Consider the following 53,028-nt stretch of genomic DNA (forward strand, 5'->3'; position numbering starts at 1 on the left):
GCGGCGCAGGGGCGTCACGTAGACGGCGTCCAAGCGCTCCCCGCCGTCGAAGTGGGCCCCGGCGAGCCGTTCGCCCACCCGTTCGGCCTGCACCCGCCCCTCCGGCGCGAGCTCGGGGTCGCCGTGGCCGTCCACAAGCGGGAACGGCCGGTCGGGGCGCGCCGGCGCGGAGGCGCCGTGCCTGATCAGAAGGACTTCGGTGGCGCCGTCCGGCGCCCTGTACGGCGTCTGCCGGTACTCGCCCGGCTCATCCCGCTCCTCCACGCTGGGCACCCTAGACGACCGATTCAGGCCGTTATTCGGCGGGTTCGGTCATCGCGGCCCGGGCGGGGCGGCGGTCAGCCCAGAAGCGGAGCCAGGCGGTCGAGCTCCTCCTTGAGCGGCGCAGCGGGGATGTCCTCGAACGGGGTCACGGTCACCTCGCCGTCTGCGGCGTCCCAGACTCCGGCGACCAGGCCCTCGTACAGGACGACCGGGGAGATCCATCCCGCCGCGCGGCTCACCTTGCTCTTGTGGTCGGCCGGTACCAGGTAGGTGGCGCCCGTCCCCGCCCCCAGGACGTACTGGTCGAACCCGCCGAGCAGCCGGACGGACGTGGTGGGCGCGGTGTCGAGGAGTTCGTCCAGGTGCTGCGCCAGCACATACATGGGTACGCCTTCGACCTCAACGGTGGCCAGCCCCTCCTCTGCGGCGGCGAACCACGCCCTGACGTCCTTCTTCCGGCTCTGCTTGCGCATCAGCCAGTTGTCGAACATGTCAGGGGTCGCGGGGCCGTGGGCGCCCAGATAGGCGTGGATCACGGTACGGGCGGCGTCCTCCATGGAGGGCAGGCCCGTCCAGCCGGGGAGCCATCGCGCCGGAGACGTGAACGTGACCTTGTTGCCCTGGGGCGGTCCGTAGCAGAGGACGCCCCACCACGCGAGCGGCTTGAGCAGCGTGCCCCAGCCGGAGCCGAGCACCTCCGCGAGGTGCGACGAACCCGTCTCGTCCACGATGGCCCGGGTCAGCTCCTCGCGGGTGAGCGCCGCCCCGCCCGCCAGCGCGCCGGCGGCGGCCGCGGCGATCGCCTCCAGGTCGGCCGGGGTGGCGCCGAAGGTCCGCTGCCAGGTCGCCTTCTCCCAGTTGCGGATGGACGAGCACAGCACGAGGTGGGCGCCGGCCTCGTCCGCGGGCAGCAGGTGCAGGGTGCCGCGCGCCGCCCACGTCTTGACGAGCGTCCGGTCGTCCAGCAGGGCCCGCGGCACCTGGCCGGCGGCCGGCGTCCGCCGGCGCACCGCGACGGCGAACTCGGCGGCGGACGCCACCTGCGCCTGCACGCCCGCCAGCCTTCGGGCGATCTCCAGCGCGGACACGTCCTCCGGCCGTTCGACGAACTGCCGCCGCATCCGCCAGGCGAGGACCTGCTTCCACGTCACCGAGGCCATGCCCGATTAAACCGCGGCCCACCGACACCGCACGCCACGCCCGCGGACGGGGGCTTCCAGATCAGATGAGGCGGTGGGTCAGCTCGCTGAAGGCGTCCCGGACGTCGTCGGTGGTGAGGAGCGTCAGGTCGGCGGCGGTCGCCGCGGAGCCGAGCCTTGCCGCCCGGAGCGCCCGGCGCGCGCACGCCTTCTCGTACATGGAGCGGGCGAAGCGGCCGTTGCCGAGTTCGTCGATCCGGCCCGTCCCGCATGCGCGCTGGAACACGAGGGCCAGGTCGTCCAGGGCGCTCTCCTCCCACTGGTCGCCGCCCTGCTCGGCCATGAGCTGGGCGATGCGGAGCAGTTCGTCAGGCCCGTAGGACGGGAAGTCCACGCGCACGTCGAAGCGGGAGGCGAGCCCGGGGTTGGAGGCCAGGAACCGGGTCATGTCGGCGTCGTAGCCGGCCAGGATGACGACCAGCCGGTCACGGTCGTCCTCGGCCCGCTTGAGCAGGGTCTGCACCGCCTCGGCGCCGAACGCGTCGCCGCCCGAGTAGCCCGGGTTGCTCAGCGCGTACGCCTCGTCGACGAACAGCACACCCCCGAGGGCGGAGTCGATGACCTTGTTCGTCTTGAGCGCCGTCGCGCCGAGGTGCTCACCGACGAGGTCGGCGCGCTGGGCCTCGACCACCTCCGGGCGGGCGAGCAGCCCGAACGCCGCGAAGACGCCGCCGAGGACCCGCGCGACCGTGGTCTTGCCCGTGCCCGGCGGGCCCGCGAACACGAAGTGGCGGGTCGGCGGGCGGGTGACCAGGCCCTGCTCCTGCCGCATCCGGGCCACCTGCAACTGGGCGGCGATCTCGCGGACCTGCCGCTTCACCGGCTCCAGCCCGATCATCGCGTCGAGGGAGGCGAGCGCCTCGTCCAGCGTCGGGGTCTCGGTGTAGCCGCGGAACCGCTCGGTGACCTCCGCGAAGGCGGTCTCCACGTCCTCGGCGCGCACGGTGACCAGGTCTTCGGCGGTGGGCCTGGCCGGCGCACCGGACGACGAGACGGCCTCGACCACGCGCACGTCCCGCGCGCGCGCCGCCGCCTCGGCCAGCGACCGGACGAACCTGCCGTTGCCCAGGTCGTCGATGATGCCGCGCCGCTCGACCTCCTCGAAGCGGGCGGCGAGCCGCCGCCGGGCCTCCGCGTCGAGCCGGTCTTCGCGCAGCGCGGTGTGGTAGTCGGCGATCTGCAGCAGCTCCGAGGGGCGGTAGGACGGGAAGTGCACGCGTGTGCCGAACCTGGAGGCCAGCCCAGGGTTGGAGTCGAGGAACTCCTCCATCTGGGTCTCGTATCCGGCCAGGATGATGACGAGGTTGTCGCGGTCGTCCTCGGCGCGCTTGAGCAGTGCCTGGACGGCCTCGTCGCCGAACCGGTCGGGCTGGCCCTCGGCGGAGTTGACCAGGCTGTACGCCTCGTCGATGAACAGGACACCGCCCAAGGCCGAGTCGACGAGCCGGTTGGTCTTGAGGGCGGTCGCGCCGAGGAACTCACCGACGAGATCCGCGCGGTGGGCCTCGACCAGGGCGGGTTCGGGCAGCAGCCCGAACGCGTAGAAGATCTTGGCGAGCACCCGGGCGACGGTGGTCTTGCCCGTGCCGGACGGCCCGACGAAGACGAAGTGCCGCATCGGCTTCTCGGTGGGCACCCCGGCCGCGGCGCGCATGTGCGCGGCCTCGATGGACGCGGCGATGGAGCGGACCTGCCGCTTGACCGGCTCCAGCCCGATCATGTTCTCCAGTTCGGCGAGCGCCTCCGCCACGGAGATGTCGGGCGGCTCCGTGCGCCGCTCGGGCGGCGCCTGGCGCTCGGGGGCGCTGCCGGGGTCGGCGGCCTGCGCCGCGGCGCGCTGGTCGTGCGCCGCCTGCGCGGTGGCGGCGGCTCCGGCCTCACCGGAGCCGCGCCGGTCCGGCCTGCTCGGCTTGTCCGGCCGCTCGCGCTTGTCCGGGCCCGAGGGGTTCTTGCGCGGGGCCGCCGTGGCGTCCCCTTTCGGGCTCGCCTGTTCCTGCACCCAGCCCGTCTCGTAGGCCTCCGCCGGGACGGTGCGCCTTGCCCGGTCCCACCGGTAGGCGAGCACGGCCAGGGCCGCGAGCCATCCAGGCGTGACACTGGCCTCAGGCAGCGGGTGTGCGCACGCCGCTGTGGCCACGCCTGCGGAGGCCAGCCCCAATAGCGTCGTGCGCCACGGCGCGTACCCGCGCAGGCGGAAGGCGACGAAGGCGACGGGCACGGCGAGCAGGCCGAGCAGCAGCTCCGGACTCAGGTACGGCGGGTTTCCTTCGTCCGGGTAGAGGCCGCCCAGAGGCACCGACAGGGCGAGCCAGGCCAGGATGACCGTGATGACGGCCATGCCCGTGGGCGAGCGGAGCGTCAGGTGGACGACGACCAGCAGGATCACCGTGAACGCCGCCGCGCCGAGGATCGGGCCGTCCAGGAGGACCGCGGCCACCAGCACGAGCGCGACGAGCAGCACCGCCCCCAGGAACCTCAGCCCGGGAGTGATCTGGAAGTAGCGCCACCTCAGGCGCTCGAAAAGATCCCGCGCCGCGGCGTTCTTCGCCGGGCGGGAGCGAGACCTGCCGAACAAAGCCATCAAAGCGAGTAAAGCGCAGGACCGCCCGGAACGGGACTCCCCGCGCCCTGTTCGTTGACTTACACCGGCCCTGCCTGGTGCGGAACGGAGCCCATGCCGCACTCGGGACCGGGACAATTGTCCTGTCCAGAAGTGGAAGTTCCACGCTGCGCCCGGAAGGGGCCGCCGCCTCCGGCCACGGGGAGTGGTGCGGCCCTACGATCGGTGACGCAGGTCGTCCACCGTCCAAGGAGCCCCCTTGACCGACTCCACCGGTGCCTTCCCCGGGCTGGTCCCCTCCCCCGCCGCCGCCACGGGCGTCGCGCGTGCCGCGGGCTACGAGATCGAGGAGGAGCTGGGGACCGCGCCGTCCGGAAGCGGCCGCCCCCTTGTCATCGCGGGGGTGGACGAGGTGGGACGCGGCGCGTGGGCGGGGCCCGTCGTGGTGTGCGCGGCGGTCACCGACCTGAGCCCGCCCCCGGTCGTGCCGGGACGCGGGAAGAAGACGATCGCGCTGACCGACTCCAAACTCCTCACCGAGGCCCATCGCGAGTCGTTCGCCGGGATCCTTCCCGGCTGGCTTGCGGGGCACGCCATAGGCGCGGCCGGCCCTGAGGAGATCGACGAGGTGGGGATGACCGCCGCGCTGCGGCGCGCCGCCGTCCGCGCGTTGGAGTCGCTGCCCGTCCGGCCCGATGTGGTCATCCTCGACGGCAAGCACGACTTCCTCAGCCGCCCCTGGCGCGTCCGGTGCGAGGTCAAGGCGGACCAGAGGTCGGTCACGGTCGCGGCCGCGTCCGTGTTGGCGAAGGTCCACCGCGACCGGCTCATGGCGGAGCTGGACGGCGAGTTCCCGGGTTACGGCTTCGCCGACAGTGCCGGGTACCCCTCGCCCGTCCATCAGAAGGCCCTGGAGGAGCACGGGCCCACGCCGCACCACCGGCTCTCGTGGTCCTACCTGGACGACCTCCCCCGCTGGCGCCACATGAAGAAGCACCGCGACCCGCTCGCCGGGGAAGGGCAGCTCAGCCTGCTGTGAGCCGGCGCCCCGCATGCGGGCGCATGAGTCATCTCCAGCGGCCGGGGTAGAGCGGCCGACACGGGAGGTGCATGCCATGGATGCCGTCGTCAGGAAGCTGCTCCGGGAGTCCGGCGAGACGTTCGCCGAAGAGGCCGGCATAACCCTGAAGGACCAGCCCGCTCCGCTGTTCAAGCTGCTCGTCCTCGCCAACCTGCTGAGCGCCAGGATCTCCTCCGACATCGCCCTCGCCGCCGCCCGCGAGCTGTTCGCGGCCGGGGGCGGCACGGCACGCGGCATGGGCAGGCTGACCTGGCAGGAGCGCGTCGACGCGCTCGGCCGGGGGCACTACGTCCGCTACGACGAGAGCACCGCGACCCGCCTCGGCGACATGGCGGAGATCGTCGAGGACAGGTACAAGGGCGACATGCGGCGCCTCGCCATCGAGGCCGGACGCGACACCGGGAAGGCGGCGGAGCTGCTGCGGGAGTTCCCCGGCATCGGCCCCACCGGGGTGGACATCTTCTGCCGCGAGGCGCAGGCCATCTGGCCGTGGCTCCGCCCCTACGTCGACGGCCAGGTGAAGAAGGGCGCCGAGCGGCTCGGCCTGCCCGCCGACGGCGAGGAGCTCGCCTCCAAGGTGCCGGAGAAGGACATGGCGCGGCTCAGCGCGGCGCTGGTGAAGGTGGCCCGGGACAAGAAGCTCGCCGAGCACCTGAAGGCCGCGTAGGCGCCGGGCGCACGCGTCACGTCCAGACGGCGACCTCGTCCATCTGCTTGCGGGCGATGTCGGGCACCATCGCGTCGTCGGCGGGATAGCCGACGGGGATCACCACGTATGCGCGTTCCTCCAGCGGACGGTCGCAGACCTCGTTCAAGAAGCGCATGGGGCTCGGAGTGTGCGTGAGGGTCGCCAGGCCCGCCTGGTGGAGGCCTGCCAACAGGAAACCCACGGCGATGCCCACGGACTCCTTCACGTAGTACGGACGCGGAGTCTCCGGCCCCTTGTGCACCTCGAAGACGACGATGACGGCGGGGGCGTCCTCCAGGAACGGCTTGCGCCAGTCGGTGCCCAGCGGAGCGAGCGCGTCCAGCCACTCCTGCGAGGCGCGCCGTTCGTAGAACTCCCGCTCCTCCCGCTCGGCGGCGTCCCTGAGCAGCCGCTTGCGCTCCGGATCGGTGACCACCACGAACCGCCACGGCTGGAGGTTCGCCCCGCTGGGCGCCGTCGCCGCCGCCCGGATCGCGTGCTCGATGACGCCGCGGTGCACGGGGCGATCGGAAAAATCACGGACGGTGCGGCGCAACGCCATCGTGTCGGCGAACGCCCGGACCCGCTCGACCGACTCCTCGGGCGGAACGTCGAAACGGGGCGCGGGTACGACCGGGTACTGCCGCTGGGTGCTCATGCGACCGTTCCTACCGCCGCGGCAGGGCCCGGGACAATCGGCAGGATCAGCCAACGTTCCGGGCCCGTTCCGGCACTCCCCGCGCCGCGGGGCGCTCAGTCCTTGCCGCGCGAGGCGACCCACTCCAGGTTCCAGCCGTACGCCTGGTCGACCGTCATCTTGCCCCAGCGCGGACGGCCGGGCGGCGGCAGGACGAACCGGCCCTCGCGGCGGACGACCAGTTCCCCGTTCACGTTCTCGATGAGCGCCAGGACCGCGTCGCGGGAGGCGTCCATGCAGTCGTCCATCCGCATGTCGATCGGCGGCGCGCCCACCGGGAACAGCGTGGCGACCGCGTTCAGGCCGCGGAAGTCGTCGGCGCCGTCGTAGATCTCGGCGAACACCAGGATCCGCTTGAACTCGGCCGTGTGGTCGAGGTTGATGTGGAGGTTCTCCCCCGACTCGATCGCGCCGGTGCGGTCGTCCTTGTCGAGCTGGATGTAGGGCGGGCGGTCGAGGGCGCCCATGTCGCCGAGGGCGTGGATGATGCCCTTCCGGCCGTCCTTCAGCTCCCACAGGCAGCACAGGTCGAGGTCGAGGTCGACGCCGCGGCGGCGCTTGCCGAGGCGCCCCTTGGCGGCGCCCTCACGCGCGGTCCAGTTGAGGTTGACCCGCATGTGGCCGCCCCGCGCGCCGTGCTTGGTGAGCGACACCGACGGCGCGTTCTTCGTCAGGGAGACCGTGCCGCCCGCCTGGGGCTGCGGGGCCGCCCCCTGCGGAGGCGGGGGCGCGTACTGCCCGGGCGGGGGCGCGTACTGGCCGGGAGGCGGGGCGTACTGGTTCCCCGGCTGCGGCGAGTACTGCCCAGGAATCGGCGGCGGAGGCGCGTGCTGCCCGGGCGGAGGCGGGTACTGACCGGGCTGCGGGGGGTACTGCTGGCCGGGCGGAGGGGGCGGCGGCGCGTACTGGCCGGGGGGCGGCGGAACGTACTGCCCGCCGGGGGGCGCGTACTGCTCCTGCGGCGCGGGCTGCGCCGGCGGGGGCGGGGCCTGCGGCTGCGGGGGCGCGGGCGGCGCCGCCTGGCCCGGGTCGTCGACGCTGATGCCGAAGTCGGTGGCCAGCCCGGCGAGACCGGAGTCGTAGCCCTGGCCGATCGCACGGAACTTCCACGCGCCCTGCCTGCGGTAGAGCTCGCCGAGGACGAACGCCGTCTCGGTGGTGGCGCCCTGGCTCTCGAACCGGGCGACCTCCGTCCCGGCGGCGGCGTCCACCACCCGCACGTACAGACCCTGGAACTGGGAGAACGTCCCGCCGTCCGAGGACGCGGCAATGACGATCTTGTCGATGGCGGGCTCGACCCGGTTCAGGTCGACCGCCAGGACGTCGAGGACGGTCGGCCCCTGCCGCTTGCCCTCGTGCCGGACCGCGCCCGACCCGTGCACCGGCTGGTTGTAGAAGACGAAGTCGTCGTCCGACCGCACCCGGCCCGTCTCCGCGAGCAGGAGCGCCGAGGCGTCCGCGTCGGGAACGCCGGGCCCGCCCTGCCACCCGAGCTCGACCCGCACCGAGGGAACCGGAACCGCCGTGTTGGCGCCCTTCTGCATCGACATAACGCTCCTCGTCATCGACCGTTGCCACCAACCTAGAGGCAGTCGCCCGGCCCCGCGACTGCCATGAGAGGAGGACGCACGGCGGCACCCGGGAGTTCCGCTCCCCGGCGGCGCGGCCTCACCCGGACGAGTCGGTGGGCGGAGCGCCGGGAAGCGGAGCGGGCTCGGGCGTGCGCAGGCCGTCCAGGACGATCCGCAGATTGCGGTCCCACTGCTGGTCGCCTGCCCGCAGGCCCACCGTCTGGTCGCCGGTGGAGACCGAGACCAGCAGGAACGCGACGTCCTGCCATGTGACGTCCGCGCGCATGGCGCCGGCGCTCTGGGCCCGCTCCACGAGAAGCCGGATGCGCTCGCGCAGTTCCGCGCGCGCGTGGTCGATGCCGCCGCCCAGCGTGTGGTTGATGTCGCAGAGTTCGTTGCGCAGCCGGGTGTAGGAGGCCGCGAAGTCGCAGAAGCCCTGCCAGGGGTCGGGATCGGCGAGCCCCTCGTCGCCCTTGGCGACGATCTCGCCGAGCACCTCCGCGAGGACCGCCTCGAGCAGCGCCTCCAGCGTGCTGACGCGCCGGTAGAACGTCCCCACGCCCACTCCCGCGCGGCGCGCGATCTCGTGGGCCGTGACCTCGCCGCCGCTCTCGACGGCCGCCTCGCGAGCCGCCGCGACGAGGCGTTCGACGTTGCGCCGGGCGTCGGCCCGCGGGCGGCGGCCCGTGCCGTCGTCCAGCAGGCGGTCCACGGCGCTCCTGGTACCGCTCATGAACCGGATTCTAACCACAAGCGGACGCCTTCCGTCCGATTTAAGTGGACAGCTCGCGTCCGGTTGCGCTAGCTTCGCCGAAGCGGACGCGAGTGGTCCGCTTTCGACGAAGGGACTGATCATGGCATCCGGACCCGGAGGCTCCCCCGCCATGAAGATCACCGCGCTCGCCGCGGGCTTCGTGCTGGCGAGTGTGGACGCCACGGTCATGCAGATCGCCGGGGCGACCGTCCAGGACCGCCTGCACGCCCCGCTGAGCCGCCTCACCTGGGCCGTCGACGGCTACGTGCTCACGTTCGCGGCCCTGCTGATGCTGGCGGGCGGGCTCGCCGGCCGGCTCGGCGCCCGGCGGGTCTACCTGTGGGGCATGGCGGTGTTCCTGGCCGCCTCGCTGGGCGCCGCGCTCGCCCCGACGATCGAGGTCCTCATCGCGGCCCGGCTCGTCCAGGGCGCCGGCGCCGCGCTGTTCATGCCGAGCTCGCTGGCACTGCTGGTCGAGGCCTTCCCCGATCCGCGGCGCCGGGCCCGCGTGCTCGGCCTGTGGTCGGCGATCGTCTCGTCCTCCGTCGCCCTGGGGCCCACCGCCGGCGGCGTCGTGGTAGGCACGCTCGGCTGGCGCGCCATCTTCCTGATCAACGTGCCGCTCGCCCTCGCGGGCATGGCCCTGGCCCGCCGCTTCATCGCCCCCGCCCCCGGCCGCCCCGTCCCGCTCGCCGTCCCCGGGCACGCCGCACTGGTCGCGGGCCTCGGCGCCCTCAGCTTCGCGCTGATCGAGGGTCCGCACCGCGGCTGGGGCTCCCTTCCGGTCCTCGCCGCGATCGCCGTGGCGCTGGGCACCGCCGCCCTCCTGCCTCTGCGGGAGCGCCGCGCCCGGAGCACCGTGATGCCGTGGCGGCTGTTCCGCGGCCCGCGCTTCGCCGGCGCGAACACCGTGGGCTTCCTGTTCAACGCCGCCTTCTTCGGGACGCTGTTCCTGGTCGGCCTGTACTTCCAGCACGGCGGCGGCGCCGGTCCGGTCAAGGCGGGCCTGATGGTCCTCCCGCTGACCGTCTTCATCCCGCTCAGCAACCTGGCCTTCGCGCACCTGTCCGCGCGCGTCCCGACCGGCCTGCTGCTGATCGGTTCCCTCCTGCTCGCCGCCGCGTCCTCTCTCGCCCTGGCCGCGATCGGCCCGTCCACCCCCTACTGGACGACCGCGGCCGCCCTGGCCGCGGCCGGCATCGCGGGCGGCATCACCTCCCCCGCCATGACGGCCGTCATGGTCGACGCCGCGGGCCCCGGCAACGGCGGCGTGGCCGGCTCCGTCCTCAACACGGGCCGCCAGATAGGCACGCTCATCGGCATCGCGGCCATCGGCGCCGTCCTCGGCGCGTCCACCGACTGGACGACCGGCGCCACCGTCTCGTTCGCGCTGATCGGCGCCGCCTACCTCGCCGCCGCACTGGCCGCCTGGCGCCTCATCGCCCGTCCCGAACGGACCGAACGGCGTGAAGACCGCGCCGTCCCGGAACCGGCCGCCGCCTGCTCCCACACCCGGACCGCCTGAGGATCCGGCTCCCCAGGCCGAACCACCACAAAGGCAGACCCACCGGAACAACCCACCGCACTCAGCCCAAGGAGACCCGGCATGTGGAATGAGATCGAGAGGGTCACAAGCGAATCAGGGGACTCGGGCGGTCCAGGCGGGGGTGGAGAACTTGTCGGTCACGTACTTGTGGGCGAGGCGCAGCTCGTCGTCGGTCACCCGGTCGTCGGAGAGGCCGTAGCGGCCGCGGAAGTGGGCGATCATGCGGTCGATGATCTCTTCGCGGGGCAGGCCCGTCTGGCGGCGGAGCGGGTCCACGCGCTTGTTCGCACTCGCGATGCCCTTGTCGGAGATCTTCTCCCGGCCGATGCGGAGCACCCTCAGCATCTTGTCCGCGTCGATGTCGTACGCCATGGTCACGTGGTGCAGCACGGCACCCGCGGCGAGCCGCTTCTGGGCGGCGCCGGCGATCTTGCCGTGGTCGGAGGTGATGTCGTTCAGCGGCTGGTACCAGGCCCTGATCCCGAGCTCGCCGAGCGCGCCCAGCACCCAGTCGTCGAGGAACGCGTAGCTCTCGGCGAAGGACATCCCCGCCACCAGGCTCTCCGGCGCGTAAAGCGAGTAGGTGATGGTGTTGCCGGGCTCGATGAACATCGCGCCGCCGCCGCTGATCCGGCGGACCACCTCCACGCCGTGGCGCGCGGCCTCCTCGGCGTCGACCTCGTTGCGCAGCGACTGGAAGCTGCCGATGACCACCGCCGGCGACGCCCACTCCCACACCCGCAGCGTGGGCGGCCGCCGTCCCGCGCCGACCTCCTCGGCGATGACCTGGTCGAGGGCCATGTGCAGGGCCGGCTCCTGCGGAGGCTCGTGGATCAGCCGCCAGTCGTGCTCGCGCCAGTCGGAGGCGCGCGTGACGGCCCGCCGCACCGCGATCCCCACGGCCTCGGTGGTGATGCCGAGCATCACCGTGTCCCGCGGGAGGGCCGCCTGGACGCGGGCGCCGAGCGCCCGGGCGTCGAGCCCGGCCGGCAGCCCGTCCAGGGCGGCATTGATCGTTTCGAGGGCGCCGTCCGGCTCCAGGAAGAAGTCACCGCTGATCCGCGGGCCGCGCAGCAGCCCGTCCACGACCTCGACGTCGGCGACGACCAGCTTCCCGCCGGGGACCTTGTACTCACCGTGCATCACGTAGGACTGAACCCCGCGGCCGCGCAGGCGATTCCAGCGCGTGCGGGCTGGGGCGCGGCGGCTCCGGTCGGGGTTCCGGGAACCGACCACTGGAGGGGGCATGCCGAGACCGTGAAGGCCGGTGCGCGGCTCGACCGGCGGCCGCCCGCTCACGGCGGCCCTCGACCTGTTCGGCCGCCGCTGGACGCTGCGCATCATCAGGGAGCTCCAGGACGAGCCCCTCGGCTTCCGCCCCCTCTGGCAGCGCTGCGACGCCATGTCGTCCAGCGTCCTGCGGCAGCGGCTCCTCGAACTGATCGACGCGGGCCCCGTCCACCAGACGCCCGAGAACCTGTACGCCCTGACCGGCCTGGGCCGCGACGCCCGCGAGGCGCTCGGCCCCCGGTCGCGATGGTCCGACCGGTGGGCCGCCGCCCTGGAGGAGCCCCCCGCCTGACGGGTGCCATCCCTTGTGCTTCTGTTTCAGAAGCGCCACAATGCTTCTGAATTCGAAGCACATCGGAGGCAGCCATGCCGCGCATCGCACCGCTCGACCCCCCGTACACCCCCGACATCGCCGCCGCCCTCGCCAAGTGGATGCCGCCGGACGTCGCGCACGAGCCGCTGGTCCTGTTCCGCACCCTGCACCGGAACCCCGAACTGGCGTCGCGCATGCGCGTGCTCGGCGCCGGCCTGCTCGGCCACGGCCGCCTGCCCCTCCGGGACCGCGAGATCGTCATCGACCGCACCTGCGCACGCGCCGGCTGCGAATACGAGTGGGGCGTCCACACCGCGGCGTTCGGCGAGGCCGCCGGGCTCGACCCGGAGCAGATCCGGGCGACCGTGTCCGGCGACCCCGCCCCCTGGTCGCCGAAGGAGCGCCTCCTGATCAGCGCGATCGACGAACTCCACGACTCGACCCGCATATCCCGCCCGACCTGGGACGCCCTCGCCGACCACTACGACGAGCCGCAACTACTCGAACTCCTGGTCCTCGCAGGCTGGTACCGCACCATCAGCCAACTCATCAACACCCTGGAACTCGACAACGAGCCCTGGGCCCCCGACTTCCCCACCTGAGGACCATGACAAGCGGCCCACCCCGCCCGGCGAACTGATCAACACGCCGAAGATCCACAACGAGCGGTGGGCACCCCACTCCCCCGCCTGAGGACCATGACAAGCGGCCCACCCCGCCCGGCGGACTGATCAACACGCTCGACAACAAGCCGTGGGCCCCGCTTGCCGCCTGAAGGCCTTGACGAGCGGGCCGGCACGCCCGGCGGAGTGATCGACACGCTCGACAACGAGCCGGGGACGCGGGCCCAGGCTGGGAGCACGGCCTCGGGCGAGGGCACCCGCCTCGAGCCGACGGCACGGCCTCGGGCCGAGGACACCCGCCTCGAGCCGACGGCACGGGCCGGGGACGCGGGGCACGGGCCGGGGACGCGGGGCACGGGCCGGGGACGCGAAGCACGGGCCGGGGACGCGAAGCACGGGCCGGGGACGCGAAGCACGGGCCGGGGACGCGAAGCACGGGCCGAAAGCACGGAGCGCGGGCCGGGGACGCGAAGCGCGGGCCGAAAGCACGGAGCGCGGGCCGGGGGCACGAAGCGCGGGCCGAAAGCACGGAGCGCGGGGTGGGGGTGTGGGCCTGGGGCGCGGAGCTCGGGTTGGGGGTGTGGATGGCATCGTGGGGGGACAGCGTCTGAGGGAGGGGGTCCGGGTGAGCAATCTCGACGTCAAGCCGAAGCCGGTCGAGTGCGGGGGCCGGGAGGAGGTTCCGGGAGGCCCGGTCCACGAGTTGCTGCCGCCGCGGCGGGTGCCGCTCGGCGAGAGCACGGTCGTCCGGCGGCTGCTGCCCAGCCTGGGGCGGCGGATGGTCGGCGCCTGGTGCTTCGTCGACCACTACGGGCCGGACGACATCACCGACGAACCCGGCATGCAGGTGCCGCCCCACCCCCACATCGGGCTGCAGACGGTGAGCTGGCTGCACGGCGGCGAGGTGCTGCACCGCGACAGCCTCGGCAGCCTGCAGACCGTCCGGCCGAAGGAGCTCGGGCTGATGACGTCCGGACGGGCCATCGCGCATTCGGAGGAGTCGCCGCGCGGGCACGGCCCCCTCCTGCACGGCGCCCAGCTCTGGGTGGCGCTGCCCGATTCGGACCGGTACACGGACCCGGCGTTCGAGCACCACGCCGACCTGCCCGTCGTGGACGGTCCGGGGTTCAGCGCCACTGTGATCCTCGGGGAGCTGGACGGCGCCGCGTCGCCCGGCACGGTCTTCACGCCCATCGTCGGAGCGGACATCGCCCTGGCCGACGGCGTCGACGTGCGCCTGCCGGTCGAACCGGACTTCGAGTACGCCGCGCTCACGATGTCCGGCGTCACGGAGGTCGACGGGATGCGCGTGGAGCCCGGATCGATGCTTTACCTGGGATCCGGCCGCCGCGAACTGCCGCTGAGGGCCGACGGCGCGAGCGGTCTCGTGCTCCTCGGCGGCGAGCCGTTCGAGGAGAAGCTCGTCATGTGGTGGAACTTCGTCGCCCGGACGGGAGAGGAGATCGCCCGCGCCCGCGAGGACTGGATGGGCGGCGACCGCTTCGGCACGGTGCGCGGCTACGACGGCGCGCCCATCCCGGCGCCCGCCATGCCCGCGACACCCCTCAAACCCCGAGGCCGGACGCGCTGAGCGGGCTCATCCCCGCTCGGCGGCCCGGGTGCCGGCGACGCGCAGGGAGTCCAGGAGCGTGCTCAGCATCAGGACGCCGCCCGCGACGGCGAGGGCGTTGAGGACGATCGCGACCGCCGGGTACTCGGCGGTCGCGTAGCCGCCCGGACGGAGGAGCGCCACCGCGAGCTTCCAGCCGCCCCACGCGAAGAGGGAGCCCGACGCGGTGAACCCCAGGGCCGTCGGAAGCCAGGCGGGCAGGTCCGAGCGCGCGGAGGCGACGGCCAGGACGCTCCAGGCGCCGAGCACAGTCCAGAGCGCCGAATCGCCCAGCAGGAGCCGGGTGTTCAGGTCGAGGAGGTCGTGGTGCGCGGGGTCGAGGCCGAATCCTCCACCCGCGGCCCACACGGCCCACACCGCGGTCGGCGCAGCGCTGAGGAGGGCGGCGGCGCGTGCACGGCGAACGGCGGTCCTCCTGCGGTCGGCGAGGCGTCCCAGGAAGGCCGTCGGCCACCTCTCCCTCATGTAGATGGGAAGGGCGATGGCGAGGCCGATGGCCATGCCGGTGAATCCGATGCCGATGAGAGCCATTTCCCAGGACGGTGCCACGTCGCCGCCGTCCCCGCCGGTGTCCTCCTTACCGGCGCCGAGGACGGAACTGACCAGCGTGTAGGGCAGGAGCGGGATCAGGAAACCGCTGCTCACCCACGTGAAGAAGACCAGCGGCGCGGCCGGGATCCGCCACTTCCCGCCCCGGGCCAAGACGAGGCCCAGCACGATCCCGGTCGCGGACATGCCGACCGTCACCGCGTTGAGCACGATCCAGTCCGCGCCGCCGAAATCCGCCGGCACGTCGCCCAGCGCCGCCGCCGCTATCCACACGACCTTGACCACCAGGTACAGCGAGAGCGACGCGGCGGCGCCGTACCCGCCGATCCGTCGCGCCGCGTCCCACCTCGCCCCGACCGCTCCGGACGCATCAGGCATTCCCGTCATGATCGGAGCCTGGCGTCCGCAGCCCCGGCACCGGCTCCCCCGCGCGGGCCGTCCGCCTCCCCCGCTCGGCGGAGAAGGCCCTAGCGGTCGGCCGGGAGGAACTCGTCGAGCGCCGCGGCGACCAGGTCGGGACGTTCGAGGGTCTGCATGTGCGGGGTGCCGGGAAGCTCCTGGTAGGTCGAGCCCGGGATGCGCTCGGCGATGCCGGACATGATCTCCGGGGTCGTCGAGGCGTCCAGTTCGCCCGCGAGAACCAGGGTCGGGAAGTCCCTCCCGGTGATGCGGCCCTGCACGTCCACGCCCTTGAAGGCCCGCCAGGACGCGGCCCAGTCGGCGGAGTCGAAGCGCCGGATGTGCTCGCGCGCGTACCGGACGCCCCAGATGTCGGTGGCGAGCGCGGCGGGCGTGAACCAGCGGGTCAGGGTGGGGACGATCTGCGCCTCCATGCCGTCGGTCTCACCGGAGCGGGCGCGGTCCTCGAAGGCGTCGAAGGCGTGGTCGGTTGTGGCGAGCAGGGCAAGGGAGGCGACACGGTCGGGTGCGCGGACGGCGGCGGTCTGCGCGATCCCACCGCCCATCGACAGGCCGACGACGTGCGCCCGCTCCGCGTCGAACGCGTCGAGGACGCCGAGCAGGTCGTCGGCGAGGTCGTCCATGCCGAACGGTCGGGGCGCCCCGCCGGCCCGGCCGTGTCCGCGGAAGTCGTAGGCGAGCACCCGCCGGCCGTGCGCGAGCCGCTCCATGACGGGCTCCCACATGCGCCAGTCCACGCCCAGCGAGTGCGAAAGGATCACAGTCGGCCCGTGGTCGCCCTTCTGCGCGACGACGGTCTCGTGGCCCGCCAGCGCGACGCGGTGCATCCGCGGCGGCTTCGGAACACCCTGCTCCTCCAGGACCTCGTTGACGACGGCGAGCGCGTCCAGTGCACGCGGAAAACCGGCGTAGACCGAGATGTGCTCGCAGAGCGCGAGCAGCTCGGACGGCTCGACGCCCTGCCGCAGCGCTCCCCGCACGTGGCTCGCGAGTCGGCGCTCCGCCCCTCCCGCGGACGCGATGATGGCCGCGGAGGCCAGTTCCCGCATCCGGCGGCCCAGTTCGGGGCGGGCCAGCGCACCGCCGAACGCGCCGTCCACGACCGCTTCGAACATCTGCGGGGAGGTCCGGAGCACCTCACCGAGCGCCTCCTCGGGCCGGCGCCCCATCAAGCCCTCGTACTCGCGCCGTCCCCGCTCACCACGGTCCATGTCGTCCTCCAAAGTCGTTCTGTGGAACGCCCCCATCCTCGCCGCGCCATCCGTAAGACGTCCAAGACTTGATAGAGCTGATTGTCATATCCCTGTCTTATCGCCGGGGTCACGGTCCGACCGAGGCGAGGTCCGGACGGCGCGCGACGAAATCGATGAACGCGGCCAGTGCGGGGCTCGGGCGGCGCCCGGCGGGCCAGGCGAGGGACGGGGCCCAGGTCGGTTCGGGGTCCAGGCGGACGACGCCCACCGGCCGGCCCGGCTCCTCGGCCACGGACCGGGGGACGACGGCCGCGGCCAGGCCCACGCTCGCCATGGCGCGGGCCGTGCTGTACTCCCGCGTCTCGTACCGGATGCGCGCCGTCGCGCCGGCGGCCGCCAGGGCCGACAGGATGATCTCGCGGATCGCCGAGCCCGGCGCGTAGCAGACCAGGTCGGCACCGTCGAGAGCGGCGACGGGCACCCGGTACCGGCTCGCGAGCGGCGCGGAGACCGAGGTGATGAGGACGAGCGGCTCCTCGCCGAGCGGCAGGGAGTCGAGCCGCCGCCCTTCCTCCTGCGGCAGCCGGACGAGGGTCGCCGCGTCGAGATGCCCGCCGGCGAGGCCCGCGACCATCTCCTCGGTGTTCATCTCCCGCAGTTCCACGTCGACAGCCGGGAACTCCTCGGCGAACTCCACCAGCAGGCGCGCCAGCCGGGCCGTCAGGCCGCGCGCTCCGCCGAGGCGGATCCGGCCCCGCGTCCCCTCCGCCCAGCCGCGCATCTCGTCCTCGACCGCCGCGATGTCGGCCAGGATCCGCTCGGCGTGCTCCAGCAGCGCCGCCCCGGCCGGAGTCAGCTCCACCCGGTGGTTGTCGCGCTCGAACAGGGTGACGCCGAGCTGCCGCTCCAGCTTGCGGATCTGCTGGGACAGCGCGGGCTGCGCGATCCGCAGCGCCTCCGCCGCACGCGTGAAGTGCAGCTCGCGCGCCACCGCCCTGAAGTACTCCAGCTGCCGAGAAGCCATCATGCGAACATCTTCTCACTCTGCTCACTGTCATTAGCTGCACGTCTTACCCGCCTGCACAGCCGAGACCCGCACCGCCACAGCACGAACGGGGTTAACAGAGGGGTAACGGCGGGCTCATGACACTCCCGATCATGGATTCCGACGCAGGACGGCGTCGATGAGACGGGCGGTGCTCCTCGTCGGCGCGATGCTCGCCGCGGCCGCGATACTCATGGCCGGCTCCACGGCGTACGTCTACGAACCCCCTACCGTCCCTACGGTGACCGCGACGCCCCCGACTCCGAGGCGGCCCCCGGCGACGCCCGCCTTCACCCGGTCCGAGCGCGAGGAACTCACCCGCGCGCTCCGCCGCCACCTGGGCGACAGGGCCGACGACCTGGCGATATCGGTGCGCGACCCGTCCACCGGCCTCGCGTACTCCTACGGCGGGAGCCTGCGGACGGCGACGGCCAGCATCGCCAAGGTCGACATCGTCATGGCACTGCTCCTCCAAGCGCAGCGCGAGGAACGCTCCCTCACGTCCGCCGAGAAGGCCCTGGCCGAACGTGCGATCACGGTCAGCGACAACGACGCCGCCAGCGCGCTGTGGCAGGCCATCGGCGGCGCCCACGGCCTGGCTTCCGCCAACAGGAAGCTGGGGCTGCGCGACACCGAGCCGGGCGCCGGCGGCTCCTGGGGTTCGACGACGACGAGCGCCGCCGACCAGATCCGCCTGCTGAGCGCCCTGACGTCCGCGGACAGCCCGCTCGGTTCCGCAGGCCGCCGCTACGTCCGCCGGCTCATGGGGGACGTGACGCCGGAACAGGCGTGGGGCGTCAGCGCGGCCGGAACCGGCGCCGAGCTGAAGAACGGGTGGCTGCCCCGCGAGAGGCACGGCGGCGCCTGGACGGTCAACAGCATCGGCATCGTCCGGGTCGGAGGCCACACCTTCCTCCTCGCCGCCCTCTCCGAGCGCGGCGCGACCCTGCGCGGCGGCATCGAGGACGTCGAGCACGCCTGCAAAACCGTCGCAACGGCCCTCGCCCGCGCCTCCATCGAAACCTGAGCGGCCCGTTCACCTGCGATGTTCGCGGGATCCGCGCCGGGGCCGTCATACTCTCCGTCGAACAGGGCCCGTCCCCCGCGCTGAAGGAGTCGCCGGCATGCGCACTCGGCCGCTGTACGACGTCGTCGCCCTCCTGGCGCGGCTCGGCGTGGGCATCGTCTTCATGGCGCACGGCTGGCAGAAGATCGAGGCGGGGGTCACCGCGACGAGCCGCTCGTTCGACTCCCTCGGCGTGCCGCTCCCGACGGCCGCCGCCGTCTACTCCGCCTTCGTCGAACTCCTGGGCGGGGCGGCGCTGATCGCCGGGCTCGGCCTCCCGGTCACCGGCGTGCTCCTCTTCCTCGACATGGCGGGCGCGTTCATCTTCGTCCACGCCGACAAGGGCCTGTTCATGGTGGACGGCAAGAGCGTCCAGAACGGCTACGAGCTGGTCGTCGCCCTCGGCTTGGCCGGCCTGCTGTTCGCCGCGGGGGGCGGCGGGCGCCTGACCGTCGACCAGTGGGTCATCGCGAAACGCCTCCGCCGTCCCGCCGAGAAGGAGGACGAGGACGACGCGGCGAGCTTCGTGGAGTCGCTCCGCCAGGCCGAACTGAAGCCCGCGAAGAAGCCCCGCCGCTCCTCCAAGCCGCCCGCGGTCCCCGCCCCCGAGTCGTCCGGCGGCCCGGACAAGCCCGCCGACACGAGCGACGACGTGCTGGTGGCCGGCCGCCGCAAGTCCTCCCAGCGCCGCCGCACCTCGACCACCCAGCCGACCAAGCCCCCCACCGGCGACACCGACCCGCCGGCCTGACGACGGGCCGGTACATCGGCGAGACGCGATCGAACTCGTCCTGAACGAGCTCGTCGCGGAACTTGCGGATGACGCCGGGGGGAATCGGGTCCGGGGGCACTGACGTGGTCATGACGTCCAGCCTCGGACGGCGCTCAGCAGGTCACGCCATAGCCCGGAAGCCTTGGCGCCAGGTGGGGTGTGCCGGGTGCCAGCCCAGTTCGCGCTTCGCCTTGGCGTTGGACGCGCCGCGCAGTTCGGTCATGAGCACCACGCCGGCCTGTCCGGCGGCCAGCCGTCCGACGAACCGCGGGACGCGCATCGGCTTCTTGGCGCCCAGGATCGCCGCCAGTTCCGGCAGCCATTCGGCGACCGGAGCGGGATCGTCGTCGACGATGTTGTAGACGCCGCGGCCGCCCTTCTCCACCGCTGCGACCGTGGCCTCGGCGGCATCGGCGATGTGGATGAACGACCACACCCCGCCGCCGTCGCCGACCACCGGGAACTTGCGCTTGCGGATCATCTCGAGCTGCTCGGAGCCCGGCGCCATGGAGGTGCCGGGTCCGTAGAACCCGCCATAGCGCAGCACGATCCCCTCGGTCCAGGCGGCGCCGAGCACGGCCTTCTCCAAGTGCTCGATCGCGGCGATCATCGAGGCCATCTGGGGGATCGGCGAGCGGTCCAGGGGGTCTTCCTCGACCTTGACCGGCCCGCCGGTCCGGTCGTAGGTGAACGCGCCGTTGCTCTGGGCGACGAACCGTCGCACTCCGGCGGCGCGGGCGGCCGCGAGCAGGTTGTCGGTGCCCTCGGTCCGCAGCCGGCCGGTCGCGGCGAAGCTGCGTTCGAAATGGCGGGTGTCGATGTCCCCGATGGCGGTCAGCTGGTGGACGACCACCTCCGGGGCCGCCTCGCGCACGGCCGCCTCGACCTGGGCGCGATCGAGCGCGTCGGCGATGACCGGCACCGCGCCCAGTTCCGCCGCCTTGGACTTGCCGGATTCGCTGCGGACCATGGCGAACACCTCGTGTCCCGCCTCGACCAGGCGAGGCACGAGTTCCATGCCGATCGCTCCGGTCGCTCCTGCCACGAGCACTCTCATCGTCGGCTCCCTTGCTGTCCGGTTCGGGTTCGCCACTTGAACCGGATGGCCCGCCGATTGCTGACAAGAGTCGAATGTGACTTGGGTCACACCACGAGCAGGGGCTCACCATGGTCGGCCGCCGCCCACTGCTCGGTCGCGCGTGCGAGCTTGTCGGGGTTCGCCTGGGTACGGCAGGCGGCGATGCCCCCGGCCGTGACCTCCAGGCACATGACGGCGACGACCCGGCCTTCCACGACGGCCACGACGGCGGGTTCGCCGTTGGCGACCCAGGCGTATATCTCGGACGAGCCACCGACGATGGCGCGCGTCGCCTCGCTGGGCTTGAGGAGCGCCCCCACGAACTTCGCGACCGCGACGGCTCCCTCGAACGCCTTGGTGCGCGCCGGGACCTTCCCTCCGCCGTCACCCATGGAGACGGCGTCCTTGGTGAGCAGGCGTACGAGCTCATCGGTGTGGCCACTGGTCGCGGCCGCGAGGAACTCTTCGACGATCCGACGCGCGGCGGCCTCGTCTATCTCGCGACGGGCCTTGCCATGCGCGACGTGCTTCTTGGCACGGTGAAAGATCTGCTGGCTGGCGGCCTCGGTGATGTCGAGGATCTCGGCGATCTCCCGGTGCGGGTAGTCGAAGGCTTCCCGCAGGACGTAGACGGCCCGTTCGTTGGGAGACAGCCGCTCCATGAGAGTGAGGACCGCGTACGACACCGATTCGCGCTGCTCGGCGGTGTCGGCCGGGCCGAGCATCGGGTCCCCCGCGAACAGCGGCTCGGGGAGCCACCGGCCCACGTAGGTCTCGCGGCGTGCCCGCGCGGAGGCGAGCTGGTTGAGGCACAGGTTGGTGAGCACCTTCGTCAGCCAGGCCTCAGGGACCTCGACGCGGCCGACGTCCGCGGCCTGCCAGCGCAGGAACGTTTCCTGGACGACGTCCTGTGCCTCGTCCGCGGAGCCGAGGAGACGGTAGGCGATGGCCTGCAGACGGGGCCTCGCCAGCTCGAACCGGTCGACGTCATCCGCCGTCAAAGGCATGGCCTGATCATAGTCTTCCGCAGTGGCTTCAGCAGGTCGCGGCCCTTCTCATGGATGGAGGCCGTCTGATACGCCGAAGGGGAACCGACCATGGCCGGTTCCCCTTCGCCGTCCGGTGGTTCAACCGGAGTCGATCAGTTCGACGAGCGGATGGAGGTTCGCTCGTCCTCAGCTGCAGCCGCTGGTGGAGCCGCAGCCCTCGCAGACGTAGCAGCTGCCCGCCGGGCGCATCTTCGTGCCGCAGGTGAGGCAGAGCGGCGCGTCGGCCGTGCGGCCCTGGCGGCTCTCGATCACCTCCATGGACGAGCGCGCCTCACCGGCCGGGGCCGGGGCGGGCGCCGCGGGCCGGGCGATCTCGGCGGACTGCGCCAGCGACTCGTGGTCGACCTCGTCCTCGGCGTGCAGGGCGGCGGGGTCCTCGCCGTTGGCCTGCATCGCGCGCTCCTCGGCGGTGAAGATGCCGAGGCCGGCGCGCTCCTCGTAGGGGAGGTGGTCGAGCGCCAGGCGGCGGAAGATGTAGTCCATCACCGAGGTCGCCATGCGGATGTCGGGGTCGTCGGTCATGCCCGCGGGCTCGAACCGCATGTTGGTGAACTTCTCCACCCACGTCTCCAGCGGGACGCCGTACTGCAGGCTGATGGAGATCGCCATGGAGAAGGCGTCCATCACGCCGGCGAGCGTGGAGCCCTGCTTGCCGAGCTTGAGGAAGACCTCGCCGACGCCGTCGTCCGGGTAGGACGAGGCGGTCATGTAGCCCTCGGCGCCCGCCACGGAGAAGCGGGTCACGGTCGCGGGCCGCTGCTTCGGCAGCCGCCGGCGGACCGGGCGCGGCGCCGTGTCCGCGGGCGCCGCCGCCTTCGGCTCCTCCTTCTTGCCCGCGGCGGACAGCGGCTGGCCGACCTTGCAGTTGTCGCGGTAGATCGCCAGGGCCTTCAGGCCGAGCCGCCAGCCCTCGAAGTACACCTTCTCGATGTCCTCGATGGTGGCCTGCTCCGGCATGTTGACGGTCTTGGAGATCGCGCCGGACAGGAACGGCTGGACGGCCGCCATCATCCGGACGTGCCCCATCGGGCTGATCGCCCGCTCGCCCATCGCGCAGTCGAACACCTCGTAGTGCTCGGGGCGCAGCCCCGGCGCGTCCACGACGTGGCCGTGCTCGGAGATGTACTCGACGATCGCCTCGATCTGCTCCTGCTGGTAGCCGAGCTTCTTCAGGGCGCGCGGCACCGTGTGGTTGACGATCTGCATGGACCCGCCGCCGACGAGCTTCTTGAACTTCATCAGCGCGAGGTCCGGCTCGATGCCGGTGGTGTCGCAGTCCATCATCAGGCCGATCGTCCCGGTCGGGGCGAGCAGGCTGGCCTGCGCGTTGCGGTACCCGTTCTTCTCGCCGGCCTTCAGGCAGTCGGCCCACTGCTTGGCGGCGGCGGCGTGGATCGCCTTGTCCATCGCGTCCAGCGTGCGGATGTCGTCGTTGGCGGCGGCGTGCTTGCGCATGACGCGCTTGTGCCCCTCGGCGTTGCGCGCGTAGCCGGCGTACGGGCCGACGACGCCCGCGAGCTCGGCCGAGCGCCGGTAGGCGACGCCCGTCATCAGCGAGGTGATCGCCGCGGCGAGGGACCGCCCGCCCTCGGAGTCGTAGGCGTGCCCGGTCGCCATCAGCAGGGCGCCGAGGTTGGCGTAGCCGATGCCGAGCTGCCGGTAGTCGCGGGTCGTCTCGGCGATCTTCTCCGTCGGGAAGTCGGCGAAGGTGATGGAGATGTCCATCGCCGTGATGATCAGCTCGGTGAGCTTGACGAACTTCGCGACGTCGAACGCGTTCTCGTCGGTGAGGAACTTCAGCAGGTTGATGCTGGCGAGGTTGCAGGACGAGTTGTCCAGGCTCATGTACTCCGAGCAGGGGTTGGACGCGGTGATCCGCCCGGTCTCGGGGTTGGTGTGCCAGTCGTTGATCGTGTCGTCGTACTGGATGCCGGGGTCGGCGCACTCCCACGCCGCCTTGGCCATCAGCCGGAACAGCTCCTTGGCCTTGACCGTCTCGATGACCTCGCCGGTCATCCGGGCGCGCAGCCCGAACTCGCCGTCCGACTCGACCGCGTGCATGAACTCGTCCGACACCCGGACGGAGTTGTTGGCGTTCTGGTACTGGACGCTGCCGATGTCCTTGCCGCCGAGGTCCATGTCGAACCCGGCGTCCCGCAGCGCGCGGATCTTGTCCTCCTCGCGCGCCTTGGTCTCGATGAACTCCGCGATGTCGGGGTGGTCGACGTCCAGCACGACCATCTTGGCGGCGCGGCGGGTCGCGCCGCCCGACTTGATCGTCCCGGCGGACGCGTCGGCGCCGCGCATGAACGACACCGGGCCGCTGGCCGTCCCGCCCGAGGACAGCAGCTCACGGCTGGAGCGGATGCGGGAGAGGTTCAGGCCGGCGCCGGAGCCGCCCTTGAAGATGACGCCCTCTTCCTTGTACCAGTCCAGGATCGACTCCATCGTGTCGTCCACGGACAGGATGAAGCACGCCGAGACCTGCTGCGGGGACCTGGTGCCGACGTTGAACCAGACGGGGGAGTTGAAGCTGAACATCTGGTGGACCAGGGCGTACTTCAGCTCGTGGTCGAAGATCTCGGCGTCCTGCTCGGAGGCGAAGTAGCCCTCCTTGAGCCCCGTGTCCACGTACATGCGGACGACGCGGTCGACGAGCTGCTTCAGGCTCCATTCCCGCTGCGGCGTGCCGACCGCCCCGCGGAAGTACTTGGACGTGACGATGTTGACGGCGTTCAGCGACCAGAAGTCGGGGAACTCGACGCCGCGCTGCTCGAAGTTCACCGAGCCGTCGCGCCAGTTGGTCATGACGACGTCGCGGCGCTCCCAGCGCAGCTCGTCGTACGGGTGCACGCCGGGCGTGGTGAAGATGCGCTCGATCTTCAGCCCCTTGCGGCCCCCCTTGCCGCGCCGTGCCGCCGAGCCGCTCACCGTCTCCGTCATGGCCTTCCCCCTCTCGGGCCCTCCCGCCGGGCCCTGTTCAGGAACAACTCCGCCGCCGCACGGGCCATGCCCGCGCGGAGACGCCTTTACATGTGCTGATGTGTTTCCGGAACCGTCCCTACCGGGACGGGCCGGGCTCCCCCGAGGAACCGGCCTTCCGCAGTGCTTCGATCTCCTTGGCGAAGTCGTCCAGCGACTCGAAGCTCCGGTAGACCGAGGCGAATCGCAGATAGGCGACCTCGTCGAGTTCGCCGAGCGGCCCCAGGATCGCGAGGCCGATCTCGTGCGAGGGGATTTCCGCGGATCCGGACGACCTGATCGCCTCTTCGACCCGCTGTCCCAGCTTCGCGAGCGCATCCTCGTCGACCGGACGGCCCTGGCAGGCCCTGCGCACCCCGGCGATGATCTTTTCCCGCGAGAACGGCTCGGTGACCCCGCTGCGCTTGGCCACCATCACGAGCACATTCTCCTGCGTGGTGAATCGCTTGCCGCATTCCGAGCACGACCGGCGACGCCGAATGGCGCCACCGTCATCGGTCGAACGGCTGTCGATCACTTTGGTGTCAGGGTTGCGGCAGAACGGGCAGTGCACGTTTGTTCCCCTTCCCTGACGTAAACGAGTTACACCGATGTTGATGCCATATATAGGGAACTACATCGATGTGACTACTAGATGTTGTGGTCAACCGTACGGCTCGCCGGAGCCGTTCGCAACCTGATCGGCGGCCCCGCGCGTCACATCCGCCACGTCCGCGCAGGTCACCTCCGACACCCCGATTTTCCCTCCGGGCGTGTCGTCACCCACCGCCTCCACCGGACCCCTCCGGGTGACCCTTCACTCCGCAAAGCCCCAGGCAGACGCCCCGGCGCCCATGCGCCACCGCCCGTGACCGCTCAGGCCGTCGCGCTCGGTGAACGCCTCACCCGGCGACCTCTCCGGCGTCCGGCAAGGCCGCCGCCGATACGGCACGGGAGCGCCTGGAGTCGCCGCACGCCGGCGGCGGGCCATGGCGGCACGCAACGCGGGGGGAAGGATGGTTACTTTGCGTGGCGGCCGGGGTCAGCTCGCGGGGAGGCGGAGCTCCTGGCCGGGATGGACGGTGGGGTCGCCCGCGAGTCCGTTGAGGTCGATGATCCGCTGGACGACCACGCGGGGGTCGCTGCCGGGATCGGCGGCGGAGGCGATCTCCCAGAGGGTCTCACCGGGCTCGACGACGACCGTTCGGGCGGGACGGACCGAGGCGCCGTGGCCTTCACCGGAACCGGCGAAGGCGCCCGGGCCCACGGTGAGCCAGAGCAATATCAGCGTCAGGGTGGCGGCGAAGGCGACCAGGACGGCGCGGCCGCGGCGGGTCAGGCGGATCGGGGGACGGTCACTGTGGGGTGAACCCGGCATCTCTCCCCTCCTCGACTTCGAATGCATTTTCGATCGAACGCCTGTACGATGTTCTACCAGGGGGCGTCCGCAAAAAGCGAGCACATCTTCGAACAATTGTTTGATCATCGGGCCTGGACGCGATAGGTTCCATGACAAGGAGTGACGGATCGAGGCGCCCGGGAGGCGACGAGCGATGAGCAAGGTCCGGGAGCTGCCCGACGGGCCGATGGACGAGACGGGCCTGACCCAGCGACAGCGCATGGTCCTGGAGGTGATCCGCGACTCCGTCCAGCGCCGCGGGTACCCGCCCTCGATGCGCGAGATCGGCGAGGCCGTCGGCCTGACCAGCACCTCCAGCGTGTCGCACCAGCTCCGGGCGCTGCAGCGCAAGGGCTTCCTGCGGCGCGACCCCAACCGGCCGCGCGCGGTCGAGGTGAGGGTGCCGGGGGCGACGCCCGTGCGCACCCACGAGGAGGGCTACGAGCCGGGCTCGGCGCAGCCCGCGCCCGCGTACGTGCCGCTCGTCGGGCGCATCGCCGCCGGTGGCCCGATCCTCGCCGAGGAGGCCGTCGAGGACGTGTTCACGCTGCCGAAGCAGCTCGTCGGCGAGGGCACCCACTTCCTGCTGAAGGTCACCGGCGACTCGATGATCGACGCCGCGATCGCGGACGGTGACTGGGTGGTCGTGCGGCAGCAGCCGGTGGCCGAGCAGGGCGACATCGTGGCCGCCATGATCGACGGCGAGGCCACGGTCAAGACGTTCAAGCGCCGCGACGACGGCCACATCTGGCTGATGCCCCAGAACCCCGCCTACGAGCCGATCCCCGGCGACGAGGCGTCGGTGCTCGGACGCGTCGTGGCGGTCCTCCGCAAGATGTGACGCCGCCCCTCAGCGGCCGCCGGAGCCCCTCCGGCGGCCGTTGAACCCTGCCCTGAACCAATTCTCACCGACGCGCCCGCGGACCGACCGCGGCACGCCACCTCGCGCCCTGCCGCGCCGGGTGGGCGGGGTGGCCGCCCCGTCGCTCGCGGGGAGCGGCGCGGCGGGCCCTGGTCAGCGCTTGGGGACGATGTTGACGATCTTGGGGGCGCGGACGATGATCTTGGCGATGTCGGCGCCGCCCAGGGCGTCCTGGATCTTGGCGGACGCCAGCGCGCGGCGCTCCAGTTCCTCCGCGGTGATCCCGGGCGGGACGTCCAGGCGGTCGCGCACCTTGCCGCCGACCTGGACGACGCAGGTGACCGACTCCTCCACCAGCAGCGCGGGATCGGCGGACGGCCAGCCCGCGCGGATCACCGGCGCCGTGCGGCCCAGCAGCTCCCACACCTCGTCGGCGGTGTAGGGGGCGAACAGCGACAGCAGCACCGCGATCGCCTCGGCGGCCTCGCGGACGGCCGGGTCGGCGGCGCCGGGGCCCGAGTCGATGGCCTTGCGGGTCGCCGTGACCAGCTCCATGATCCGCGCGATGGCGACGTTGAACCGCTGCGTCTCGACCAGCGTGGTGGCCTCGGCGACCGTGCGGGCCGTGGCGCGGCGCAGGGCCGGGTCACCGGTGGTGACGTCCACGCCGGGCGGGGACGAGACCTCGGTGGCGATGCGGTGCACGCGGGACAGGAACTTCGACATGCCGTGCTGGGACACGTCGGCCCAGTCGATGTCGTCCTCGGGCGGGCCGGAGAACAGGATCGCCAGCCGGACGACGTCCACCCCGAACTCGGCGATCTGCTCGCCCAGGTCGACGCCGTTGCCCAGCGTCTTGGACATCGCCTTGCCCTGGTTGATCACCTGGCCCTGGTTCAGCAGCCGGGTGAACGGCTCGGTGAAGTCGACCATGCCCATGTCGTGCAGGACCTTGGTGAAGAACCGGCTGTACAGCAGGTGCAGGATGGCGTGCTCGACGCCGCCCGTGTACTGGTCGACCGGCATCCACTTGCGGACCTGCTCGACGTCGAACGGGCCGCCCTCGTAGCCGGGCGAGCAGTAGCGGAAGTAGTACCAGGACGAGTCGACGAACGTGTCCATGGTGTCGGTGTCGCGGGTGGCCGCGCCGCCGCACTTGGGGCACTCGGTGTTCACCCAGTCGGACGCGGCGGCCAGGGGCGAGGTGCCCTTCGGCGCCAGGTCGGCGCCGCGCAGGCCCTCGGGCAGCTTCACGGGCAGCTGGTCGTCGGGGACGGGGACCTCGCCGCACGCCTCGCAGTGCACGATCGGGATCGGGCAGCCCCAGAACCGCTGCCGGGACACCAGCCAGTCGCGCAGCCGGAAGTTCACCGACGCGCGGCCGGTGCCGCGCTCCTCCAGGATCTCGGTGATGCGGGCGATGCCGTCGGCCTTGGTCAGCCCGTCGATCGGGCCGGAGTTGACGATGGCGCCGTCACCTGAGGTGGCGACGCCCGTCTCGGCGGGGTCGGCCAGGCCGGTCTCGACGACGACGCGGACGGGCAGCCCGAACTTCAGCGCGAAGTCCAGGTCGCGCTGGTCGTGCGCCGGCACGGCCATGATCGCGCCGTGCCCGTACTCGGCCAGGACGTAGTCGGACGCCCAGACGGGCAGCCGCTCGCCGTTGACCGGGTTGACGGCGTAGCGGCCCAGGAACACGCCGGTCTTCTCGCGCTCGGTGGACAGCCGCTCGATCTCGCTCTCGCGGGAGACCTCGTCGCGGTAGGCCTCGAACGCGGCGCGGTGGTCGGGGTGGCAGATCTCCTCGGCCAGCGCGGCGTCGGCGGCGACGACCATGAAGGTCGCGCCGTACAGGGTGTCGGGGCGCGTGGTGTAGACGGTGACGGGCTCGTCACGGCCCTCGATCACGAAGTCGACGTCGGCGCCGGTGGAGCGGCCGATCCAGTTGCGCTGCATCAGCAGGACGCGCTCGGGCCACTTGCCCTCCAGCTGCGCCATGTCGTCCAGCAGCCGGTCCGCGTACTCAGTGATCTTGAAGTACCACTGGGTCAGCACGCGCTTCTCGACCAGCGCGCCGCAGCGCTCGCAGTGCCCGCCGACGACCTGCTCGTTGGCCAGGACGGTCTGGTCCTTCGGGCACCAGTTGACGTGGCCGCCCTTGCGGTAGGCCAGGCCCCGCTCGTAGAAGCGCAGGAACAGCCACTGCGTCCACTTGTAGTACTCGGGGTCGGAGGTGTGCAGGCGCCGCGTCCAGTCGAAGGACGGGGCGTAGCGGTGGAAGGAGGCCGCCTGCGTCTCGATGTTGGCGTACGTCCACTCGGCGGGGTGCGAGTCGCGCTTGATGGCGGCGTTCTCGGCGGGCAGGCCGAAGGAGTCCCAGCCGATCGGGTGCAGGACGTTGTGACCGCGCTGGAACCAGTAGCGCGCGACGACGTCGCCGATGCCGAACGCCTCCGCGTGGCCCATGTGCAGGTCGCCGCTGGGGTAGGGGAACATGTCGAGGGCGTAGCGGCGCTCTTCGGCGGTGCCCGTCTCGTCCGCCTTGAACGGGTCGAGCTCCTCCCAGCGGGCCTGCCACTTGTCCTGAACCGCCCGGGGGTCGTACCCCTCGTTCAGGGGGGACGCCCCCCCTGTACCCCCCGGCGTCGCACGGTAGGGAACGTCGCTGCTCACGCTTCTGACTCCGGTTCCTGCTGCTGGGTCGTGGCCGTCCGCCGACATGAAACGGCCCCTCGCACAGGAGGGGCCACCACGCTGACGTCAGTGCGTCAACGTGGTCGTTCGAGGAGCAGCCTGGCTGACATACCTCAAGAGTAGCGCAGTCGCAACCCCCGCCGCCGCGACTTAATGCCCCGACTCCTGGCGCGCCATGGACACGACGCCGGTCACCTGGACGCGGGTCAGCTCGAGATCGGCGCCGACGGCCGACAGCGTCTCCTCCTCGGAGACGGTCAGCGGGCCGTCGACCAGCGCGATCTCGGCGGCGGCGCGCAGGATGCTCTCCCGCGCCTCGGGGGCGAGGGCCGAGGCGGCGCGTCCCATCTCGACGCGGACCTCGTCGAAGGGGCGGCCCAGGTCGGCGTTCAGGGCGGTGTCGTCGTACCCGGGCTCGCCGGCCTGCCGGACGACGGCGACGGCGCGGGAGCGGGCGGCCTCGTCGGTGTAGTCGCCGGAGCGCAGGACCTGCGCGATGGCCATGCGCAGCAGCATCGCGGGCATCTGCGCGAGCTGCGCGGTCGTCGGCACGTCGAGCACGCCGGGGTTCCAGCGGCCGTGGCAGGTGTCGCACTCGACGAACTCGCCGCCCGCCTTCATCAGCGGGATGACCGGGATGAAGAACAGCGTGAAGAAGTTGCGCCCCTGCCGGCGGCGGTACTCGCGGTCGCCGCCGCAGTCGGGGCAGTGGAAGGTCCCCCTGGTCAGGGTGAAGAACACCACGCGCCAGCCGAAGATGATCAAGATCGCGCACCCTTTCTCGCCGAAGCGGCACATGGTAACGCCGCCGGACCGCCCGGATGGTAACGACGGCGGGCGGAGCCGCGTTCCCGCCCGGCCCCTTCCGGCCCCTTCCGGCCGCGCCGGCCACCGTCACAACGACGAAAACGGCACGTCAAGGCCTGCGAATGATGGCGCCGGACACGTCCCGTGCAGCAGGATGTGCCAAACGGTTCATACACTCGTCGGTAACTAACCGGCAGGTCACCTTTCCGCGCGAGGAGTGCCATGCTCAACCTGTCCGTGCTGCTGGAGGACGCCGCCCGGGAGACGCCCGACCGCGACGCGGTCGTGTTCGGCGATCTCCGGCTGTCCTACTCCTTCCTCGACCAGGTCGCGAACCAGGTCGCGAACCTGCTGCGCGAGCGCGGCATCGGGCCGGGCGACAAGGTGGCGCTCTCCAGCCCGAACCTCCCGTACTTCCCGATGGTGTACTTCGGGGTGCTCAAGGCGGGCGCGGTCGTCGTCCCGCTGAACGTGCTGCTCAAGCCGCGGGAGATCGCCTACCACCTCGGCGACTCCGGCGCCAAGGCGTTCTTCTGCTTCGAGGGGACGCCGGAGCTGCCGCTCGGTGAGATGGGGCGCGCCGGGTTCGAGCAGGCGGAGGGCTGCGAGCACCTCTTCCTGCTGCCCGCCGACCCGTCCGCGACGGAGTCCCCGGTCGAGGGGGCCGAGCTGTTCTGGGCGGCGCTCGCCGGCGAGCCGGGCACCTTCGAGACGGCGCAGACCGGGCCGGGCGACACCGCCGTGATCATCTACACCAGCGGGACGACCGGGCAGCCGAAGGGCGCCGAGCTCACGCACAGCAACCTGCTGACGAACGCCATGGTGGACGACACGCTCTTCTACCGGACGCTGCACGACACGTCGCTGGTGACGCTGCCGCTGTTCCACATCTTCGGCCAGACGTGCGTGATGAACGTCGGCCTCTACCGGCGCGCGACGCTCGTGATGCAGGCGCGGTTCGACGCCCGGCAGGCCGTCGAGCTGATGGTCAAGGAGAAGGTGAACATCTTCGCGGGCGTCCCGACGATGTACTGGGGGCTGCTGACCGACGAGACCTCCGACGAGGACATCGCGGCGATCCGGGAGAACCTGCGGGTCGCGGTGTCGGGCGGGTCGGCGCTGCCCATGGAGGTCCTCAAGGGCTTCAAGACGAAGTTCGGCGTGGACGTCCTGGAGGGCTACGGCCTCTCGGAGACGTCGCCGGTGGCCTCGTTCAACCGCCCGGACCGTCCGACCAAGCCCGGCTCGATCGGCCTGCCCGTGTGGGGCGTCGAGATGAAGCTGATCGACGACGACTGGAAGGAGATCGAGGGCGAGGGGCCCGGCGAGATCGCCATCCGGGGCCACAACATCATGAAGGGCTACTACGGCCGGCCCGAGGCGACCGAGGCCGCCATCAGGGACGGCTGGTTCCGCACCGGCGACGTGGCCCGCCGCGACGAGGACGGCTACTACTACATCATCGACCGCTCCAAGGACATGATCATCCGGGGCGGGTACAACGTGTACCCGCGGGAGCTGGAAGAGGTCCTGATGACCCACCCGGAGGTCTCGCTGGCCGCGGTGGTGGGCGTCCCGCACCCCTCGCACGGCGAGGAGGTCAAGGCGTACGTGATCCGCACCCCCGGCGCGACCGTCACCGAGGACGAGCTGGTCGCGTGGGGCAAGGAGCAGTTCGCGAACTACAAGTACCCGCGGATCGTCGAGTTCCGCGACGAGCTGCCGATGACCGCCACCGGCAAGATCCTCAAGCGCGAGCTGCGCTGACCGCGCGCGGGGCCCGGGGCCTCAGCGGACGCTGAGGTCCTGGGTCCCGACGACGCGCAGCAGCTTCATCGCCTCGTGCGAGGGCGTGCCCGGCGTGGTCGTGTAGAGGACGACCCGCTGGTCGCGTTCCGGCACGTAGAGGACGTCGCAGTGCATGTCCAGCTCGCCGACGACGGGATGCGTCATGCGCTTGCGGCTGCCCCGCCTGATCCCGACCTCGCCCTCGTCCCAGAGCCGGGCGAACAGCGCGCTGCGGCCGGCGACCTCGGCGACCAGCCCGGCGATGCCGGGGTCGCCCGGATACCGGCCGAACGCCGCCCGCAGGTCGGCCACCAGTCCGCGGGCGAACTGCGTCAGATGCTCGTCGGCGCCGTACCGCTCGATGTCGGAGCCGCCGAACAGCCAGCGGACGACGTTGCGGTCATGGGGCGCCATCTCGGCGAAGTCGGTCATGAGCGCCGCCGCGAGCGGGTTCCAGGCGATGATGTCCTGCCGGGCGTTCAGCACGTAGGCGGGCGTGTCGTCCAGCCGTTCGAGCAGGTGCACGATCCCTGGCGGGACGTCCTGCGAAGGGCCGCTCGGCGGTTCCGGCGCCTCACCGGCGAGGCCGTAGAGGTAGGCGCGCTCATCGTCGGTCAGCCTCAGCGCGCGCGCCAGCGCCCCGAGGATCTGCCTGGACGGACGGGGCCCGCGCCCCTGCTCAAGGCGGATGTAGTAGTCCACCGACATCCCGGCCAGCTGCGCGACCTCTTCCCGGCGCAGACCGGGGGTCCGGCGGCGCGTCCCTCCCGGGAGCCCGACGTCCGAGGGCTGGATGCGGGCCCGCCGGGAACGCAGGAACACCGCCATCTCCTGTCTGTCCATGTCCTCCAGCATGTCCGATACAGCGGACCGGCGGCCGGGCCGAGGGTGGTACGGCCGATCCCAGCTTCGGGCGGTCTCTCCTCAGCCCGGACGCCGCCGGGAAACCTGGACGGCATGACGACACAGATCGCACTCATCACCGGAGCCAACAAGGGCATCGGCTTCGAGACCGCCCGCATCCTCGGCCGCGGCGGCGCCACGGTCCTGCTCGGGGCGCGTTCGGCCGAGCGCGGCGAGCCGGCCGCCGCCGCGCTCGCCGCCGAGGGGATCGACGCCCGGTTCGTCCGGCTGGACGTCACCGGCGCCGACACCGTCGAGGCCGCCGCCAAGTGGATCGACGCCGAGTTCGGCCGGCTCGACATCCTGGTCAACAACGCCGGGATCACCACGACGGGCGCCACCGGCTTCCCGCCGAGCCGCACGGCCGCGGACCTGGTCCGGACCGCGTTCGAGACCAACGTGTTCGGCGTCGTCGCGGTCACCAACGCGATGCTCCCGCTGCTGCGCCGCTCCCCCGCCGGGCGGATCGTCAACGTCTCCAGCGAACTCGGCTCGCTGACGTTGCACAGCGACCCGTCCAGCCTGGTGCACGGCGTCAACCTGCTGCCGTACAACGCGTCCAAGTCGGCGCTGAACGCCGTCACCGTCGCCTACGCCAAGGAGCTGGCCGGCACCTCGATCACGGTGAACGCCGCCACGCCCGGGTACTGCGCGACGGACCTCAACGGCCACGCCGGGCACCGGACCCCGGAGCAGGGGGCGTCCGTGATCGCCGGGGTGGCCCTCCTCGGCGACGACGGCCCGACGGGCGCGTTCCTCGCCGAGGACGGCCCCCTGCCCTGGTAGTCCGGGCTCAGATCGAGTAGGGCAGGCGCTTGATCCCGTTGATGAAGTTGGACTCCAGCCGCTCGGGCTCGGCGGCCGCGCGGATCTCCGGCGTCCGGCGCAGCAGCTCGCGGAACATCACGGTGATCTCGCGCCTGGCCAGGTGCGCGCCGAGGCAGAAGTGCGGCCCGGGCCCGCCGAACCCGACGTGCTGCTTGTTGTCGCGCAGGATGTCGAACCGCTCCGGGTCGGTGAAGACCGACTCGTCCCGGTTGGCCGACCAGTAGTAGAGGACGAGCTTGTCGCCCTCCTTGATCTCGTGCTCGTTCAGCATGGTGTCGCGGGTGGCGGTCCGGCGCATCCAGATGACCGGCGAGACGTACCGGACGATCTCCTCGACCGCGCCGGGCATGCGGGCCTCGAAGTCCTCGACGAGCAGGGCCCGCTGCTCGGGGTGGCGGGTGAACAGGTCGAGGCCGTGCGCGATCGCGTTGCGGGTGGTCTCGTTGCCGGCGACGACCAGCAGGATGAAGAACGAGCCGAGCTCCTGGTCGGTCAGCGACTCGCCGTCGAGGTTGGCGTTCACCAGGGCGGAGGTGAGGTCGTCGGTGGGGTTCGCGCGGCGCTGCCGCCCGAGGTCCTCGACCAGGCCGCGGAGCGTCTCGCCGGCGCCGATCAGCGCCATCGCCATCTGCTCGGGGTCGTCGGACGGGATGAACTCGGCGTCGTTGCCCGCCAGGATGACGTTGGTGGCGTCGAGGACGGTCTGGTAGTGCTCCTCCTCGATGCCCATCATGTCGCAGATGATCTTCAGGGGGAGCCGGGCGGCGACGTCCGCCACGAAGTCGCCCGAGCCGCCGCCCGCCGCCACGTTCTCGACGATCTGGCCGGCGACCGCCTCGACCCGGTCCTCGAACCGCTGGATCATGCGGGGCGAGAACGCCCGGGACACGATCCGCCTGATCTTGGCGTGCCGGGGGTCGTCCATGCTGATCAGCGAGCCGAAGTACTCGTGCATGTCGCCCGGCATGTCCGGGATGCTGATGGCGCCCTTGCCGGAGCAGAAGTCCTGCGGGCGGCGGGACGCCTCCACGACGTCGGCGTGCCGGGTCAGCGGGTAGTACCCGGGGCCCTTGGGCACGATGACGACCTCGGGCTCCTCGAAGCGGATGAGCTCGGGGTGCCACCGCAGCGCCTTGAACGCCTCATGGCGGTAGTCGTGCGGCTTCCGCCAGAACTCCCAGTCCGTCAGGTTGATGTCCTCGACTTTGAGCACGCGCCCACCACCTCGTCAACGTCCGAACCCGATTCGGTTTACACGTACCCTCTCAAAGTAAAGAGGAAAGCGCACACTGATCGGCCGGGTGACGCGCCTCACATTAACCTGCCGGGCCCGGCCCCCGCCCGGGCCCGGCGCTCGGTCACAGCCGCGTCCACGCCTCCTGGAGGACCGAGCGCAGGATCTGCTCGATCTCGTCGAAGTGCCCCTGGTCGCAGATCAGCGGCGGCGCGAGCTGGACGACCGGGTCGCCGCGGTCGTCGGCGCGGCAGTACAGGCCCGCCTCGTAGAGGGCCTTGTCGAGGAACCCGCGCAGCAGCCGCTCGGACTCCTCCTCGTCGAAGGTCTCGCGGGTGTCGCGGTCCTTCACGAGCTCGATGCCGTAGAAGTAGCCGTCGCCGCGGACGTCCCCGACGATCGGCAGGTCGCGCAGCCGCTCCAGCGTGCCCCGGAACGCGTCCCGGTTGCGCAGGACGTGCCCGTTCAGGTCCTCGCGCTCGAACAGGTCGAGGTTGGCCAGCGCCACCGCCGCCGCCACCGGGTGCCCGCCGAAGGTGTAGCCGTGCGCGAACATCTCCGTCCCGCCCTTGAACGGCTCGAACAGGCGGTCGGCGACGAGCATCCCGCCGAGCGGCGCGTACCCGGAGGTCACGCCCTTGGCGAAGGTGATGATGTCGGGCGTGTAGCCGAACCGCTGCGCGCCGAACATCGTGCCGAGGCGTCCGAACGCGCAGATCACCTCGTCCGACACCAGCAGGACGTCGTGCCGGTCGCAGATCTCGCGGACGCGCTCGAAGTAGCCGGGCGGCGGCGGGAAGCAGCCGCCGGCGTTCTGCACCGGCTCCAGGAACACGGCGGCGACGGTGTCGGCGCCCTCGAACTCGATGGCCTCCTCGATCCGGTCGGCGGCCCACCGGCCGAAGGCCTCCGGGTCGTCGCGGTGCTCGGCGGCCCGGTAGATGTTGGTGTTGGGCACCCGGAAGCCGCTCGGCACCAGCGGCTCGTACGGCGCCTTCAGGCCGGGCAGGCCGGTGATCGACAGCGCGCCGTGCGGGGTGCCGTGGTAGGCGACCGCGCGGCTGATCACCTTGTGCTTGGCCGGCTTGCCGGTGAGCTTGAAGTAGTGCTTGGCGAGCTTCCAGGCGCTCTCGACGGCGTCGCCGCCCCCGGTGGTGAAGAACACGCGGTCCAGCCCGGCGGGCGCGAGGCCGGCGAGCCGCTCCGCCAGCTCGACGGCCTTCGGGTGCGCGTAGGACCAGATCGGGAAGTAGGCCAGCTCGGCGGCCTGCTTGGCGGCGGCCTGCGCCAGCTCCTCGCGGCCGTGCCCGGCCTGCACGGTGAACAGCCCGGAGAGCCCGTCCAGGTAGCGGCGGCCCGCCGAGTCGTAGACGTAGGCGCCCTCGCCCCGGACGATCACCGGGATCTCGCCGCCGCCCTGGGACGCCGAGTGCCGCGAGAAGTGCATCCACAGATGGTCGCGCGCCGCCCTCTGCATCGCGTCGTGCTGCTGGCTGGTCACGTCCGGCTCCGTCATCACGTTTCCCTCGATGCGATCGATCCAGTTGCGCAGATGCTACGGGACTACGGATTCCGCTGTAAATACATGGTGATACCTCGATATCCGAAGAGAGAGACCCCCGGCGACCGTCGGTCACGAAGCCGCGGGTACCGTTCGCCGCGAACCGAGGAGGCGGACATGGGCGACATCACGACCGGATCTGTCAGCGCGAACGGGCTCGACTTCGGCTATCTCACCGCCGGCCCCGAGGACGGGCCCCTGGCGCTGCTGCTGCACGGCTTCCCCGACTCCCCGCACACCTGGCGGCACCTCATGCCGGAACTGGCCTCCGCCGGATACCGGACCGTGGCCCCCTTCATGCGCGGCTACGCCCCCACGTCCGTCCCCGCGGACGGCGCGTACCAGAGCGGCGCACTCGCCGCCGACGCCGTCGCCCTGCACGAGGCGCTCGGCGGCGGATCCGACGCGGTGCTCGTCGGCCACGACTGGGGCGCCTTCGCCGCCTACGGCGCGGCCGCCGCCGCCCCGGAGCGGTGGCGCAAGGCGGTGGCCATGTCCGTCCCGCCCCTCTCGGTGATGACGACCGCGTTCTTCGACTACGAGCAGCTCAAGCGCTCCTTCTACATCTTCGTGTTCCAGACGCCGCTGGCCGAGCTCGCCTTCGGCCGCGCGTTCGTCGAGGGGCTGTGGCGCGACTGGTCGCCGGACGACGGCCGCGACCGGTCCGGGGACGTCGACCGCGTCATGGAGTGCCTGGGCGCGCCCGCCAACGCCGCCGCGGCGATCGGGTACTACCGCGCGATGCTCGACCCGTCCCGGCACGTCGAGCGGTACGCGGCCGAGCAGGAGGCGACGACGCTCACCGGCGAGCACCCCGTCCTCTACCTGCACGGCGCCGAGGACGGCTGCCTCGGCGCGGACGCGGTCGACCTCGACGCCGTCCTGGCGGCCCTCCCGCCGGGCTCGCGGGCGGAGCGGATCCCCGCGGCCGGCCACTTCCTCCAGCTCGACCGCCCCGCCGAGGTGAACGGGCACGTCCTCAGCTGGCTGGCGTCCTGATCAGGTCGGCCGCCTTCTCGCCGATCATGATCGCGGGGGCGTTGGTGTGGCCCCTGGTGATCTGCGGCAGGACCGACACGTCCGCGACGCGGAGGCCCTCGACGCCGCGGACGCGCAGGTCCGGGTCGACGACGGAGTCCTCGCCGGTGCCCATCCGGCACGTGCCGGTGGGGTGGTAGAGCGTCTCGGAGTGGCCCCGGACGTAGGCGGCCAGCGCCTCGTCGTCGTCCGCCCCCACGTAGGGGTCCATGACGTCGCCGACGTACGGCTTCAGCGCGTCTCCGGCCATCAGCTCCTCCGCGTGGCGGATGCCGTGCATCAGCCGGCGCAGGTCGCTCTCCCCGGTCAGGTAGCCGGGGTCGATCACCGGCGGCGCGGCCGGGTCGGCGGAGGCGAGCGTGATGCGTCCGGACGACTCCGGCTGGAGCAGCACGACCCCGACCGTCACGCCGTGCTCGGTCGGCGGGGTGAGCCCGTGCGCGACGTACGGGGCCGGCGCGAAGATCAGTTCGAGGTCGGGGGCGTGCAGGGACGGGGCGCTCTTGGTGAAGACGACCGCCTCGCCCACGTTGGAGGTGAAGGGTCCGCGCCGCGCGAGCAGGTAGCGGGCGATGTTCGGCACCGACTCCGCCCCGGCGAGCGTGACCTTCTTGGGGCAGTGCCGGACGACGCCGGCCGACAGGTGGTCCTGGAGGTGGCGGCCGACCTCGGGAGACTCCACGACCGGCTCAACTCCGGCGCTCCGCAGGTGGTCGGGGTCGCCGACGCCGGACAGCATCAGCAGATGCGGCGACCCGACCGCGCCCGCGGCCAGGACGACCTCGCGGCGCGCCGTGACGCGTCCGCCGCCGTACTCCACGCCGGTCGCGCGGCCGTCCTCGATCAGGATCTTCGACACCTGCGCGCCGGTCATGACGGTCAGGTTGGGGCGCTTGCGGGCCGGGCGCAGGTACGCGTCGGCCGCGCTGCACCGCCTGCCGCGCCGCTGGCTGACCGGCGTGAGCGCGAACCCCTCGTTGGAGGGGCCGTTCAGCTCGGGCAGCCTGGTCAGGCCGGCGGCGGCGCACGCCTCCAGGAACGCCCGCGTCGCCTCGTTCGGGCTGCGCTGCTCGGAGATCGTGACGGGACCGGACGTCCCGTACACGTCGCCCTTGTTGCTGCCGACGCGTCCCTCGACCCGCTTGAAGTACGGGACGACGTCCTCGTACGACCAGCCGGGGACGTCCCAGTCGTCGTAGTCGTCGTAGTGGCCGCGCACCCACATCATCGCGTTCAGCGAGGACGACCCGCCGAGCATCCTCCCCCGCGGCCAGTACAGCTCGCGCCCGTCCAGCCCGGGCTGCCGAGCGGTGCTGAAGTCCCAGTCGTACTCGGTCTTGAAGAGCTTCGGGAACGCCGCCGGGATGTGGATCTCGCCCTTGTCGTCCGGGCCGCCCGCCTCCAGCAGCGCGACCGTGACGGAGGCGTCCTCGGACAGCCGCGCGGCCAGAGCGCAGCCCGCGGACCCGGCGCCGACGATGACGTAGTCGTGTTCCATGAGGGCTCCCGCTCTCCACGGGCCGCGGCACCGGCCCGGTTGTTTCCCCAGGGCTTACCACCGCGCGGCCCGCCCGTCCATGCGTCGCGGAGCGGTTTCGGAAGTCGGCGCGCCGAGGGAACCCGGATCGGGCGGACGGCGTCGATCCCGTGGACCCTTGATCACTCGGAGGAGGCGTGCGATGACCGGGTACCCGGCCGGATCAGTCGAACCGTACGAGCGCGGCGTGGCGGCCAGGCGCGACGGGAACCTCGCGGAGGCCGAGAAGCTGCTGAAGCAGGCGTTCGAAGCGGGGCATCCCGGCGGCGCCCACGAACTCGGCGGCATCGCGGCGCAACTCGGCGCCGACCGGGAGGCGCTGGCGTGGTGGCGGCGGGCCGCCGAGGCGGGGCTCCCCGAGAGCGCCTTCGAGGTCGGCTACGGCGCGGAGCGGGACGGCGATCTGGAGGACGCCGAGCGCTGGTACCGGCAGGCGGCCGAAGGCGGCCATCTGGGCGGCACCCTGAACCTCGGCATCCTCCTGGAGAACCGGGGCGACGTCGACGAGGCCATGGGCCTCTACCGCCGGGCCTGGGAGCTGGGGTCCGACAAGGCCGCGTTCAACCTCGGCCGGCTGTACGACGCCGACGGGAAGGGCGACCTCGAGGCGGCGGAGACCTGGTACGCCCGCGCCGCCGAGCGCGGGAACGGCGGCGCCGCGTTCAATCTCGGGTTCGTGCGGCAGGACCGGGGCGATTCCGCCGGGCGGATCGAGGCATGGCGGCGCGCGGCCGACCTCGGGCATCCCAAGGCCGCCTTCGGCCTCGGCGTGGAGTCCGAGAAGGCCGGGGACGAGGACGCCGCCATCGGCTGGTTCCGCAGGTCGGTGCAGGAGGCCGGAGCCGAGCAGGCCGCCCGCAGGCTGGGCGAGCTCTACCGGCGCCGGGGTGACGGGCGCAGTGCGCGGTTCTGGACGGAGTTCCTGAGCGGGCTCAGCGGCTACAGCCCGGAGTTCGAGGCGTTCGCCAGTGCGGGCTCGGCCGCGGCGATCCAGCGGCAGAACGTCCTCAACGCCGCCGTCGGGGACGGCCACATCGCCTTCGACGTCGACGAGCGAACCCTCACCTCGGGCGGCCGCACCTTCCACGGCATGACGTTCCTCGGCAGCTTCTCGCACGTGAGCGACACGTGGCTGTGGGCCTGGGCCAACCCGCACTACGAGAACGACGTGCCCGCCATCGTCCCGCTGGCCGCCGTCCGCGAGTACGGCGAGCGCCACACCGTCCCCGAGCTGGCGGCGGGAAGCCTGGACCTGTCCGGCTTCCCCGACCCGCACCAGGCCGCGACCACCATGGCCATCGCCGCCGCCATGCTGCTCGGCGGCAACGGCGTCCAGAGCTGCCGGGTCAACGACGGGAAGGGCTCGTTCTACTTCCACCTCGACGACCCCGACCTGCCTGAGGCCGAGTTCGACCCGCTCTCGGCGACGCGCCTCCTGATGACCGCCGCCGAGATCTTTCCCACCGAGCAGCGCCGCGTCGTCCGCGGCTTCCTCGCCCACCACGGGTGCCGGATCAGGGAGTCCGAGGAGGTCGTCGAGGGCATCGCCCCGCAGGGCGGCCAGGTGACGGTGGCCTTCACGCCCGACGGCCTCATCAAGGCCGCCAGCGCGGGCCGCGCCGCCGACTGACCCGTCCGGCCTCCGGCAGCGGCGGGCGAGGTCAGGCGGAGAATCGGCGGAGCAGGACGGCCATGCGCTCGCCGTGGTGCTCGCGGTGCATGCGCCCGTCGCGCATCAGGGTGAGGAGGCCGTGCAGGCCGCTCCAGAACGTCTCGGTGAGGACGTCCACGTCGTCCTCGCCCGCGAACGGCCGGACGGTCTCGCGCAGCTCGCCGAAGGCCTCCTGGAGCGGGGCCGGGGCCTCGGGGGTCGCGAACGGCAGGTCGACGGACCTGACGAACATCACGTCGTAGAGGGCGGGCCTGCGCTCCGCGAAGTCCGTGTAGGCCGCCGCGACGTCGGCCAGCGCCTCGGCGGGCTCGCGGGCCGCGGTGCGCGCCTGCCGCAGCTCGACCGCGAGCTCGGCGCAGCCCTCGACCGCGACCGCCGCCATGATGGCGCCCTTGCCCTTGAAGTGGCTGTAGAGGACGGGCTGGCTGTACTCGATCTCCGCGGCGAGCCGCCGCGTCGTCACCGCGTCCCACCCCTCGCTCTCGGCGAGCTCCCGCGCCGCCGTGATGATCAGCTTCTCGCGTTCCGCGCGCTCGCGCTCCTTGCGGCCCTGGATCGACATGACCGCGACTCTAGCACTGCTAGATATTCTGCTCATGCTCTGCTAGCGTCGATCTCGTTCCTAGCAGCGCTAGCAATGAGGAGACCTCCATGCTCACCCCCATCGCCTATGGCCTGGCCGTCGTGCTCGCCCTGTTCTGCGTCCTGATCGGCCTGCGGTTCCTCACGGCCCCCGTGGCGTCGGCCGCCGGCTACGGGGTCCCCGCCAAGCCGGACGGCGACCGCGCCTACCTGGAGATCAAGGGACTGCGCGACCTGACCTTCGGCGTCCTCGGCCTCGCCTTGATCGCTTTCGCGGGCGCGCACGCCGCGGGCTGGTACATGCTGACCGTGGCACTCGCGCCGCTCGGCGACACCCTCATCGTGCTGCGCTACGGCGGCCCGAAGGCCACCGCCTTCGGCGTCCACTTCGCCACCGCCGCGGCCGTGCTGGTGAGCGCGGCCCTCCTCTTCGCCGTCTGACCGTTCCGTCCCGGACAAGGAGCCCACCGCATGTCACTGATCTCACCGGACTTCGACGAATCCGTGATCGTCCGTGCCGCCGACGCCGAGGTCGTCGACCTCTCCCCCAGCGTCACCCGCCTGCTGGCCGACAGCGGCTCGACCGGCGGCGCCCTGTCCACCCACCGGGTGACCCTGGCCGGCGGCGCCAACGGGGCGCGACCGCACCGCCACGACGGATCCGCCGAGATGTTCTACATGCTGGACGGCGCCGCCCAGCTGCTCTCGGGCGAGCAGGTGGTCACCGCCGAACGCGGCGACCTCGTCATCGTGCCGCCCGGCCTGCCGCACGCCTTCGCCGCCGCCCCCGGCCACGACGCCGACATCCTCATCGTCATCACCCCGGGCGTCGAGCGGTTCGAGTACTTCCGCCACCTGGAGCGCATCGTCCACGGGAAGGTCCCGCCCGAGAGCCTGCTGGACGTCCAGGAGCTCTACGACACCTACTTCCTCAGCAGCGAGGCCTGGGAGAAGGCGCGCGGCTGACCGCCCGGCCCCGAAACGCCGACGAGCCGACCGGAAGCGTCCGGTCGGCTCGTCGGCGGCGTCGGCTCGCGCGCCGTCACGATCCCCAGTCGGGCCGCAGCGGCATGTGGCTGGTGCCGTCGTCCTCCAGCTTCACACCGAGCGTCTGGTGCAGCTGGATCCAGTTCTGGTTGAAGCCGAGCACGCAGCCGGCCATGTAGACGCGCCACACGCGGGCCGTGCCCTCGCCGACCTCGGCGACGGCCTCGTCCCAGTGGGCGTCGAGGTTCTCGCACCAGGCGGTGAGCGTGCGCGCGTAGTGCTCGCGCAGGTTCTCCTGGTGGCGGATCTCGAACCCGGCGTCGTTCATCTGGCACTGGACGTAGCCCGGGCCCTCCAGCTCGCCGTCCGGGAACACGTACCGGTTGATGAACCCGTTCTCCTTGCGGGACGGCAGCGTGTTGTCGGGGCGCGTGATGGTGTGGTTCAGCATCCGCCCGCCCTTCTTCAGCTTCCCGTGGAGGAAGGAGAAGTAGGCCGGCAGGTTCTTCTTCCCGATGTGCTCGGTGAGCCCGATGGAGCTGATCGCGTCGAAGCCGGTCTCGGTCACGTCGCGGTAGTCCATGTGCCGGACCTCCGCGAGGTCGGACAGGCCCCGGTCGGCGATGGCCTTCTGCGCCCACTCGGCCTGCTGCTTGGACAGCGTGACGCCGAGCGCCTTGACCCCGTACTCCTTCGCGGCGTGCATCACCATGCCGCCCCAGCCGCAGCCCACGTCCAGCAGCCGCATCCCCGGCTTCAGCCCGATCTTCTTGGCCACCAGGTCGTGCTTGTTGAACTGGGCCTCCTCCAGCGTCGCGCCCTCATGCGGGTAGCACGCGCAGGTGTAGGCCATGGAGGGGCCGAGCACCCATTCGTAGAAGGTGTTGGACACGTCGTAGTGGTGGGAGATGGCCCGCGCGTCCCGCCTCTTGGAGTGCCGCAGCCACGAGGGGATGCGGCTGAACGGCGCCTCCTGCGGCGGCGGGTCCAGCCGCCGCGACGCCGCGGCCCGCAGCAGCGGATCGCGCATCACCGAACCGGCGATCTTCGCCTTGTCGCGCGGCGACACGTCGGCGAGCACCTGCTGCATCGTGGTCAGCGCCGTGATCATGTCGCCGTTCACGTCGATCATGCCGGTGACGTAGGCGCGGGCGAGGCCCAGCGCGCCCGGCGAGTGCAGCAGGTACGAGACCGCGTACGGCGAGCGGACGTCGAACCGGATGTCGGCGCCGGGCACCCCGGCACGGGATCCGTCGTAGGCCGTGAACTCCACTGGCGCCTCAGCCCCGGCGAGCTGCTCGAAGACCCTGGCCAGCGTCATCTTGCTCCTCCTGTCTCTCCGCCCCGGCCCGGACGGCGGCGGTCGGCCGCCTCCGCGCGGGGCTCCCCCGAAGCGGGCGCCTGGTCAGCGTCCGCGCACGCACTTGTCATAGAGGTCCAGCAACCTCCCGTCGGGGTCGTAGGACCCCTTGAGCCGCCGGTAGGTCTCCCCGTCGTAGTACCGCCAGAACTCGTCCCGGCCGTAGAAGGCGGTCGAGTAGAGGGACTTGTGGCCGTCGAGGGCGGCCACCTTCCGTTCGATGAGGCGGTTGTGGTACTCGGGGATCTGGCCCGGCGGGATACGCACCGTCCCCCAGAAACCGGCGTTCACGTAGGGGCGGCCCACGTCCAGCGGGTACAGCGGCCAACGCTCCTTGGCGCGCAGCGGGCAGAGCCAGATCGGGCTCATGCCCACCTTGTCGTGGAAGAACTCCAGGAACTCCGGCAGCTTCTCGACCGGCACCTCGATGTCCTGGATGACGTCCTCGCGCGGCCGCAGCCCGCGCCACCGCTCCGCGCGCGCGACGATGTGGTAACGGCGGTCGTAGGCGACGAGCTTGCGGTACACGTCGGAGCGCTTGTACTTGTCGGGCCACAGCCTCCGGACGGCCGGGTTCTGCACGCCGAACGCGCCCGAGCACCAGAACCAGTCGGTGTCCCAGCGCCAGATGTAGTCGCGGATGGTCAGGAAGTCGACCGACCGCTGCTGGACCGACCTGTAGTAGATCTGCTGGCCGGTGTAGTCGGAGGTGTAGGGCGCCGAGTCGGCGAAGAAGCCGAGCGTGATGTACTGCTCGTCGGCGCTGAAGACCGTCCCGTCCATGAAGTCGACGGTCTCGTCCTCGAACGTCCCGGACTCGGTGATCTCCCCCATGACGCGGGCGAGCTCCGCCGCGTCGGTGAACCGCAGGTGCCGCAGCCGGACGTACGGCCGGACGGGCCGCAGCTCGATCTTCAACCGGAGGCTGTAGCCGAGCGTCCCGTAGGAGTTCGGGAAGCCGTAGAACAGGTCCTTGTGCTCGTTGTCGCGCGTGGCCGTGACGATCTGCCCGTCGCCGGTGAGGACCTCCAGCTCCAGGACGCCCTCGTGCGGCAGCCCGTCGCGGAACGAGGTCGACTCGATGCCGAGCCCGGTCACCGCGCCGCCCAGCGTGATCGTCTTCAGCTGCGGGACGACCGTCGGCATCAGGCCGTGCGGCAGCGTCGCGTCGACCAGGTCCTCGTAGGTCGTCATGCCCTGGACCTGCGCGGTCCGCTCGTCCGGGTCGACGCTCAGCACCTTGTCGAACCCGGAGACGTCCAGGCCGGGCGCCGACGAGGGGTCGCGCCACCGGAACAGGTTCGAGGTCCGCTTCGCCAGCCGCACCGGCGTGCCCGCCGGTATGGCCTGGTAGGACCTCCTGAGCGCCTCCACTGCCCGCTGGTGATCGCCCTTGATCGCAAGCTCCGTCATCTACCCCTCCCTCGCATAGTTAATCGATCATCCCATGCATGGTCCACACAACCCGGACGTCGCGGGAGTCACAGGTAGAGAGGGGAATAAAACCACGGGCGTACACATAGGCGTCGTTTCATCTCCTGGAGGCTGCCGGCCGCCGTCACGGCGGCCACGTCAACTCTCCCCGGAGGCGTACTCCGACAAACCCGAGGCGCGTTCAGCGGCGGTTCCGCGCGCCCCCGTTCACTTCACCAGGCGCAGGATCCACGGGTAGCGGAACGTCTGGCCGGTCAGCGCGAAGACGGCCGCGATCGCCGACAGCACCCACGCCACCGCGTACGCGACCCCGCCGACGCCGAACGTGACGATCGTGAAGAGCAGCAGCGTGACCTGGAAGTTCACGGCCTCCGCCGCCTGCAGCCGGACGTAGGGCGACCGCTTGCCGCTCAGCAGCATCAGCAGGAGCGGGCCGACGAACAGCGTCGGGACGGCGACGGCGTGCGCGGCTGCGGCCAGCATCCGGTCCTCGCCCGTCACCGGCGCGCCCTCCGGCACGACGGGCCGCGCGGGGGCGGGCACCAGGTCGTGGAGGACCGCGCCGAGGTCCTTGCGCGTCTTGCCCGTCATCGCCAGTTGCACGCGCAGGTCGAACTCGTCCTCGTCGAGGCGCCCTTCGGCGTAGGCGTCCTGAAGCCGCTGGATGACCGGTTCCCGCTCGGCGTCCGAGACCCGCAGATCCCCCACCGCGTAGCTGCTGTCCATAGGACCAATGCTCCGCGCGGCCCCGCCTCCGGGCCATCAGGGAAGACCCTGAGGATCCCCTGAATTGCGCCGGACGTACTCCTCCCCTGGGATCAGGCGCCCGCCGAACAGCTCCGACACCGTGACGAACACGTACCCCTCGGCGGCCAGCCGGTCGATGATCTTCGGAACGGCCCGCACGCTCGTCGGGTGGATGTCGTGCATGAGGACGATGTAGCCGGGCCTCGCCGCCTTCAGCACCCGTCTCTCGACGTACGCGGTGTCGCGGTGCTCCCAGTCGAGGGGGTCGACCGTCCACAGCACCTGCGCCAGCCCCAGCCGCCGCGTGATCTCCTTCAGCCGCTTGGACGTCGACCCGTACGGCGGCCTGAGCAGCACGGGCACGACCCCCGACGCCCGCCGGATCGCGTCCTGCGTCTTCGTCAGCTCCGCCATGACCTTCTTCTGGGAGGCCCTCCCGAGGTCGGCGTGCGTGTAGCTGTGGTCGGCGATCTCATGCCCGGCCTCATGCTCGCGCCGCACCAGTTCCGGATGCCTCGCGGCGTTCTCCCCCACGATGAAGAATGTGGCCCTGACCTTGCGGGCGGCGAGGATGTCCAGCAGTTCCGCGGTGCTCGCCGCGGGCCCGTCGTCGAACGTCAGCGCCAGGCACTTGAGCCGGGCGCAGTCGGGCGGCGGCGGCTTGGGCGGCGCCGCCGGCCTCGGCCGGGGCCTCGCCGCGGGGGGCTCGGTCCGCGCGACGGGCCTCACCTGGCCCCGGGCGGGGGTGAGCGTGCTCAGGACGCCGCACACCGAGACCGCGAGCACGGCCGCGGCCACCCGCCGAACAAGGTTCGGCCTGCTCATCGACACCCCCGCGTGATGATCCCCCCGAAGGCGCCAGTCTAAGGCTCGGGTCCCCGCCCGGCCGGGCTCGCCGCCGCTGTGTCGGGAACCCGCGCACCGCCGATCTCGTTATCGTCGTACACCGCAACCCCGCCCCGGAGCCGTTCCGGGCGGGACCAGACGACGGGGTGAGGGATGAGGTTCCGGGACCGGTTCGGGATCCGCAGGCACCGCGGGTCCACGGTGACGAAGCTCGACAGGGAGGCGAACGACTCCGACATCGAGGCGCTGATCGCCTTCGCCCGCGACCGCCGCGGCGTCGAGTTCTTCGTCGAGCCGGAGACCTACGCCACCGACACCACGGCCGTCGCCGTCGCCCACGACGGCGAGTGGACCCGCCGCCGCGTCGGCTCCCCCAAGGTCATCGGCAAGGTCGCCCGCGACCTCGGCCTGCCCGTCTACGACGTCCAGATCGTCGGCTACCCGCCCCGCATGCGCGCCTGGAACGACCGCAACCGCGACCGCCGCATCGACCCCGGCACCCCCGGCCAGGCCGTCTCCTCCTGACCCCGCCCCGTGTTCCGAGAGGCTCTAGGCCGTGAGTTCAGCGGCGAGTGCCTCCACGCGGGCGCGGATCTCGTCGCGGATGGGACGCACGGCGTCGACGCCCTGCCCGGCGGGGTCGTCGAGCCGCCAGTCGAGGTAGCGCTTGCCGGGAAAGACCGGGCAGGTGTCCCCGCAGCCCATGGTGATGACGACGTCGGAGGCCTGGACGGCGCCGACGGTCAGGACCTTGGGGATCTCGGCCGCGATGTCGATGCCCTCCTCGGCCATGGCCTGGACGACGGCGGGGTTGACCCGGTCGGCGGGCTCGGAGCCGGCGGACCGGACCTCGACCCGGTCGCCGGCGATATGGGTGAGGTAGGCGGCGGCCATCTGGGACCGTCCGGCGTTGTGGACGCAGACGAACAGCACACTGGGCTTCTCGGACATCAGGCACCTCGCGGATCGGAAGTCGTGGGCAGGAGGGTCTCGGCGGTCCCGGCCCCGCGCGGCCGAGCGGGGAACCGGCGGCGGAGCCCGAGCGAGACGTGGACGAGGGCGACCAGTACGGGCACCTCGATCAGCGGGCCGACGACACCGGACAGGGCCTGGCCGGAGGTGACCCCGAACGTGCCGACGGCCACGGCGATGGCCAGTTCGAAGTTGTTCCCGGCCGCGGTGAAGGCCAGCGTCGCGGTGCGGAAGTAGGGCAACCGGACGGCGCGGCCCAACGCGAAGGCCCCGCCCCACATGAGCGCGAAATAGACGAGCAGCGGCACGGCGATGCGGGCGACGTCGGCGGGCCTTGAAGTGATCGCCTTCCCTTGCAGGGCGAACAGGATCACGATCGTGAACAGCAGCCCGTAGAGCGCGACCGGTCCGATGCGGGGCAGGAACCGCTCCTCGTACCAGTCGCGCCCGCGGGTCTTCTCCCCGAGGCGACGGGTGAGGTATCCGGCCAGGAGCGGGACGCCGAGGAACACCAGGACGTTCACCACGATCGCGCCGGTGGAGAAGTGCGCGTCGTCGGTCTCCAGGCCGAGCCAGCCCGGCAGGACCCGCAGGTAGAACCAGCCGAGCGCGCCGAAGGCCACCACCTGGAAGAGCGAGTTCAGCGCGACCAGGACGGCGGCGGCCTCGCGGTCGCCGCACGCCAGGTCGTTCCAGATGACGACCATGGCGATGCACCGGGCCAGCCCGACGATGATCAGGCCCGTCCGGTACTCGGGCAGGTCGGGCAGGAGGCTCCATGCCAGGGCGAACATCACCGCGGGCCCGACCAGCCAGTTGAGGACGAGCGAGGAGGCCATCAGCCGGCGGTCGCGGGTGACGGCGTCGAGCCGGTCGTAGCGGACCTTGGCCAGCACCGGATACATCATGACCAGCAGGCCGAGCGCGATCGGCAGCGAGATCCCGCCCGCCTCCACCTTGCTCAGCGCGTCGTCCAGGCCGGGGAGGGCGCGTCCGAGACCGAGCCCGAGCCCCATCGCGATGATGATCCACAGGGGCAGGAGGCGGTCCAGGGTCGACAGCCCCGCGACGCCTTCGGACCCGCCGGGTCCTGCCGGTTCGGTCGCGGTCACGTGCAGGGCCGCTTCCGCCCGTGGAGGTCGACCTCGCGTGCGGCCTCGGCGAGGCCCGTCAGCTTGGCGGCCAGGTCGTCCAGCACCTCGGGGCGCAGCCGGTAGTAGGTGAAGCGCCCGCACGGCTCGGTGTCGACCAGCCCCGCCTCGCGCAGCGCGCGCAGATGGTTGGAGATGTTGGTCTGCCTGGCCCCCGTCTCCTCGACGAGATGGCACGTGCACAGCGACTCGCTCGCGAGCAGCGAGACGATCCGGGCCCGCAGGGGGTCGGCGAGCAGGCGCAGTACATCAGTTTCAACTGACATCATCACAGGCTGATACGTTAGCAGGCGATCTCCGGGCGGCGGTGTGCCGGGGGACGCTGCCCGAGGCGACCGCGGCGGCCAGCGCGGCGATCGCGGCGAGAGCGGCGAACATCGCCGGGTAGCCGCCGAGAGCGGCGGCGAGCCCGGCGCCCGCGGCGGGCGCGATCGCTCCGGCGATCGTGACGGGTGCGGCGAGGACGCCGGAGAGCGAGCCGTAGGCGGCGGTGCCCCAGCGGTCGGACACGGCGGTCGCCTGGAGCAGGGTGGCGATGCCGCGCATCGTCCCGACCAGGACGGCGACGGCGACGAGCAGCGGGACGGGGCCCGGGAGCACCGCGAGCATGGCGATGGTGACGGCCGACCCCGCCAGGATGCAGACGGTGCGGGCACGGACGCCGGTACGGCGGGTCAGGGCGCCGTAGCCGAGGCGTCCGGCGACCTGGCCGACGCCGCCGAGACCGAGGGCCCAGGCGGCGACGTCGCTGGAGGCGCCGCGGGAGGTGAGCAGCGGGATGAGGTTGGTGACCACGGCGTACATGGAGAACGACCAGAGGGTGAGCGCCGTGGTCAGCAGCAGGAACGGGGAGCCCCGCACCACCGCCTTCCCCCGTCCGGACGCGCCACCGCAGCCCGTGCCGCCGCGGACCGTGTCGTCGCGGACCGTGCCGCCGCAAGCCGTGCCGTCGCGGACCGTGCCGTCGCAGGCCGTGCCTTCGCAAGCCGTGTCGTCGCGGACCGTGCCGCCGCAAACCGTGTCGTCGCGGGCCGTGTCGTGACGGGCCGTGTCGTGACGGGCCGTGTCGTGACGGGCCGTGTCGTGACGGGCCGTGTCGTGACGGGCCGTGTCGTCGGCCGGACGGCGTCCGGCGGCAGGGGGCCAGGGGCGGCGCAGCGCGAAGTGGTGCAGCGGGACGGTGGCGGCGAGCAGGGTCGCGAGCACCAGGTACACGGCCCGCCACGACATGTGCGCCGCCAGGGCGCTGGTGAGCGGGGCGAACACGGTGCTGGCGAGACCGGCGACCAGGGTGAGGGTCGTGAGGGCCCGGACGTGCCGGGGCGCGTAGTAGCGGGTGAGGGCGGCGAAGGCGGGCGGGTAGAGCACGGCGGCCATCGAGGCCCCGGCCAGCAGCCACGCTGCGACGAACCACGCCAGGCCGGGTGCGGCGGCCAGGCCGAGCACGCCCAGGACCGCCGCGGCCGAGCCGGCGGTCATCGGGATCCGGGGTCCATGGCGGTCGAGGACGCGGCCGAGGGGGACACCGCCGATCGCGGCGACGACCAGCCCGGCGGAGAACGCGGCGGTGATCGACCCGGTGGACCAGCCGGTGTCGCGGGTGATGGCCGGGGCCAGGACGGGGAAGGCGTAGTAGAGCACTCCCCAACTGGTGATCTCGGTGACGCAGAGCGCCAGCAGGGGAACGCGGGAGACCGCGCCCCCGGGCATCGGATCCGCGAGGGGGCCGCGGCCGGTGTGCTCTTCCGGCCCTGGCCCCGCGCGCTCGGAGGTCACCGGGATGCTCCTATGAGGTCGCGATCACCCGTTCGGCTCGTGGTGACGCCAGGCGGACCGAGGGCCCCGAAGCGAACGGCCGCGGCGTCGGCCGGACGGCGGGGTCAGATCCGCGGGCGGCGTCATCCCGACCATCATCACATCCGGCCGTCGACTCATCCGGCGTCGCCGGACTGACTGTGGGCACGCCCGGCCGCAAAGCCGAGCCCGACTGGAACACCGACGCCGATGGTGATCCGCTGAGGCCGCGGCCCGCCGCAGAGGGCCGCGGCGTCGGCCGGACGGCGGGACGGATCCGCGGGCGGCGTCATCGCGACCATCATCGCACTCGGTCGTCGGCTCGCTCGGCGTCGCCGGAATGGCCATGGGCGCGTCCGGTCGCGAAGCCGAGCCCGGCTGGAGCGCCGATGGTGACCGGCTGGGGCTGCGACCCGCCGCAGCAGGAGCCGCTTTCGGTGTCGGCGGACGCGACCGGGACCGCGACCTGCGCGGGTTCGGTGCCGCAGGAACTGCCGCAGCCGCCGTCGGCGGCGCCCGGGAGCTGGTCCTCGGTGACCAGGGTGGTGGAGCAGACGCCGGTCTCCGGCAGGTCGAGTTCGACGGCGTCGGCTGCGGCGCGGTCTCCGGCAAGTGCGGCGACGACGGAGCGGACCTGCTCGTATCCGGTGGCCATCAGGAAGGTCGGGGCCCGGCCGTAGCTCTTCATGCCGACCATGTAGAAGCCGGGCTCGGGGTGGGCGAGGTCTCGTTCGCCGTGCGGCGGCACGGTGCCGCAGGAGTGGAAGTTCGGGTCGATCATCGGGGCGAGCCGGACCGGCGCCTCGGTGGCGGGATCGAGCTCGACGCGCACCTCCCGCAGCATGTCGAGGTCGGGCCGGAAGCCGGTGGCCGCGACCACGCTGTCGGCCTCGATGACGCGCTCGCCGTCCGGCGTGGCGCCGAGGACCCGGACGGGCCCGGCGGCGTCGGGGACCTCGAAGCCCGTGATGGTGAAGGTCCTCACCAGCTCGATCTCCCCGGCGTCGACGGCGGCCTTGAGGCGAGTGCCCAGCGCACCGCGCGCGGGCAGGCCGTCGGCGTCGCCGCCGCCGTAGAGGCGGGCGACCGAGGAGCCGCGCACCGCCCAGGTGATGCGGGTGCCGGGTGCGGCCTTGGCGAGTTCGGCGAGGGCGAGCAAGGTGTTGGCGGCCGAGTGGCCCATGCCGACGACCAGCGCACGGCGTCCGGCGAAGCGGTCGCGGTCGCGGTCCAGCACGTCGGGCAGTGGCCCGGCCAGGTAGGGGGCGGCCCGGTCCTCTCCGGGGGCGGGCAGCCCGGAGTGGCCGAGCGGGTTGCCGTGCCCCCAGGTGCCCGAGGCGTCGATGACGGCGCGGGCATGCAGGTCGGTGACGGCGCCGTCCGGGCCTGTGGTCCGGACCAGCAGCGGACGCTCGTCCCGGCCGATGGTGCGGGTGACGTCCACGCCGCTCCGGGCGACCGCGACCACCCGGGTGCCGGTGCGGATCCGCCCGGTGAGCTCGGGCACTCCGGCCAGCGGGACCAGGTAGTCGCGGACGAGGTCGGCGCCGGTCGGCAGGGTGTCCGGATCCGGCAGGGACCAGCCGGTGGGCTCCAGCAGCCGGCGGGCGGCGGCGTCGGTGTCGTAGCGCCAGGGCGAGAACAGCCGGACGTGCCCCCACTCGGACACCGCCGAGCCGACCCCGTCACCGGCCTCCAGGACGACGAAGTCGAGGCCGCGCTCGGCCAGATGGGCGGCGGCGGCCAGCCCGACCGGCCCCGCACCGATGACCACCACCGGCAGCCGGTCGGCGCCCTGGGGGTCGTCCAGGCAGCCGCATCCGGCGTCGGTCTTCGCCTCGGTCACGGTGAGCGCCGGATCCACGGACTGCTCGGCGTCGGTGCAACACCTGCTGACGCCGCAGCAACTCCCCTGAGCCGCCGCCCCAGCGGCCTCGTCCGCGCTCTCGCCCATGTTCCACCTCGCTGTTTCGACGTTCTTCTAAGCAGGGCCAGTTTGCGTCCCTGCATAGATAGATGTCAAATTAGATGCATGTCCAAGTTGTTGGAGCTGGAGGACGTCACCGCCCCGGCGTGCTGCGCCCCGCTGAGCGAGTCGTCCCTAGGCGAGGACGAGGCCGCCGAGCTGGCCGCAGTGTTCAAGGCGCTGTCGGACCCCGTCCGGCTGCGGCTGCTCAACATGATCGCCTCAGCGGGCGGCGGCGAGGCGTGCGTGTGCGATCTGACCGGCTCCTTCGACCTGACCGCGCCGACCATCTCCCACCACCTGAAGGTGCTCCGCAAGGCCGGCCTGATAGACGGCGAACGCCGCGGCACCTGGGTCTACTACCGCGCAGTCCCCGACCGCCTAACCCGCCTATCAGGCCTGTTCGCCATCCCCACCCTCACCACCTAATGGGAGCTACCGGGTCGGCCGCCGCTGGCAGACTCGGTGCCTGGTAGCCGCTGGTGAGTGAGCACTTTTATCACCTGGACCTGTGAGT

General features: G+C 72.0%; 48 protein-coding genes (1 of these 48 only partly in view). 17 read left to right on the top strand and 31 right to left on the bottom strand.

Annotated elements, in window-relative coordinates:
* From AB0C21_RS38315 to AB0C21_RS38325, 3 genes are all read right to left on the bottom strand, one after another.
* Positions 1-264, bottom strand: partial view of a histidine phosphatase family protein gene (locus AB0C21_RS38315; protein ID WP_500210971.1) — the 5' end (the start) only. 450 nt of this gene lie to the left of the window's left edge; 264 of the gene's 714 nt are visible here — the first part of the coding sequence; its start codon is at positions 262-264; its stop codon lies beyond the left edge, outside the window.
* Positions 265-338: 74 nt separating this feature from the next.
* A complete protein-coding gene (locus AB0C21_RS38320; RefSeq protein ID WP_500210973.1) occupies positions 339-1,424 on the bottom strand; it encodes a winged helix DNA-binding domain-containing protein in 1,086 nt (361 codons plus the stop codon).
* Positions 1,425-1,485: 61 nt separating this feature from the next.
* Entirely contained in the window at positions 1,486-4,044 is a 2,559-nt protein-coding gene (locus AB0C21_RS38325) for an AAA family ATPase (protein ID WP_500210975.1), read from the bottom strand.
* A 268-nt stretch (positions 4,045-4,312) separates the two neighbouring features.
* On the opposite strand from AB0C21_RS38325, the gene rnhB reads away from it, so the two are divergent.
* Both rnhB and AB0C21_RS38335 read left to right on the top strand, forming a co-directional pair.
* Positions 4,313-5,062, top strand: coding sequence for a ribonuclease HII (gene rnhB, locus AB0C21_RS38330; protein WP_500211029.1), 750 nt, complete (start codon positions 4,313-4,315; stop codon positions 5,060-5,062).
* A gap of 76 nt (positions 5,063-5,138) precedes the next feature.
* Positions 5,139-5,771, top strand: a complete 633-nt coding sequence (locus tag AB0C21_RS38335; protein ID WP_500210976.1) for an HhH-GDP family DNA glycosylase — start codon at positions 5,139-5,141, stop codon at positions 5,769-5,771.
* Positions 5,772-5,787: 16 nt separating this feature from the next.
* On the opposite strand, the gene AB0C21_RS38340 is transcribed toward AB0C21_RS38335, so the two are convergent.
* The 3 genes from AB0C21_RS38340 to AB0C21_RS38350 all read right to left on the bottom strand — a co-directional run bounded on the left by AB0C21_RS38340 (position 5,788) and on the right by AB0C21_RS38350 (position 8,793).
* Complete coding sequence (locus tag AB0C21_RS38340; RefSeq protein WP_500210978.1) at positions 5,788-6,450, bottom strand: nitroreductase family protein; 663 nt, start codon at positions 6,448-6,450, stop codon at positions 5,788-5,790.
* A 95-nt stretch (positions 6,451-6,545) separates the two neighbouring features.
* Positions 6,546-8,039, bottom strand: coding sequence for a TerD family protein (locus tag AB0C21_RS38345; RefSeq protein WP_500210979.1), 1,494 nt, complete (start codon positions 8,037-8,039; stop codon positions 6,546-6,548).
* 118 nt (positions 8,040-8,157) lie between these two features.
* Positions 8,158-8,793, bottom strand: coding sequence for a TetR/AcrR family transcriptional regulator (locus tag AB0C21_RS38350; protein ID WP_500210980.1), 636 nt, complete (start codon positions 8,791-8,793; stop codon positions 8,158-8,160).
* A 121-nt stretch (positions 8,794-8,914) separates the two neighbouring features.
* On the opposite strand from AB0C21_RS38350, the gene AB0C21_RS38355 reads away from it, so the two are divergent.
* Positions 8,915-10,339, top strand: a complete 1,425-nt coding sequence (locus AB0C21_RS38355) for an MFS transporter (protein ID WP_500210982.1) — start codon at positions 8,915-8,917, stop codon at positions 10,337-10,339.
* A gap of 114 nt (positions 10,340-10,453) precedes the next feature.
* Here the strand turns inward: AB0C21_RS38355 and lplAB are convergent, their stop codons facing one another.
* On the bottom strand, positions 10,454-11,503 hold the full coding sequence (gene lplAB, locus AB0C21_RS38360) for a lipoate-protein ligase LplAB (protein ID WP_500210983.1): 1,050 nt from the start codon (positions 11,501-11,503) through the stop codon (positions 10,454-10,456).
* Between the two features lie 124 nt (positions 11,504-11,627).
* Here lplAB and AB0C21_RS38365 point away from each other — a divergent pair, with 124 nt between their 5' ends.
* From AB0C21_RS38365 to AB0C21_RS38375, 3 genes are all read left to right on the top strand, one after another.
* A complete protein-coding gene (locus AB0C21_RS38365; RefSeq protein ID WP_500210985.1) occupies positions 11,628-11,942 on the top strand; it encodes a winged helix-turn-helix transcriptional regulator in 315 nt (104 codons plus the stop codon).
* A 74-nt stretch (positions 11,943-12,016) separates the two neighbouring features.
* Positions 12,017-12,565 (top strand): carboxymuconolactone decarboxylase family protein, encoded by a 549-nt coding sequence (locus AB0C21_RS38370; protein ID WP_500210986.1) that lies wholly within the window; start codon positions 12,017-12,019, stop codon positions 12,563-12,565.
* 646 nt (positions 12,566-13,211) lie between these two features.
* Positions 13,212-14,177, top strand: coding sequence for a pirin family protein (locus AB0C21_RS38375; protein ID WP_500210987.1), 966 nt, complete (start codon positions 13,212-13,214; stop codon positions 14,175-14,177).
* Positions 14,178-14,183: 6 nt separating this feature from the next.
* Here AB0C21_RS38375 and AB0C21_RS38380 read toward each other — a convergent pair whose 3' ends face one another.
* The 3 genes from AB0C21_RS38380 to AB0C21_RS38390 all read right to left on the bottom strand — a co-directional run bounded on the left by AB0C21_RS38380 (position 14,184) and on the right by AB0C21_RS38390 (position 17,402).
* Entirely contained in the window at positions 14,184-15,143 is a 960-nt protein-coding gene (locus AB0C21_RS38380; RefSeq protein WP_500210988.1) for a hypothetical protein, read from the bottom strand.
* A gap of 89 nt (positions 15,144-15,232) precedes the next feature.
* Positions 15,233-16,396, bottom strand: a complete 1,164-nt coding sequence (locus tag AB0C21_RS38385; protein WP_500210989.1) for an alpha/beta hydrolase — start codon at positions 16,394-16,396, stop codon at positions 15,233-15,235.
* A 109-nt stretch (positions 16,397-16,505) separates the two neighbouring features.
* The gene (locus tag AB0C21_RS38390) at positions 16,506-17,402 is read right to left on the bottom strand and encodes a LysR family transcriptional regulator (protein ID WP_500210991.1); all 897 of its coding nucleotides are present in this window, start codon (positions 17,400-17,402) and stop codon (positions 16,506-16,508) included.
* 160 nt (positions 17,403-17,562) lie between these two features.
* Between AB0C21_RS38390 and AB0C21_RS38395 the strand changes: the two genes are divergently transcribed.
* Positions 17,563-18,450, top strand: coding sequence for a serine hydrolase (locus AB0C21_RS38395; RefSeq protein ID WP_500210992.1), 888 nt, complete (start codon positions 17,563-17,565; stop codon positions 18,448-18,450).
* 97 nt (positions 18,451-18,547) lie between these two features.
* On the top strand, positions 18,548-19,240 hold the full coding sequence (locus AB0C21_RS38400; protein WP_500210993.1) for a DoxX family protein: 693 nt from the start codon (positions 18,548-18,550) through the stop codon (positions 19,238-19,240).
* Between the two features lie 142 nt (positions 19,241-19,382).
* Here AB0C21_RS38400 and AB0C21_RS38405 read toward each other — a convergent pair whose 3' ends face one another.
* The 5 genes from AB0C21_RS38405 to AB0C21_RS38425 form a co-directional block, all read right to left on the bottom strand.
* Entirely contained in the window at positions 19,383-20,318 is a 936-nt protein-coding gene (locus AB0C21_RS38405; protein ID WP_500210994.1) for an NAD-dependent epimerase/dehydratase family protein, read from the bottom strand.
* A gap of 86 nt (positions 20,319-20,404) precedes the next feature.
* Positions 20,405-21,346 carry an RNA polymerase sigma factor SigJ gene (gene sigJ, locus AB0C21_RS38410; protein WP_500210995.1) on the bottom strand — a complete coding sequence of 314 codons (942 nt, stop codon included), beginning with the start codon at positions 21,344-21,346 and terminating at the stop codon, positions 20,405-20,407.
* A gap of 168 nt (positions 21,347-21,514) precedes the next feature.
* Positions 21,515-24,331: a vitamin B12-dependent ribonucleotide reductase gene (locus AB0C21_RS38415; protein WP_500210997.1), complete on the bottom strand. Its 2,817-nt coding sequence runs from the start codon at positions 24,329-24,331 to the stop codon at positions 21,515-21,517.
* A 118-nt stretch (positions 24,332-24,449) separates the two neighbouring features.
* Complete coding sequence (gene nrdR, locus AB0C21_RS38420; protein ID WP_141583086.1) at positions 24,450-24,923, bottom strand: transcriptional regulator NrdR; 474 nt, start codon at positions 24,921-24,923, stop codon at positions 24,450-24,452.
* A 468-nt stretch (positions 24,924-25,391) separates the two neighbouring features.
* Positions 25,392-25,727, bottom strand: a complete 336-nt coding sequence (locus AB0C21_RS38425; RefSeq protein ID WP_500210998.1) for a LysM peptidoglycan-binding domain-containing protein — start codon at positions 25,725-25,727, stop codon at positions 25,392-25,394.
* Between the two features lie 175 nt (positions 25,728-25,902).
* Between AB0C21_RS38425 and lexA the strand changes: the two genes are divergently transcribed.
* The gene (gene lexA / locus AB0C21_RS38430) at positions 25,903-26,589 is read left to right on the top strand and encodes a transcriptional repressor LexA (protein WP_149262102.1); all 687 of its coding nucleotides are present in this window, start codon (positions 25,903-25,905) and stop codon (positions 26,587-26,589) included.
* A gap of 174 nt (positions 26,590-26,763) precedes the next feature.
* Here the strand turns inward: lexA and leuS are convergent, their stop codons facing one another.
* Together leuS and AB0C21_RS38440 are read right to left on the bottom strand one after the other, a co-directional pair.
* Positions 26,764-29,226: a leucine--tRNA ligase gene (leuS, locus tag AB0C21_RS38435; RefSeq protein WP_500211030.1), complete on the bottom strand. Its 2,463-nt coding sequence runs from the start codon at positions 29,224-29,226 to the stop codon at positions 26,764-26,766.
* Positions 29,227-29,454: 228 nt separating this feature from the next.
* Complete coding sequence (locus tag AB0C21_RS38440) at positions 29,455-30,069, bottom strand: TerB family tellurite resistance protein (protein ID WP_149262100.1); 615 nt, start codon at positions 30,067-30,069, stop codon at positions 29,455-29,457.
* A gap of 264 nt (positions 30,070-30,333) precedes the next feature.
* Here AB0C21_RS38440 and AB0C21_RS38445 point away from each other — a divergent pair, with 264 nt between their 5' ends.
* The gene (locus AB0C21_RS38445) at positions 30,334-31,878 is read left to right on the top strand and encodes a long-chain-fatty-acid--CoA ligase (RefSeq protein WP_500210999.1); all 1,545 of its coding nucleotides are present in this window, start codon (positions 30,334-30,336) and stop codon (positions 31,876-31,878) included.
* Positions 31,879-31,899: 21 nt separating this feature from the next.
* Here the strand turns inward: AB0C21_RS38445 and AB0C21_RS38450 are convergent, their stop codons facing one another.
* A complete protein-coding gene (locus AB0C21_RS38450) occupies positions 31,900-32,742 on the bottom strand; it encodes a helix-turn-helix transcriptional regulator (protein ID WP_500211000.1) in 843 nt (280 codons plus the stop codon).
* Positions 32,743-32,856: 114 nt separating this feature from the next.
* Here AB0C21_RS38450 and AB0C21_RS38455 point away from each other — a divergent pair, with 114 nt between their 5' ends.
* On the top strand, positions 32,857-33,588 hold the full coding sequence (locus tag AB0C21_RS38455; RefSeq protein ID WP_500211001.1) for an SDR family oxidoreductase: 732 nt from the start codon (positions 32,857-32,859) through the stop codon (positions 33,586-33,588).
* A 7-nt stretch (positions 33,589-33,595) separates the two neighbouring features.
* On the opposite strand, the gene AB0C21_RS38460 is transcribed toward AB0C21_RS38455, so the two are convergent.
* Both AB0C21_RS38460 and AB0C21_RS38465 read right to left on the bottom strand, forming a co-directional pair.
* A complete protein-coding gene (locus AB0C21_RS38460) occupies positions 33,596-34,843 on the bottom strand; it encodes a cytochrome P450 (protein ID WP_500211002.1) in 1,248 nt (415 codons plus the stop codon).
* Positions 34,844-34,988: 145 nt separating this feature from the next.
* On the bottom strand, positions 34,989-36,380 hold the full coding sequence (locus tag AB0C21_RS38465) for an aspartate aminotransferase family protein (protein WP_353820080.1): 1,392 nt from the start codon (positions 36,378-36,380) through the stop codon (positions 34,989-34,991).
* A 162-nt stretch (positions 36,381-36,542) separates the two neighbouring features.
* Between AB0C21_RS38465 and AB0C21_RS38470 the strand changes: the two genes are divergently transcribed.
* Positions 36,543-37,424, top strand: a complete 882-nt coding sequence (locus tag AB0C21_RS38470; protein WP_500211003.1) for an alpha/beta fold hydrolase — start codon at positions 36,543-36,545, stop codon at positions 37,422-37,424.
* Here the strand turns inward: AB0C21_RS38470 and AB0C21_RS38475 are convergent.
* Entirely contained in the window at positions 37,405-38,961 is a 1,557-nt protein-coding gene (locus AB0C21_RS38475) for a GMC family oxidoreductase (RefSeq protein WP_500211004.1), read from the bottom strand. The genes AB0C21_RS38470 and AB0C21_RS38475 overlap by 20 nt on opposite strands.
* A gap of 181 nt (positions 38,962-39,142) precedes the next feature.
* Between AB0C21_RS38475 and AB0C21_RS38480 the strand changes: the two genes are divergently transcribed.
* On the top strand, positions 39,143-40,630 hold the full coding sequence (locus AB0C21_RS38480; RefSeq protein WP_500211005.1) for an SEL1-like repeat protein: 1,488 nt from the start codon (positions 39,143-39,145) through the stop codon (positions 40,628-40,630).
* Positions 40,631-40,661: 31 nt separating this feature from the next.
* Here the strand turns inward: AB0C21_RS38480 and AB0C21_RS38485 are convergent, their stop codons facing one another.
* Positions 40,662-41,234 (bottom strand): TetR/AcrR family transcriptional regulator, encoded by a 573-nt coding sequence (locus AB0C21_RS38485; RefSeq protein WP_500211007.1) that lies wholly within the window; start codon positions 41,232-41,234, stop codon positions 40,662-40,664.
* An 89-nt stretch (positions 41,235-41,323) separates the two neighbouring features.
* On the opposite strand from AB0C21_RS38485, the gene AB0C21_RS38490 reads away from it, so the two are divergent.
* Both AB0C21_RS38490 and AB0C21_RS38495 read left to right on the top strand, forming a co-directional pair.
* Positions 41,324-41,695, top strand: coding sequence for a DUF4267 domain-containing protein (locus tag AB0C21_RS38490; RefSeq protein ID WP_149262090.1), 372 nt, complete (start codon positions 41,324-41,326; stop codon positions 41,693-41,695).
* A gap of 30 nt (positions 41,696-41,725) precedes the next feature.
* Positions 41,726-42,220 carry a cupin domain-containing protein gene (locus AB0C21_RS38495; protein WP_500211009.1) on the top strand — a complete coding sequence of 165 codons (495 nt, stop codon included), beginning with the start codon at positions 41,726-41,728 and terminating at the stop codon, positions 42,218-42,220.
* Positions 42,221-42,296: 76 nt separating this feature from the next.
* Here AB0C21_RS38495 and AB0C21_RS38500 read toward each other — a convergent pair whose 3' ends face one another.
* The 4 genes from AB0C21_RS38500 to AB0C21_RS38515 all read right to left on the bottom strand — a co-directional run bounded on the left by AB0C21_RS38500 (position 42,297) and on the right by AB0C21_RS38515 (position 46,607).
* Positions 42,297-43,562, bottom strand: a complete 1,266-nt coding sequence (locus AB0C21_RS38500; protein WP_500211010.1) for a class I SAM-dependent methyltransferase — start codon at positions 43,560-43,562, stop codon at positions 42,297-42,299.
* Positions 43,563-43,646: 84 nt separating this feature from the next.
* Positions 43,647-45,014 carry an FAD-binding oxidoreductase gene (locus AB0C21_RS38505; protein WP_500211011.1) on the bottom strand — a complete coding sequence of 456 codons (1,368 nt, stop codon included), beginning with the start codon at positions 45,012-45,014 and terminating at the stop codon, positions 43,647-43,649.
* 228 nt (positions 45,015-45,242) lie between these two features.
* On the bottom strand, positions 45,243-45,761 hold the full coding sequence (locus AB0C21_RS38510) for a DUF1707 and DUF4870 domain-containing protein (protein WP_500211013.1): 519 nt from the start codon (positions 45,759-45,761) through the stop codon (positions 45,243-45,245).
* 36 nt (positions 45,762-45,797) lie between these two features.
* Entirely contained in the window at positions 45,798-46,607 is an 810-nt protein-coding gene (locus tag AB0C21_RS38515; RefSeq protein ID WP_500211014.1) for a polysaccharide deacetylase family protein, read from the bottom strand.
* A gap of 174 nt (positions 46,608-46,781) precedes the next feature.
* On the opposite strand from AB0C21_RS38515, the gene AB0C21_RS38520 reads away from it, so the two are divergent.
* On the top strand, positions 46,782-47,153 hold the full coding sequence (locus AB0C21_RS38520) for a hypothetical protein (RefSeq protein WP_500211016.1): 372 nt from the start codon (positions 46,782-46,784) through the stop codon (positions 47,151-47,153).
* 24 nt (positions 47,154-47,177) lie between these two features.
* On the opposite strand, the gene AB0C21_RS38525 is transcribed toward AB0C21_RS38520, so the two are convergent.
* The 5 genes from AB0C21_RS38525 to AB0C21_RS38545 all read right to left on the bottom strand — a co-directional run bounded on the left by AB0C21_RS38525 (position 47,178) and on the right by AB0C21_RS38545 (position 52,499).
* Entirely contained in the window at positions 47,178-47,579 is a 402-nt protein-coding gene (locus AB0C21_RS38525) for an arsenate reductase ArsC (RefSeq protein WP_500211018.1), read from the bottom strand.
* Entirely contained in the window at positions 47,579-48,718 is a 1,140-nt protein-coding gene (arsB, locus tag AB0C21_RS38530; RefSeq protein ID WP_500211032.1) for an ACR3 family arsenite efflux transporter, read from the bottom strand. The genes AB0C21_RS38525 and arsB overlap by 1 nt, the downstream gene beginning before the upstream one ends.
* A complete protein-coding gene (locus AB0C21_RS38535; RefSeq protein ID WP_500211019.1) occupies positions 48,709-49,017 on the bottom strand; it encodes an ArsR/SmtB family transcription factor in 309 nt (102 codons plus the stop codon). The genes arsB and AB0C21_RS38535 overlap by 10 nt, the downstream gene beginning before the upstream one ends.
* The gene (locus tag AB0C21_RS38540) at positions 49,007-50,527 is read right to left on the bottom strand and encodes an MFS transporter (RefSeq protein ID WP_500211020.1); all 1,521 of its coding nucleotides are present in this window, start codon (positions 50,525-50,527) and stop codon (positions 49,007-49,009) included. Before AB0C21_RS38540 ends, AB0C21_RS38535 begins: the two co-directional genes overlap by 11 nt.
* A 319-nt stretch (positions 50,528-50,846) precedes the next feature.
* The gene (locus AB0C21_RS38545; protein WP_500211022.1) at positions 50,847-52,499 is read right to left on the bottom strand and encodes an FAD-dependent oxidoreductase; all 1,653 of its coding nucleotides are present in this window, start codon (positions 52,497-52,499) and stop codon (positions 50,847-50,849) included.
* A 78-nt stretch (positions 52,500-52,577) separates the two neighbouring features.
* Between AB0C21_RS38545 and AB0C21_RS38550 the strand changes: the two genes are divergently transcribed.
* Positions 52,578-52,940, top strand: coding sequence for an ArsR/SmtB family transcription factor (locus tag AB0C21_RS38550; RefSeq protein WP_500211024.1), 363 nt, complete (start codon positions 52,578-52,580; stop codon positions 52,938-52,940).
* Positions 52,941-53,028 lie beyond the last annotated feature (88 nt).

This window comes from Spirillospora sp. NPDC049024, from assembly GCF_040649235.1.
Lineage (GTDB): Bacteria > Actinomycetota > Actinomycetes > Streptosporangiales > Streptosporangiaceae > Spirillospora.

Bases quoted from the DNA above. Each gene is read 5' to 3' on its own strand.
- AB0C21_RS38320 (WP_500210973.1), bottom strand. From the start codon at position 1,424: ATGGCCTCGGTGACGTGGAAGCAGGTCCTCGCCTGGCGGATGCGGCGG.
- AB0C21_RS38325 (WP_500210975.1), bottom strand. From the start codon at position 4,044: ATGGCTTTGTTCGGCAGGTCTCGCTCCCGCCCGGCGAAGAACGCCGCG.
- AB0C21_RS38335 (WP_500210976.1), top strand. From the start codon at position 5,139: ATGGATGCCGTCGTCAGGAAGCTGCTCCGGGAGTCCGGCGAGACGTTC.
- AB0C21_RS38340 (WP_500210978.1), bottom strand. From the start codon at position 6,450: ATGAGCACCCAGCGGCAGTACCCGGTCGTACCCGCGCCCCGTTTCGAC.
- AB0C21_RS38345 (WP_500210979.1), bottom strand. From the start codon at position 8,039: ATGTCGATGCAGAAGGGCGCCAACACGGCGGTTCCGGTTCCCTCGGTG.
- AB0C21_RS38350 (WP_500210980.1), bottom strand. From the start codon at position 8,793: ATGAGCGGTACCAGGAGCGCCGTGGACCGCCTGCTGGACGACGGCACG.
- AB0C21_RS38355 (WP_500210982.1), top strand. From the start codon at position 8,915: ATGGCATCCGGACCCGGAGGCTCCCCCGCCATGAAGATCACCGCGCTC.
- lplAB (WP_500210983.1), bottom strand. From the start codon at position 11,503: ATGCACGGTGAGTACAAGGTCCCCGGCGGGAAGCTGGTCGTCGCCGAC.
- AB0C21_RS38370 (WP_500210986.1), top strand. From the start codon at position 12,017: ATGCCGCGCATCGCACCGCTCGACCCCCCGTACACCCCCGACATCGCC.
- AB0C21_RS38380 (WP_500210988.1), bottom strand. From the start codon at position 15,143: ATGCCTGATGCGTCCGGAGCGGTCGGGGCGAGGTGGGACGCGGCGCGA.
- AB0C21_RS38385 (WP_500210989.1), bottom strand. From the start codon at position 16,396: ATGGACCGTGGTGAGCGGGGACGGCGCGAGTACGAGGGCTTGATGGGG.
- AB0C21_RS38390 (WP_500210991.1), bottom strand. From the start codon at position 17,402: ATGGCTTCTCGGCAGCTGGAGTACTTCAGGGCGGTGGCGCGCGAGCTG.
- AB0C21_RS38395 (WP_500210992.1), top strand. From the start codon at position 17,563: ATGAGACGGGCGGTGCTCCTCGTCGGCGCGATGCTCGCCGCGGCCGCG.
- AB0C21_RS38400 (WP_500210993.1), top strand. From the start codon at position 18,548: ATGCGCACTCGGCCGCTGTACGACGTCGTCGCCCTCCTGGCGCGGCTC.
- AB0C21_RS38405 (WP_500210994.1), bottom strand. From the start codon at position 20,318: ATGAGAGTGCTCGTGGCAGGAGCGACCGGAGCGATCGGCATGGAACTC.
- sigJ (WP_500210995.1), bottom strand. From the start codon at position 21,346: ATGCCTTTGACGGCGGATGACGTCGACCGGTTCGAGCTGGCGAGGCCC.
- AB0C21_RS38415 (WP_500210997.1), bottom strand. From the start codon at position 24,331: ATGACGGAGACGGTGAGCGGCTCGGCGGCACGGCGCGGCAAGGGGGGC.
- AB0C21_RS38425 (WP_500210998.1), bottom strand. From the start codon at position 25,727: ATGCCGGGTTCACCCCACAGTGACCGTCCCCCGATCCGCCTGACCCGC.
- lexA (WP_149262102.1), top strand. From the start codon at position 25,903: ATGAGCAAGGTCCGGGAGCTGCCCGACGGGCCGATGGACGAGACGGGC.
- AB0C21_RS38445 (WP_500210999.1), top strand. From the start codon at position 30,334: ATGCTCAACCTGTCCGTGCTGCTGGAGGACGCCGCCCGGGAGACGCCC.
- AB0C21_RS38450 (WP_500211000.1), bottom strand. From the start codon at position 32,742: ATGGACAGACAGGAGATGGCGGTGTTCCTGCGTTCCCGGCGGGCCCGC.
- AB0C21_RS38455 (WP_500211001.1), top strand. From the start codon at position 32,857: ATGACGACACAGATCGCACTCATCACCGGAGCCAACAAGGGCATCGGC.
- AB0C21_RS38465 (WP_353820080.1), bottom strand. From the start codon at position 36,380: ATGACGGAGCCGGACGTGACCAGCCAGCAGCACGACGCGATGCAGAGG.
- AB0C21_RS38470 (WP_500211003.1), top strand. From the start codon at position 36,543: ATGGGCGACATCACGACCGGATCTGTCAGCGCGAACGGGCTCGACTTC.
- AB0C21_RS38475 (WP_500211004.1), bottom strand. From the start codon at position 38,961: ATGGAACACGACTACGTCATCGTCGGCGCCGGGTCCGCGGGCTGCGCT.
- AB0C21_RS38480 (WP_500211005.1), top strand. From the start codon at position 39,143: ATGACCGGGTACCCGGCCGGATCAGTCGAACCGTACGAGCGCGGCGTG.
- AB0C21_RS38485 (WP_500211007.1), bottom strand. From the start codon at position 41,234: ATGTCGATCCAGGGCCGCAAGGAGCGCGAGCGCGCGGAACGCGAGAAG.
- AB0C21_RS38490 (WP_149262090.1), top strand. From the start codon at position 41,324: ATGCTCACCCCCATCGCCTATGGCCTGGCCGTCGTGCTCGCCCTGTTC.
- AB0C21_RS38495 (WP_500211009.1), top strand. From the start codon at position 41,726: ATGTCACTGATCTCACCGGACTTCGACGAATCCGTGATCGTCCGTGCC.
- AB0C21_RS38500 (WP_500211010.1), bottom strand. From the start codon at position 43,562: ATGACGCTGGCCAGGGTCTTCGAGCAGCTCGCCGGGGCTGAGGCGCCA.
- AB0C21_RS38505 (WP_500211011.1), bottom strand. From the start codon at position 45,014: ATGACGGAGCTTGCGATCAAGGGCGATCACCAGCGGGCAGTGGAGGCG.
- AB0C21_RS38510 (WP_500211013.1), bottom strand. From the start codon at position 45,761: ATGGACAGCAGCTACGCGGTGGGGGATCTGCGGGTCTCGGACGCCGAG.
- AB0C21_RS38515 (WP_500211014.1), bottom strand. From the start codon at position 46,607: ATGAGCAGGCCGAACCTTGTTCGGCGGGTGGCCGCGGCCGTGCTCGCG.
- AB0C21_RS38520 (WP_500211016.1), top strand. From the start codon at position 46,782: ATGAGGTTCCGGGACCGGTTCGGGATCCGCAGGCACCGCGGGTCCACG.
- AB0C21_RS38525 (WP_500211018.1), bottom strand. From the start codon at position 47,579: ATGTCCGAGAAGCCCAGTGTGCTGTTCGTCTGCGTCCACAACGCCGGA.
- AB0C21_RS38535 (WP_500211019.1), bottom strand. From the start codon at position 49,017: ATGTCAGTTGAAACTGATGTACTGCGCCTGCTCGCCGACCCCCTGCGG.
- AB0C21_RS38545 (WP_500211022.1), bottom strand. From the start codon at position 52,499: ATGGGCGAGAGCGCGGACGAGGCCGCTGGGGCGGCGGCTCAGGGGAGT.
- AB0C21_RS38550 (WP_500211024.1), top strand. From the start codon at position 52,578: ATGTCCAAGTTGTTGGAGCTGGAGGACGTCACCGCCCCGGCGTGCTGC.